Genomic DNA, 56,574 nt, shown 5'->3' on the forward strand with positions numbered 1-56,574 from the left:
AGACAAAAAGAGAAAATGACTGAACCAGCATTGTTGAAAAAGAAGATCAGCTTAAGAGCTGATCTTGTACATTCTTAACTTTACTTGAGAGTAAGCTTCAACAGTAAAAGAGTGATTTAGAGGAGGCAATACAGCATTCGCTTGCCAGTAAGCACTAATTAAATCTCTCAGCCTATCACGCTCCAACTTGTAGTATTTTTCTAATAAATCCTCTCCACCTGGCTCCTTCAGTTTTGTTTGTATCCAGACTTCCGCATCCTGTTTAGACAGTTGTTGCGTCAAAGCAATAGACGCAATGATCCTTGTTCTCAATTTTTTTCTGAAGTGGTCTGTATTTTTGGTCATATAATATGCAGCTGTCCAAGTGCCTATACGTGCATGGCAATATTTTAAAGATGTTTCTGGGCATCTGGATTCAGAAAGTTCCTCAAAAAAATCTTGTTCGTAGATAGCTGCTTTTGCAGCTATTGATGTACAAAGGAGAAATATTAATGTGAGTAGTTTTTTGTTCACCATTTAGGCTATTCCTTTTCTTTTAATCTTTCAGAAAATCTATCTAAAGAGTCCTGTTTTAATTCTTCGATCTCTCTTTCTCGAATTTGCTCGCCGACAACACCAGCAGCTCCAGGGGCCATATCACTGATGACTCGCATATCTTGTACCCTGTTTTGTGTTTCTTCGCCTTCAGCACGTAATTCTTGACGGCCTTCATAAATCCGATCTACGTTGTCAGATTGAGTTCTGACTAAATCAGGATTATTCATTCCGTCTTGAACTCCTTGAACAGAGTGATTCAGCGTATCTTTAACTGTATCCGAAGAGATGGGTGTATTCTCTTGAACTGCTGCAAGATAAGCTGAATTTGCGCCAGAAACAGCTTGATCATTATTTGAGAACAGATTTCGAATTGACTCTTCTCCTGCACTAGAAAGTTCATTTGCTTTTGTTTCAAAATTAATACCACCACCTTGGTGAAGATTAGATTCCGTAATAAGCGTCGCTATTTGCTCTCTAGCCTGTTGACCTTGAAGACCTCCTTGCCCTGCATTTCGGATCATGTTCTCGAAATCAGCTTGAGAGAGACCTTTTTCCTTTTGCGCATAATCGCTCAAAATATTCAAAGAGTTTTGCTTGAATGACGTAGCAAATTGCTCTGCTTGAGATAATGACTCACGAGCTGATTCTACCTGAACGATTGACTCTGACAACTCTCGGCTATTAGTTTTTTGCTCGGCTAAGCTTGCATCAAGCGATGAACTTGCTATCTCATTGGTGCTAATGCCAAATTTTGCAACCATATCACGTGATGCCTCAGCAGTATTCGAGGCAAGCTTCGTAAATTCATTACTCGACATAAACCTTTGGGCCATATCATATGAAGAGGACTCCGTTTCTGACGTTGCAGCCGCTGCAGAAGCAGAGACTTTGGCACCGCCAAATATGGGTACACTCACACCAGCTTCAACCTGTGCAGCAATTTGAGCTTTCGTCGCATCGTCTAATTTGATCCCTTGACTCTGAGCCCAATCATCCAGCGCTCGTTCTGCCTTCATTTGTGTGATTGTACTTAAGTTTTTCTCTGCCTCTTTAAAGGAAACATCATTTGTCTGAGACTTTCCTGCATCATTGACATATGCTTGCGCATCTCTAAATACGGCCTGATTCGACTCCGATAATTGTGCAGACTCTTGTTGTTGTCTCTGGACAGCGCTATCTAAACTCTGTTGATGTGAGTTCACAAGTGTTTGTCCGACATCAACACTGGTTCCGCCACTGGATTGATTAAATTGCATAAACCGACCAGCTGCGGACGTATCCATCATAGTTCCAGAACCTAAACGTTCATGGACCATACCAGAGTCAACGGTCGGAGATGCGTTGTGCTGAAACGCTGAATGATTATCAAAGGATGAATTGCCTAGGTTAATGTTACCAGAAGCGGCCTCATCAGAAGCTTTTGATACTGGTTGTTCGTATCCTTGCATCAACCTACCCGCTAATCCAGCCATCATTGCACCTGACATCGACACCATCATCCATGCAATCATTGGAATACTTAATGATAAATACCCTGCTACGGCTGCGTAATCCTGCATCAGATGGCCAAGACCTGTATTCGTCATTAATGATAAGCCAGTCGTACCAGTAATCCCATTCGTTAGGACAGCAGCTTTTGCTCCAGCTGCACTGTAAAAGGTAACGGCAAAGTTTAATACTGCATAAAGTGGAGGCCATAAATTTATCCAAATTAAGGCTTTCACATATCCCATTGCCACTTTAGCGACCAAGGGAGTCATCGCCATCAATAGAACGATTGGTGACACCGCATAAATGAAACTTTCGAATAGGTGCTGAAGAATAGGAAGCATTTTTTTTGCGATTTGTCCCATGACAACAAACGTTGTCTTCCTTTCTTGTTCAGCTCTGGCCAGCGCAAAGTCCTGAGCAGCAGCTGGTGCATTTGCATCTGAAGCAAAACTGACTAAGCCTCTCTTTAGAGAGTTAGCTAAAACATTCGTACCTATTATTTGAGCATTATTCAAAGACAGACCTGTCATATATTGATAAGCGACTGGCATGGCTGCTGCGTATCGTGCGACAGCCTTATCAATGTCAGATTTTTCTGGTAAAAGTTTGGCAGCATAAAGTCGAGTTGCGTTGGCAGTTTCATTATTGAGATCAACGGCAAGTTGGTTATTGATCCCAGCACGACATATAACGATTGTTCGCTGATTTGTCACATCAGTGTATGTAAAACCTCTTGTTTGAGATGTATTTGCCTGTAAGAAGTCTATTAAATTTTCAGAACGAACGAGCTCTCCCCACGTATATTGCCCCAGGAGAAGATCATAAAAAACACAGCTTTTCCAAAAATCGCTGAAGTTAGATGAGATCCGTGGGTCAGTCAGTTCAAATCGAGTAGATTCTTCAACTAAACGAGATGCAAATAAAAGCCCACTTCCTTGATATGACACCTGGTTTGGTAATGAAAAAACGGTTTCCGATTGAGTCGTGCTCCAATGTGAGAAGGTGCTAAAAAAGGATGCGGTTAAACCTACACCAAGAGGCAAATTGGCCACTACAGCAGTATTTTCAGGAAGGACTAGATCTTTTACAGTCACATTGACTTTAGGAACCAAAGCAACTTGGAAGAACATAATGACACCCAAAAGCCACTGAAAGTTAAAAGACTGCTTCATAAAAGCAATTTGAACCATTACAGCTAAGAGTCCTAACATGGCAGAAATAGCTAAAGCGACACTGTAATTCTGATTACCAAATATGGCTGCAACACCATTTAATATCTGTCTTAAGAACTCACCACCTCCGTAGGAATATATTTCCCAAGTTGTGGATGCAAACTGTGTGATATGAAGAATACCTTCCATACTACTGCCCCCACATCGTCGACTGGATCATACCTGAGCTAAGCCTGGACATAACAGCACGTTCATAGTTTTGGATGCGACCTTGCATTGAGAAGTAAAGCTCTGCATCTTGGCGATTTTTTTCTCTGAGCTTGCCGATCCCTTTGAGGATATTACTCATTCTTTGCCAGAATTCTTTTCCACGTTCAGAATCACCCATGTTATTTGGTAGAGATGAAATAGATTGTCGAGTTTTCTCTAAAACAGCTGATAAATTACGTAATAAAATGTCCTCGGCAATCAAGTCACTGTAATCAGTTGCAACAGATGCAACGTTTGAACCTCTTGGAAAGTATGCTGCTGCGGCGGTTAAGTACCGATATAAGGGGATTTTTGTACTACGTATTAAACCGAGCTGTACATTTGATAACCTTCTATCGTCATAAATCTTTTCCAGAATTTCAGAGACTTCATCTTCAACTCGGGTTTTTAACCCTTGCCAATTTGCTGTTACTTTTTGCAATCGATTCGCAATCGCACTGCATCCGTCAGGATCAGAGTTTCTATCCTTAATACACTTGCGAATTTGAACTCCCTCCCTTGCCTTCCTGCCCAGTAAAAGAGCTGTATAAATGTTTTGCCCTTGTTCCGTGAAAATGCCATTTTCATCTACAGCAGGGTCAACAAACTGAATATTGCTCCCACTATCATCTGATGACGATATATCTGAGATGATGATTGTTCCGGTCAAATTCATAATGAGTTCTGCAAAATCCAAGTCAGATTTAAAGAGAGGATCTTGCATTAAAACACTCCAAGCTAAATTTCCTTTGATAAACGCCACCTCATTTGGGCTATCTCCTGAAGATTCGGTTTCATTCACTCGGCCACCACCTGGCGTACAGTTGTGATTTGCTGTTGACCAGTCCTCCCCGAAATCTTGCATCCTTTTGATTGTACAGTTCCCCTCTTTCGCTCCAAAAAAGTCTAATGTTCCTCCCACCAATTGGGTCGCGGCTTCACAAGAATCCATGTTTAACGCATTAAATTTTTGAGCCCAAGAGTTAATGTCCTCCATGACTCCTGAGAGTTGTGGGGACACGATCTGGATACCAAGCATAAAGGCTAATGATTGCGCGTTTTGGCCAATTGCTCTCAGGTTCTTAATGAACTCATCTGCATTAATTGCACTAAATCCTCCCGCATAGAAGTCGATCCCTCCACAACCGGCAGAGAACTTTGGAGTTTGGATATTCACGAAATTGAACGGCTGAGTAATGGGAGCACGAGTCGATATTCCACCTAGAGTTGCATATCTGGCCGTCTGCCCTTCATATACACCAGGAGCGGTCACATTTGCATAATCCATATTATTAAACCAGCTATTCACTTTTTCAGCGGTTCCAGCAGCTGCATACGATGAAAAACTGCACATTGTTATCAATGAAAATGTCTTAAAATTCACTACTGAACTCCTTGCTGATGCATTTGCTGGTTAGCATTTAGAACTTTGGCACTTAAGGTGGACCAATCTGAAAATCCGTAGCCAATCGTAGAAACGGTGTTGTTATCTGGATCGACCAAAAATGTGGCAGGTACAACTTTGACGTTCAGTTGATTGGCCATTGATACGCTTTGCTTCGGATATGGGAATTCTTTCGTTCCTCGACCATCAAGAGATACAGGAATAATTGTGAAACCATAGCGTTCTCCAAATTGCTTCAGAACGGGAGAAAACTTTGCACAATAAGGGCAGTCACTTCGAAAGAAATACAATAGCCCTTTCTCAGAAGCGATTTTTTCCAACGATTGATTTGCTACTTTCACCTTAGCCTGACTATATGCAGCGATTGCTTGGTTGGTCGTTGGCCGACCATTTAACGTATAGTCATACTGAGGTGACACCCAGATAGCCCGTTTAAAACCTTCCGAAAAGCGCTCTGCTTGTGCATTGATCAGCTGCGTAATTGCCAAATAGTTCTTAATATTTTCTGGTGTCGGATTTACGACCGCAGCGGAAAGCGCTTCATTAAAAGATTTTCTTTGCTTCTCGATTATCTCGGTCGCTGTGAGGTTTGAACTTGAAGTATTTGGTGTTTCGTTTTCTTGTTCCTCTTCTGTCTCTTCCATTGGGTCTTCGTACCAATACCACCCTCGTTCGCGGTCGTCATAAAAAGCTTTATTTGTTGATTGAGCATGAGCAGATACAACCATTAAATACAGAAAACATACAAATTTCGTTAAGTTCATTTTATTCTCCAAGCTTGTCGAGCTTATCAGCCAAATCACTGATCAATTTATTCGGGTCTGCAACCACGCCTTCTGACGCTTTCTGCATAACATCGTTATAAAACTCACTCAGATCCATTTGGTTAAAATCCAGTTGTTGTAGTTCTTGAATGGTGAAACCTTTGCAAACGGGGTGACGAGTTGAACCATAACCTCGCCCAAGTTGGAGGTTGCCCTGTTCAATGACAATTCGGGCAAGTTTAGATGGGTAAGTACAGTACACTTGATATTTTCGTTTATCCGGCCAGCTGCCTACAGAGTAATTGCCAACATGATGTGCAGCACCTTTTTCTCTGGCCAGTCCAAGTTCTTTTTCTTCAGTCTTACACTGAGCCAGTCCTATTCCTTGACCCCACCCACTTGAAGCGCAACAATTCGAAAATCCAAGAGACTTCTTTCGACACTCTTTCGCAGCGCCTTTAAACACAAGGAGTTTTTTATCATCAAATTGCTTTGATATTTCTTCGGCAACGGCTAGAGCTGTGGCTGCCTTTTTGAAATCGTCTGTATTGTCTTTTGAAACGTGATACTCTGACGCGCAGTCTCCATCAGGGCAAGAAAACATATTTCCGCATAGATCAACATGGCGGGCTGCCACTAAGCGTGGACATTCATAATTAAGCTGACGAGTTCGACAATATCCATTTCCTTTTTCAACACAATTTGACCCAATCTGGGTACATCCTTGAGATTCGATTTCATCACAAAGTGGATCTCTCACAAATTTTGGGTTGCCCAATCTTCGATATTGTTGTTTCCATTTCCAACACGAACGATAGATACGGAATCCATCAACCCAACGATATCCAGAACTGACACAGTGGCTGTTAATCAGATCACCTACGAGGTGACTCTCCCCTCTTGGGCAGCTATAAGTCGTTTTTGATATTTCATCACAACCACGAACGCGCTTTAACGTAAATTTGAGATGATAGCGCCCCCAATCGTGAACCTGCACAGTTAAACGAATTGTATTCCAACCACTTCTTAAGTGGTGTTTCGCATTAAATCCAGATGCAGTCCAAACCTTTCCAAACTCACAGCTGTGATTACCACCAACATTTGTGCCTTGATGTGGCCCAATACCTCTAAATACAAGGGAGTTGTTTATCTCAATATCCAGCCAGTCATCATAGTGAATTGCGTCAATGTGAAATTTGGTGATCTCAGAAACATCTGAGATATAAAACTGGATAGTCCTGTAATGCCAAGAGCAATTACCTCTAAGCCCAATATGCTCAAAAGTATATGTATCGCCATTTTGATAATTATTCGAGTCCCCACCACTGACTTCAAAATCTGAGATGTGAAAAGAGTCTGATTCACCTGCATTGTAGTTATCGCACCAAACTTTGAGTTTTTTGTCACAGCTGAATTGAATAGTTTCTTGGTGTCCACGAATGAAGCATTGTTTCTTGTCATGAACAGTGACATCTTCCGTTCCAACAGGTAATGAAACACAGTCTGAGTACGTATCTGTCAATGAATTTGATAGTTCAACAATCTCATCCTCTCTCTTGAATAGAGGGTCTTTATCTTTATCTATCTTGTAGGGTGGGCGGTTGTCTCTTGAGCTTGATAAAAAGCGTGAGGTTGGATCGGACTGTGAATGACTTAACGCATCATCTTCGATTGCAGTACCACGCTGATAGTATTTCTTTTCCTCAACCTCTTCTCCCTGATAATTGGGTATATCGTTTGTGATTGGGTGTTTTCCTTTGTTTTGGATTGTCTGATTCAAGCTATCCGCAAAAGACTGCCCATCTTTATTGGCATTTTCTGCAAAAAGATAACCTGACAAAAAAATAAGCGCTAACGACGGATAAACATACTTCATCCTTCTTTTCCCTTTTCGAGCCAATATTCAGCGACTTGTTTTTCGGATGAATTGCCAAGTCGTGATACTTTTTCAAGAAAGTACTCAAGTGATGCAGTCCCATACGCTTTGACATGTTGTGGAATAGGACAACCTGATTTTGTACAAGCTTGAATAGGTTCTATTGGAAGGATGAACGTTGGTACTTGTTGTACTTCAAACCTTGTGAAAAGCGTTGGATCAATAGAAATCCCGCCTTGTTGATATTGATTTGAAAACGAATTGATCACCTGGATCGTTTTCTTAATATCGTTATCAATCACACCTCTAAGTACCACTTTCGATTTCAGTTTTGCAGCTTCGGTCATTAAGCTTTTCAACTGGCTCTTTGGCATCGATAGTGAAACTAAGATCACAGGTGTTGAAACACTGCGACGTTTATCTAAGTTTGAAAACTTTGAATGACGAACATCTTCGTTCGTTTTGAGGTGTTGTTTATCTAAGCTGGGCTGAATTCTATCTAAATGATAGAAACTATTACCTCGATTCCCTGTAGTCGTAGTCATTGACTCGATTTTCTTTTTTTCAGAGCTCAGCTGCTCCTGGAAGTCTTGAGAATCTAAGAGTTCATCAAGTTGCTGAAAAACCTGCTTGGTATCAGTGTCTGTTGAACCCATACTTGAACGACTTTTTTGAAGCCAATCATTAAACTCTTTGGATTGCATCAGATCTTCCGATTGCTTCAGTAATTCCTTAGTTGCCTTGTTCACTTCATCAGAAGCAACACTAACAACCGGGAGGAGCATCAAGATAATTAGAATGCGCAGCATGTTCTTTTCCTCCAAACCATATGCGTGAAATCTTCGCCTTTATATGGAAACTCTCTTCCCGCACCCCAAATGACACTTTGAGCTCCGAAGCCGTATGCTTTAAAGTTCTGTGGTATCGGATACATCATGTGTGTTTTATATTGATTTTTTCTAAGAATTGGTTGCGGTACATTCCCACAAATCGCACCCGTTGTTGATGTATCCATCGCCATTGATTGCCGATGTAATTTGAAGATCATTTTGTGTGTCTCAACTAACGAGCTATCAACACCACCGACATGATTCGCATGATTTCCAGACAGGGGATAGACTGAACCTTGTGAGCCAGAACACCAAAACAACGCATCAATTCCAAAATCGGTAATTGCAGCTTTTGCTGAATCGGCTACACATGCTGCTTGAGCAATTGGATTTGCAAAAAGTGCGGCTTCTGGATTTAAAATAAATGACAGTTCATCTTCATCCCATAAAGGGTCCAACTCACTCATATAAGCAATATCAAAAGACTCATTGATGTAGCAAGCGCCTTCCGTGATAGCCATACCAAGCCAATTTAAAACTGGATACTGTATCCAGTGAACGTGATAAAATGCTTGTCCCTTCTCCCCATCAGGCTCAACATTGTTTCCTCTTGGCGCGGATGATGAACCCAAAACGGTCCCATTTAATGTTGGTGAGCAAAACGGTTGCCGAACAACCTCTGAGACACGTGCAGGTTCCCAAAAGCTGATGCCAATACCATACCGAATGAAAATTGGTGGCGGTGCTGGACATGAACAAATCAAAGGCGGTGGCGGATCATCGTTATTGGATTGATTCGGTGCTGATAATTCCATTCCCCCAATGTTGATTGGAAACATGCATTGCCAACAAATATCGGTGATTGGGTTTGGGAAACGTCCTTCGCATCCATCAACAGCATAAGCATATGTAGGCAGCGCAATAGTTAACGAGAACATTGCAAAACTAAATTTTAAATTCTTCAACATAAAGTAGCCCCCCCGATTGACGCACAACTGCTGGCAGTGCTTTGATCCGAAAATGTGAAATGAGATACCCTTTTTGGTCAAAGTACACGCGCGATTTGGTTTTCTTTGTAACCAGATTAAAATCTCCGTTCACCAATATTCTTTTGAATCGGTAATTATCGGGACAATATTTCTCAAGCCATTGCACTTGCTCCACATCATCTCCATCAATAAAACAAAGTGCCTTCGTCAGAGGTTTTATCGTAAGCGGGTTAATTGTGTAACCTGCCGGAAATAGCACTTTTCCATGTGCATCTCGAATATCTTGAGAAACTGTGTAGGTTGGGTCTACAGCAAAACCCCGATACTCAGCTGCTTTTGGTAATGAAACTCCTGGTGGCCTTTGCACATAAGTCTTTGCATTTCCTTTTAGCCGTTCATTTAAAACATCCATTTCTCCGCTATCCTGTTTCTTTTGAAGCATCGTTTTAATGGTTTCAATTAAATCAGGTTCGATAATGGGATATGACTTACCTAACTGCCCTAGGTCTGTTGAAAGAGCCTTAAAAGATACGATGAAGGCGACCAAGCACATGGCTTTCATGGATCCAACCAATGCTCTTGTATCTGGAATCATAGGAATCCTCCTTTGCAGTCCACATGAAAAAATAGCCAGGAGGGATAACACCTGGATCACTGAGCTGAAGCTTGTCACCAGTGAAGGCTGTTTCTTTAGCTCTACCCATAAAAAAACCATTAATATAAAGATCTCTGCCCTGAAAACTCACAACATCACCCGCAACACCAGCGACTACTTTTCCAAATGAAAGTTTCTCGGGATAAAGGTTTTTCTTCGGAGGAATAAACGCGGCAATATCTCCCTTATGCACTTCAGCATCTTTAACGAGTAAAAATAGAGTGCCGTCAATACTATCTGTCCCATTTATCTTCAGCTGCATATAAGGTGAAATGAGCCAAAGAAATAGGATGATTCCAGCAGATGCGCAGACCAACCGAAAGATAATGATACGTGCTTTATGCTTTCGAATTTGCTCTTGAATTGCTGTGTCGATTAGAGGCGTTTTATCGTTCATCTGCTAACTTCTCCTGAAGTCTCGCTCTAACAACCTCCGTATAATCTGCTGCGGAAGAAACAACGGCTGGATCAACCAGGAGAACCACCTGATACTCATCTGAAACCTCTTGAATAGAACTCTCAAGTGCCGAAGAAAACTTCTCAGCTTTATCAATCGCTTCATGATCCTGCATATCCTGAGTTCCCTTCTGCTCAATGTGAGAGACAACAATCTCATTCATTCGAATAACCCCTAGGGATTTTTTATATAAGGCGTTATTCAAAAGGACAAAAATAAGCGCCCCAAAAAACCCACATAGAATGGGAAGTAGGTACTTTGTTGTGTTCATAATTATCTCTGGTTATCTAGTCGGATAAGTTGTGTGATAGAGTCGAGAACTGACACCCCTTCCTTAAGGTTATTCTCTATAAAATCGACATCCTCGCCTTTCGTTGAGAAAAGCTTTGATGTGATTGGATCTACATAGAATCGGTTTACGCTCAACCCACTAGGTCCAATAAGAACAAACTCAGAGTATTTTCCATGCCTAGTTTTGAGCGTTTTCAGGATATCAACCTTTCCATCAGAGTTATCAATTTGACCTGCTTTTTCGGCTCGTAATAACTCTTCTGGTTTTTGGCGCAGGTATATCACCGTATCTGAATTCATAAAGGCAGCTTGAGCTGTTTCAGATTTAAAATAATCTCCAATTTTTTGGGTAATCGTCATGAAACAACCATTGTATTTCCTTGCGACACGGTACCCTTCTTCGATGAATTCACCAGCGTTTCCAGATAAGAGCCGCCAAGCTTCATCAATAATGCACATTTTCTTGATTAAGCGGCTGCCTGAGTACATCACCTGTGTGATCCGCATCATCATGATTAATAAAACAACGGACTGAAGATCTGGAGTACCATTTAGAGCATCCAGATTCAAAACAACGAAACGATTATTCAGATCTATATTTGATTTTCCGGAGAAATGAATTCCATAAATGCCCTTCGATGAATATGTATAAAGGGATCTAATTAAAAAGCTTGATTGTTCTGAGAGAGCACCATGTACACTTCGATCTTGTTCCAGTGCTTCAATGACATCATCAACTTCTGCATTATTTTTCTTTTTCTTCCATGCTGCTACGATGGCCATTTCAAGGCTGGACTTATAATCTTGCGATAATGGTTCTGTTGGGCTGACCATTTGTTCAAAGATTGATTTGAGAAGAACGATTTGATCTTTCATGAACTCTGCATCTGCATCCTCAATATTACTAAAAGGATTGAAGTTAGGGATGCCTTCCCCAAAGTCGATATAGGAGCCAGATAAGATCCGATTTAGATTCCTATAACTATGCCCGGAATCAATAACAAAAGTGATACCTCCAGTACATAGAACTCTTTGAATGATCTCCTGTGTAAGGAATGATTTACCGCCTCCAGAAGCTGCACAACAAGCAATATTGTAATTGCCTTGTTCATTGTCAAAATTATCAAAGAACCCAACTTGGCCCATTCGCCCAAATAACAGAAGCAATGGAGTTGAAGTCCCTTTGAACTCACCGACCCAAGGGGCTAAATTCGTGCAGGTCCAAGACAGGCGTTTCGTGTAATGATTGACCTTTTTAAGCATTTGGTGGGTATCCTGGCAGACTCCCATTGGCATAGCCCCCAAGAAGGAGTGAATCGGAGTATAACGACTCCGTGATAAGAGCCATCCAAAGCTTTTAAACACACCTGTTAGCGCTTCCTCTGACTCTTGCTCTTTCCCTTGAGGGCAAAATGCCAAGATTTGGAAAAAAGAATTCATCATCTTGCTTCCATCATCAATTTGCTTGTGAGCGAACTCCCAATCTCTTTTTCGTTCACGCCATTGAGGAACATATTTTGAGATTGGTGAGCTTTCCATTTGTGTTGCTCTTAGCATCTTTTTCTTTGTTTCAGACTGTTCAGCAACCTGATCTGGAACACTAACCGTTAATGTCATGACATAAGGACATCGATGTCGTGACATCGCATTCGTGAAAGAGCCGATTAATTCTGAGTTACGAAATCCTGGCCAAATATTGGGCAACTGCTTCACATGAAAAGGAAGTACTGAAAAGTTTGCATCATCATGAATAATAGAGGAGACCCCTGCCCCCCAAAGTGCAGCAGTATCGGAGTCAATGACTTGTGTATTGATCAGTTTGTTTGGGTCATAGCGAAGTCTATTTTTTTCTTTCCTTGATGGATTTAGCATGCCATCCAATAGCCCAATTAAGAGATCGGCCCCCATTTCCTTAGACCATATATTTACACTTTGTAATGCGCCCTGTATTGATTGGCGAGTTCTTTTTAAAAACTCAATATCTTCATCAGGCATATCCACTGCCTTTAGACCTTGAGGTACAGGAAGTGTGTAGGAAATCAATAGATGTTTATTATTGAGAATGGAAGCTTCATCATCAAAAAGAGAGTCCCATTTACCTAATTTCAAATATTCAACTCGATTACTTGAAAGTGCTTCAGTCATTTCCAATAAAGGATCACCTTCACTCAGATTGCTTGCCTCTTTCCAAGTATTTAAGATGGGCTCAATGTTTGGATCTGAGAATAAACTCACCTGAATTGTTGTGTTTGGTTTATGTGTTAGACCAAAAATTCCATTTAGAACTGTTAGCTCTGACTCCATCACGGATGTTTTAGGAGAACAATACAAAACAAACCCAACTGTATCGATGTTGTAAAACATCCCTGTATTTGGATCATACGATTCGTAGGGGAGTATCGATGCAAAAGAAACTCTTTCACTAAAGTCTTTTATCATTCTTTCAGTTGGGATGCCCCCCATTTCACTTGCTCTTACAGTCGGCGGAGTATCATCAATGAATGCTTGCTTTAAGGAACCAAAGAACTTCCTTTCAAGCCTTTTCACTTCACTTAAGAAATCTATTTTTCCAGTACCCATTGTGACTCCTTCATTTTTAAGTAGACATAACCACCTGCATCTAAATCATGGGATTCATTTTTAAAAGAGCGATAGAGAACCCTCATCACAACGGGTTTCGTTAAAATGGGATCACCAACATTGACATAATTGATAGTTCGATGGGCTTCACCAACCTCTATCAAACTGATATTGTTTTGTTTCTTATTTTTCTTGTTATACAAGCTTTTCCTGTAATCACTGGAGTTTGATGATGTTTGCTCATAAACCTCAGACACTGAGCGACATTCGGCCTCAGGAATAGCACCGCAGGAGTATTCGTCTGTAAACATACTGCATCCATTCATCAAGGCTGCTGACATAGGTAAAATTAAGAGTTTCTGTCTCACTTTTGCGGTCCTCCCATGTTCCCTTTTATGTTTCGCTTAAATTCGATGGGTTCTGCTAGAACAACCTCCCCCATCCGGTTTGCTGCAACCTCAATAATTGGGTACATTTCGTTTGCCCTTTCCATGTAGTACTCGGCAAGTTTTTCCATTGAATTTGAACCACCTTGAGCAATGCCTGTTTCAAATGCTTTCGATGGATTTACTGACGTAACATTTCCTAAAGCAGTTTGTTCAACTTTCTGATTTTGAGAAACTATATTTGCGCTCATACCTGAAAGGGTTCCCGCAACAAATGAGCGAGCAATCAAAGCGCCACTTTTTTCAACAACTCTTCCTCGGAAGCCTTCTTTTCCATCCTCTCCATTGACCCACCCTTTAACTTTTACATCGATAATGTCGCCATTTACCAAGATGCATGACATCCGCTCTAAACGGATCTTTCCTCTTTCACTCGGAAGATCGCCTCGCATATCTCCAGTCACATGACAGTCCTTGATTTCAGAGGTAAAAAAGTTAGGAAGTGTCCCATGATCGACAAGTCTCATAAGAATAGGAACGGGATTATTCTTGGCTTCTCCCCCTGTAGGAGCATCAGCCCCGGAAAGTAAAACAATCTTCCCGAAAGCACCTGAAGGTAGAGAATTTGAAATATTTAACCCTTTCGATTTGCCTTGTGATTTAGCATCGTCAAAATCAAAGACTTGTATTGATGTTGCATTCGTACCACCGCCACGACTAGAAGACGAAGGCGCAGGAGGCAGCATATTCCTAGCGAGTCGATCTCCTGGGCTCTCGTGTGTTAGTTGAGGATTGCTAGCCTCAACAACTGGAATGTTCCCTTTATTCATATTCGGCGGTGGGGGTAGCTCTCCTTTCACCGGAGAAGTATTGATTATCGGTGCTGCATTTATTGCCTTATTATTCGTCAGTTCATTACGCTTTAATGTTGCATGAAGTTGTTTCATCTGCTCTTGTAGTAGGCTGATATCTTCTTTTAACGCCTTATTTTCAGTTAGGTACTTTGTCATTTCTTCTTCTGATTTCGCTATCCAGCGTTCTTCATGAGAGATATCTGAGCTTGAGCCTTTTCTGGTGTAGTCTTTCCTGACTTCTTGCTCTTTCATCCTTTTTTGCTCAAGAACAGAAGGTTTTCCTCGATTTGGATCGGAAATCCACAATCCAAGCGTTATAAACCCCACAGTGCCGATTAACCCCAAAACAGCAATTAGCTTCTGCTTTCTTGAGATTGTTTTTGCTGAATCAGTCATGACTACCTCGTCGAACAATGTATAGTTTTGTGGACTTACCTTGCATGAGGTTTAATTGCGCTAAGCCTGCGGCGATGACATCTTGCCCAAACTCAAAGAACTCAGACTCATGAAAATGGAGCGGTTTATTGGTCATGTTTTTTACGATGTATACTTCTCCAATAAAATGGTGACTTTTGAAGCTCTGAACTAACTTGATGTCTGTTTCTTTCCAAATCAGAACGTCTTCATTTTCATCATGAATGTCATATCCTCTTAGCGCAGTACCCATGAACATTGATTTAAAAAGTTGATTCACTTGAGACTTAAGGCTTTGTTGCTTAAATCTATTACTTTCAAATTTGCTCGATATTGTGTTTTTTGGTTCTAAGAAAATCGTTTGTGAAGGAACCATTTTTTGAGTGGCCACAATCGTAAAGGTATTTCCAAGGTCATCTCTTGCGAAAAATGAAAATGTCCCAGGCGCAGTTGGACTTGCTTTGAAATAGGCTTCTCCTTGAGATTTATCAGCTTTTAAATCCAAGTAACCCTTTGGTGACCAAACCTTTTTCAATCTTCCTTTTCCTGCAACAGCAAGTCGTGATACATCTTGTCTTGAGATGATAATATTTACTTCATCCCCATCCTTAACTTTAAAATTCTGTGCTGCAAATGCATTTAAAGAACAAGCAATGGCACAAAGAACAGACAATGCTTTAGTTAAGTTCTTCTTCATTTTTCAGCTCCTTCTTTGTCTTCAACTTTTATGTAAGTTTTTCCTCCATCAAATGTTTCAACTTCAACATTCTCCTTTAGCCAAATCCGTCCGCCTGAGTATTCAAAGTCCATTTGAAATGTCCTCAATTTCTCACTGATGTTTTTTTTCCCTAGATACGTTTTGATATCCGCAGTAATAAATGCTTGATAGTTACTGACATAAATACTCATTGGATAGAATGCACTGGACTCATCACGTTTTTTGATGAATTTAGCTTTATTGGCTAATTCAGATTTTTTCAGTCCGTAAATTGATGGATGAAAGTGTTTAGCCAAATTTTCAAATTGAAATGACACAGTATCTGGAATGTAATGAAACCTTGCGGATAAAAGCTCAGTGGCGAGTTTTTCAATATACAAAGGATCTGGATTTTCTTTGTCTACAGCATACTTTTGAGTCAGAGACAAAGGGTGAATGATCACCTTTTCTTCAAATTCATAATTGATAAACCAAAGAACTGCTAGTAGGTGAGATATAGCAAGGATCAGTGTTAAAATTTTATAGAATCTCGCTGATAATGATTGCTCAACAATATGAGATTTATAGGTATTCTTTAACATGCCTAATTCCCCAAAAACTCTCGAATATGAGAAGGGTTTCTCTTTGAGCCCCAAGACTGACTTGGCAAGAACCAAAAAAACAATTTAAGGATCAAACCTTTTCCACCTTCATCCTTTAAACGAACATACAAACGAGCTAATAGCCAACCAGCCATCACTCCCAACAAAAGGCCGACAGCACCAAGAGACATTCCAATGAAAATTGGAATGAGAAATATCAATGCGGTATCTGCCTCCCAGACGAAAAAAAGCATGCCCGCATCAAGTGTTCTCGGCACCCAATATCTTTCTAGATCGTTTGATGGATTACCCATATTAAGTACCTCCATATAAAATGAAGCGGATCCACAAAGTGATATCCGCTTTAAAATTAGATAACAGCTGACGTGAACAAGGTATTTACGATCTGCGGAGCAAGGGTTCCAAAAACAGCTAAAAGAATCCCCATCCCAGCCATGATTGGCTTTCCTCCAAGAGCACCATATCCAAGACCGATTAACCCTCCTGTTATACAAATACCTCTTCCAAGAAATCCATTTGCAGCGTCAATCACAAAGTTGTAAAACGATTGGAATGCAGCTCCAGTTGCCCCAGCTCCCCCCGCATATGCAGGTGCAACCATCATGAAGGCAATTGCAAATAGCATGAAAATGACGAGGTTATTATTCTCATTCTTCTCAATTGTTTTCATTTGAACACTAGTGTTCATCTACTTATCTCCTTAAGATAACGATCATGTTTTGACTCATTTATTAATCTTTTTATATTCACAAAAAGATTAATTCTGTGTTGTTCACTCTCGACTGAGTAAACGAAATTTAGATTTACCTTTTTAGCTTTGATGCGGGATGTGAACTCGCTGTAAGTGCCATTAAACCAACTGAAATGAAATGAAATTGCCCATACCAAAAACCAGCAGAAATGAAGATTACTGCAATTGTAAAAGAGATGAGATCGCCTATTACTAGGCCGCTCCGAAAGCTTTCAATGATTTTTGGAGAGGGAACGAAGCAAGCAGCCATCATTGCAACTCCGACAGCTGCAACGGTGAAACTCTCATTCAAACAACTAACTAAATACGTAACCAACGCAATAGCTAAGCAGACTATGTCAATCATTTTCATTTGATTAGTACCTCTACTCTACGGTTTATGCCTCGCTTATCCTCGGATGAATTCGGCACTAAGTAACAGCAAACACCATTGCCTGAGATAGTGATTTGTTGAGAGGAAACTCCAAGTTCTAATAGAAGTGACTTAACGCTTTTCGCACGATTTAGAGCCAGTTTATCGTTGTAATTTTCTGTACCAATGTCATCGGTATATCCAACTAAAGTTATTTCTTTCTGAGCTAATTTTTGGAAAAGAGCCTTGAGTCGTTCTTGTTCACGGAGCTTGAGAGTTGCACTATCAAAATCAAAATGTACTTTGGTAAATAATGAGAATGATTTTTTAGTGTTTAACGCTTTTGGTTTTTGATGTTTGGTTACAACCGAAGGAGACGCATTGTAATCTTCCTTTTCTGGCTTATGTAATTCACGTTGAGTAATTGGTGTTTTTGGGGTGAGATTTGGGCATCGCCAAGCTCCACGACGTAAGTCGCAAAAAACATACTCATCTGTTTTATTTATATCTTGGTATTGCTTCTGGGTGATCCCTAAGACTGAAGGTTGTTTCCTTGATGGCAAGTTATTCATTTCGCATGCGCTCAATGACATTAAAATACCGCAAACGAACATCATCCGAGTACTTTTGCCTAGCGGCTTTCGCCCAGTTCGCTTTTGAAGTTCCAACATTGTACGCACCAACAGCCTCCCAAGTATTTCCAAAAATTTCTATTGATTGAGCAAGCACCCATGCACCGACGTGAATAGAGGTACATGGGTCAAATAAATCTTCTCGCTCAATTCCAATTTGTTTTAATTTGGGATACCAAAAGGAGTTGATTTGCATCAGTCCAACATCCTCATCTGAAGTTCTTCGATTTACCGCATTTGGATTAAAAGAGCTTTCTTTATCAGCGATTGCATATAGCAAATAGGGATGTATTTCATACAACTTCCCTGCCTGAAACCAACAACTGCCCACTCCGATATCATGCAAATTTTCAACTGATGCAGTAGACGAAAAAGGGATCAGAAAAACCAAAACTTTTACAAAGGTATCCACAAAATCAAAAATAATAATTATGATGTTGGAAATATTATATTATGAAAGGAATAAAAACAATCAATATATTATATTCTGATTGTTTTTATTTTTTATTATGATTGGCAGGGGTTATCAAAATGATATTGGATCATACTGGAAGACATAACGGTCCCTTAACTTGGGGATCTCATCTGGATTAAAATCGTTTGACAGCTTCCTCAATTGTCCAGACTTTGGAGTCCGTGAGAATGTTGGCCACATGCTTTCATTAAATAGCTTCTCGTAATGTTTGCAGTCAGCTTCTTGCTGGAAGATGTAGATCACACCTGTGTACTCCTTATTAGCAAAGTTATTTGCATGGTTTTTAAAGGTCAGGTAAATACGCTTGTTATCCTTTCTCCATCTCTCAAATTCAATTGCTGACCAGTATTTTCTACCATCTTTTTCGGTTGCGAGTATTGCATCGGGTCTATCCCCCTTCTCTCCGAATTGGATGTTCTTATCTGCGATCACCTCACAATAGTTGTGGAGGCGGGTAACAATCGCAAATTGAACTGAAAGGTCATGGATAATGTGAGAATATTTACCAAGATTCGAAACGCGAGTCACAGCTTTTGATATATCGCGTCCAAGTGCTTCCAGGTAACTTACTCCAACAGATGTCATGATCAAATATCTTTGATTTTTCGTATGAACATTTTTGAACTCTTGAAGTACACCATCCTTTTTTAAACTATTAAAAAATCGATTTGAATTCATTGGTGTCTGGCCGATCCGCTTCGAGAGAATTTCAACAGAAGAGAAGCGAAATTCAAGCAACCAATCTAAAACCAATCGAGTCTTTTCATCCTTAATAGCGGGCGGATATTTTAGAGTTGGATCTCGTTTTTCTACAATCATGTTCACCTACACTTGTTCTAAAAGTTTTGCACCTATTCTTTTTATGGAGAAAAACAATCGTCCAAAACGATTTTTATTCTCCTCATAAATTGCGTTGGCTCGACATAAATACAAAACACCTAAGAGTTTTGTATTTAAGCAATTTCGCCAAAGGTTCCTGACGTATCCAAACGTCAAAGGGACCTTTGGAGCGACCCCAAGTCGCGGAACCTGGCGAATGCCCTCACCCAATGAGGGCAAAAGTTTTTCTCTCTCCATTCGTTTTTTGGGCTTCCTAAAAGTCCAAAAAATCAGCTTGAGAGTTCGCCCCAAGCGAACCGAATGCTGACCAAAGGGCAGCGAGGATTCTCCAAAGAATCCGAAAGGAATTACGCTCTCCAAAGAGCGTATTCCTGTGCGGCCCTGCCGCCGTCAAAGTGAGCCCCAAGCGAGCCTTGACCCCCTGCGTTCGGGGAAGCGTTCAGCGCATCCGAATATAGCCAACTGGCTATGTGAGGACGCAAATTGCAGCTTCAGCAAAATGCAGCGCCCCGCAAGGCGGGGGGTCAAGGCTCGTAGAGACTTGACGGCGGCAGGTTTGAATTTTTCTTGGGTCGTGCGTCCAGCGCGGCACAAGAAAAAGAAAGGGGGAAGCCCCCTTTTAAGCAGAGTGGGCGTTCCCCACGTCGCGCGGTGAATTTCGTCTAATCCCCGTGTCCAGCGGGGTTTAGATGAAAGAGGCAGAGCCTAATTCCGATTTCGGTGGCGTTCCCACCAAATCGTACTCTTTTGAAAAAAGAGTCCGTGTTTTTACGAAAAAACACAGCGCGAAGCGCATTATAAGCGCAATTTTTACATCAATTTTATCATCATATTTACCATCAATCCATTTTGATGGTAAAATTGTCTAAGGTATTGATATAAAAATAAGTTCTTAACGGGGAATTTTCCGACCGGAAATTTCTTAAACGAAAGATGATATAGGAGTAATTATGGATAATGGCTGGCAAATCCTCGATTTTTTCGGGAAAGTAAATTATTCAGTAATGACATGGGCAGATACATCTTACTGGTGGTGCTGGGCTGCCATTATATTTATAGGCTCTCTTGTCGGTATGTCACCATTATCATCACATCACGAACATACCTTTCTAGAAACACTATCAGTCTTTCTTAGAAAAGGCTTACTGATTGTCGGCTTCGGATTATTTATTTTACCGTTTATCATGTTGTATGTTTATGACATGACCACTATGAATGAGCTATTTTCTGGGACGCAAGCCTTTCTTCAGTGGTTTCTTAACATGACTCAAAAAAACGGTTGGTCTGTTATCCCTGCTTTTTTAATCGGTTACTTTTTAAGATTTAGCTATAACCGATACTTTTTGACTTTAATTTCAAAAGTGAAACGTTACCTCCGTAACACTCAATCCGAAGATTCAATCTCAGATATCGTTGAAGAAAATGCGAAGTACAAATCCAAAGATTTCTTGCCGAACAAATATTACAAAGAAGGGTTTATATTTATTGCATTGGATGAACATAACAAGCCTATCTACGTTCCATTAGAAACATGGCGAGAAACAAACTCCCAAATCGTCGGACCTACACGTTACGGTAAAGGTGTCATTATAGGCGCTCTCATTGATCAAGTGATCCGTATGAATGATATGTGTGTATATATCGATCCGAAAGATGACACATTCGCCAAACACTTGATGTATCAAGCATGCCAAGCCACTGGAAGAAAATTCTATTATGTATCACTTCATGATGATGACCTTGGTAGTTGGGCACCGTTTACTGGTGGTGTAGAGAATGATGCCTTCTCAAGATTGCTTACAGCATTCAATCTCGAAAAAACTGGAGATCCTGGAACAGATTATTACAAAGGACAAGAAACAAAAGTTTTACGCCCTATCTTTTCAAGAACCCGAAGAATTGAAGGGATCTTAAATGAGATGTCAGGACTTCTTGAATCAAGTAGCGCTGAAGCTGGATTAGAGGTCTGGTCAACATATACTAGTTTGAACCCAAAACCAAAAAAAGGGTTTAGTGTCGAACAAGCAATCAAAGAAAATGCAGTTGTTTATTTTCAAGGCTCTTTAGATGATCAAGTCATTAAAACGGCAACCAAAATGTTCATTGTTGAGCTGATACAAGAACTTCGTCGGTTGAAGAAAACTGGTGAGAAGAAATCTCATGCTACCGTTATCGTTGATGAGGTTTCATTTCTTGTCTCTGAGAAGTTGCGAGAAGCACTTGCAACGATAGTCGGATTTGGTGTGAATTTTGTTAATGCCTACCAGTCTCCAAGCGACTTGGAAAATACTGATGATGTTAATTTAAATGGGAAAACACTTCGTCATTCCGTTGATGTTAACTCACAAATTAAAGCCATATATGGAGGCGCTGACTTTGAAACGGCGGAGTGGGCTGCAAATTTATCGGGGAAAATACGTAAAGAAGTCACAAAGTCTGAACAAACAGATATTAAAACTGGTGGTGCTGAGATGTGGGATAAAGGTCGAACCATTGGGACTGTTGAAGAAAATCTCATACCGACAAACGTTGTGCTAACACTCCCAAAACGAGTTTGTGTCTTTGTTCAACCACAACAACTTATGAAGGTTGCTTTCACTTCTTTTGTTCCAGTCGATAATATGGAGCACTTAAATGAATTTTTAGATGCTAAGAAGAAGCCATCACAAATTAAACTTCAGGAAAAGACTCAAGAGAAACACGAAGATTTAATGTCTGATGTCGCAGATAATATTATGCATTTCCAACGGGTGAATAGTGATGCATTAAATCAAGCCGACAGTGATTCATCTATATCCAAAGAGGTCCTGGAAGTAAAAAAAGAACACACCCCCTACCCTACTCTATCAAGTGAGTCACTGGAAGATACAAATTCAAAAGATAATGAGGGGCTAGAAGTTTCGCATGCGAAACCACGCGCAAAGGAAGTTGAAACAGAAGATCAGGAAGCTCCAGAAAAAATAAACAGGAGTCAAAAAAACAAAGCAAGGCGTGAAAAACAAAAGCAAAAGAAAAAAGAAGCAGCAAAAGCATTGGACGCTCAATCGCCTCATCAAGACACCTCTACCACTTCACCAGTAAACGTGACAGACTTAACTATAGAAGAGGATGATGAAGATGAAGATCTTTCAGCATTTTTATCTTCAGCATCAAAACCTAAAGAAAAAGATATTGCGACTATGCTTTCCACTGTTGATGATGACGCTGTAACTTTGAAAAAAATGCATGAGGAAACTGAAGTAGAGCAGTAGCCCAAGGACGTATTAAATATTAAAAAAGGAGCTGTCGCTCCTTTTTTAATTTGGTGTTGTATGGTTCCTCTATGGAGGCTCATTTCAAGTCATGTTTAAATATCTTTAGATTGAGTCATTGACCCATTCCATAAATTTATCCATGTAGATACTCATTTCTTTATTATCAGTATTTCTCCAAGTAGGCGCATTTTTATCAAGCACAAATGAAAACTCTGTTTTTTCAATCAGCCTGATTACCTGATCTGGTGAAAGTTGTAACTTTAAGGATAAAGGTTTTTGTTCTTCTTTTTTTTGAGTAGGGGTTTGCTCCTTAGGTTCTACTTTTTTGGTATCGTACCTCTTTCGTGCAAAGAACTCTTTTGAATTAAACTGCCCTTCTTCAATCAATTGAATGGCTGTTTTTCTCTTTTCTGGCCCCAAATTATTTATTTTTTTTAAAATGGAATAGTCTCTCATTTTTCCATTTCTCGCGAGACTACGGACATCCTCACCATATTTCAGGATGGCAGTATTTTTACTTATCCACGATGGACTTTTACCAAGCTCTTTAGCTGCGTATTCCCTTGGGTTTGAGATCCCCTGCTCTTTAAGGTACTTCAGGCGTTTCTCCAAGAATTCTCCAAGTTCAACTGGATTGAGATTCTCTCTATGCAAGTTTTCTGTGATCTGATGTGCATAGACCTTATCGTTACTGAATTCTTTTTCCCCATCAACAACTATCGCTGTGATTGTCTCTTTACCTGCGTGCTGAGAAGCCTGCCACCTTCTCTCACCTGCAATGATCATGTATTGAGGCTTTCCAAACTCAGCACCTTTTATCCTTTGGACAGTAATCGCCTGAACTTGGCCAACAGCATCAATGCTTTCAGCTAGTTCGATGATTTTATCTGGATCAAAGTCTTTTCTGGGTTGAGTCGGGTCAGGGATTATGTCAGTTAGTTTGATCTTCTCAAGCTTATCCATAGTGCTCCTCTATTGTGTAAATCAAAAAATATAATTAGTGACTCAGTTAATTTTAACAATCATAATATATTATATTGATTATTCATAATAATAAAATAAGGGTGAGCGAATGAAATTAATGATTGTTGAAAGTCCAGCAAAAGTGAAAAAGATAAAATCATTCTTATCTAATGATTGGATTGTTAAAGCCAGTGTTGGACACATACGTGATTTGCCAGAGAGCGAAATGGGCTTCACACCTCCAGACTTTAAACCTGTATACGAAGTATATTCAGAAAAAAAGAAAGTCGTATCCGATCTTAAAAAGGCATCGAAACAAGCCTATGAAATTTTTCTGGCCACCGATAATGACCGTGAAGGAGAAGCAATCGCTTTCCACCTAATGAGCGAGTTAAAATTAAAAAAGCCGAAGAGGATCACATTCAATGAATTAACAAAGTCAGCAATACAAACAGCAATATCAAAGCCACGAGAGATTGATTTTCAACTCGTTAGAGCATACGAAGGTAGGCGAATACTTGATCGGATCATAGGCTATTGCGTTTCACCAGTATTAACAAAGAAATCCCATGTAAATCTCAGTGCTGGCAGAGTTCAGTCTGTTTGCTTAAAGATTATCGTGTTACGGGAGCAAGAAATAGAAGATTTTATTCCAAGAAAGTTCTATGACATCTCAATACAATTAGAAAATGGGATCAAAGCATCACTAAATATTGAACCTTGGTCGAGTGAAAAACATATCTTTGATAAGAGCCAATTAGAACAAATTCTCAATATTAAAGAAGTCATTGTTTCTGAGGTATCTATTACCGAAAAAAAAGAACATCCCAAAGCACCATTTATATCTAGCTCAATTCAGCAATCAGCATCAAGGTTGTATGGATTTACACCAAAGAAAACAATGGATATTTTGCAGCAACTCCATGACCTTGGAGCCATTACATATCATCGAACAGATAATCCAAATTTATCTGAGGATGGTTACACAATGATGGTTAAATACCTTCAATCAAAAGAAATCCCACACTCAACTGAACAGAAAAAGTATAAAAGTAAATCTTCTGCTCAAGAGGCTCATGAAGCAATCAGGCCAACTGATGTAAATACAGAGTCCATCAATAGCACCGATGATGTCCAAAAAATTTACGCTCTAATTAGGGAAAGAGCAATTGCTTCAGCAATGCCTGCCGCAATTGATGTTATTACAACAATCAAGTTCCAATCCGTACAGGAAGTTTCTAATTCCAATTATTCTGGGTATGCTGAATTCAACGCTAAAGCAAATATTGAAAAAGAAAAAGCTTGGCGGGATTTTGTTTCTATCGAGAAAAAGAATAAATCTGATATTCATCTACCTGTTATTCCTTCAAACGACGATAGTTTCGCATGCGAAACTTTATTAGAAGAGAAGACAACCAAATCTCCTAGTCGATACACTGAGGCCGAATTAGTCAACTCACTTGAAAAGCTTGGCATTGGTCGTCCTTCAACCTATGCCTCAATCCTAGAAAATATAAAATCAAGAAAGTATGTTGAAGTTAAAAAAATGGGGGGTAGGGAAGGGGTCATATCTCCGTCTGAGCTCGGGAAAACTCTCATTTCAGCCATCAAGAGAATGTCATTTATGAATATAAAATACACAGAGATCGTAGAAGAGTATCTTGATAAGATCTCAAATGGACATGGAAGCTACGTTGACCTTGCAGCAAGTGTATTTGAAACAGTCAACAAAGAAGTAAAGAATATTCATATCCCTGTTTTATTAGAAACGAAAGAATGTCCATTATGCTCACAACCTATCAAAAGAGTTATTTCAAAAAAGAAATCTGCTTTCTGGGTCCACCTAAATGATATACATGAAGGGGAGTGTGAAAAATATATTCAAGACCAATCAGGTAATCCTGTGATCCAAAAAACACAGATTTGCCCTCAATGTGCTGGTGATATTAAACAGATCTCCACAAATAGTGGTCAGGTTTTATGGGTGCATTCCAATGAAGATAACTTGGAAGACTGTTTCAAGTTCATTCCCGACCATGATGGTACTCCTCACATTCCTGAAGTCAGGCAGTGTGACATTTGTAGTACTCAAATTCATAGGCAGAGAAGTAAGGATGGAAGTAAATGGTATTGGACACATACGACAACTAAAGACTGTTTGCAATTTATCAATGATGTTGATGGTTCTCCTGACTTTAAGTAAAGTTTCGCATGCGAAACGAATAGTAAGCCGCCCCGAAGGGCGGCTATGATCTCAAATACAATTTAGTACTGACATCTATTTGGTAGCATTTTAACTTCTGAAGATAAGTACCAAGCAAAGCTCACCTCATCCCATTCATTTGCAAATACCACCCGATTTTATGTAGGTATACGCCTTATACGCAGCTGAAGAAGCATTAAAAATAAAGGATTTATCATTTTTAAGTACCCCTAGCCAGTCATTAATATACGACGCATGTTGATGATGCTCTCCCTGTATACCAAGCTCCGCACAAAAGAACGCAGCCCCTAGCTCAGCACATAGTTCCTCTTTCGCATAGTCTTCTTTAGTCCGAGGATATTTGAATCTATCTAATCTAGACTTAATCCCCGTACTATGAATTAGTTCATGCGCAAAAGTTGACACAAAGCTGCTTTCATCTCTAAAACTAGTCGGGAGTCTGATTAAATCACTAGCAGGAGAATATACAGCTACACTTCCGCCATGTTTAACCTTCACACCAGTTTGCTCACAATACTGATTTGCAATCATATTGATCGCATCAGTCAACTCAGATTTGTCATGTTGAGGTGAAACAACCGTACTTGGAATATCTTTTAAACCCTCGATTTGATCAAGGTTGAAAACTGAAAAAAATTTACGGCAGTACACCGTCTTCTGAATTATTTCTCCATTTTCTTCCTCATCCACTTCAATGGGCTTTACAAAGATACAACTTGTTGCTTTTTCTCCTTTGATAATACGACCTCCCAACTTTTTAGCCTGATTGAATGTCAACCAGGCATTTTTCTTGTAACCTGATTCCATTGTTCGCATCCAAAGCATCAATACATTGACTCCCGAATATTGCGCTTTAGTTGACCAATTATAGGGAAGGGAAGGTACTTGATCATTTTGCCAAGGACATTGCCAAGGCATTAACCCTTTTTCCTCAATAAGAGCGATGATAGAGTCAGTTACTATTTGCTGAATATCAGGTTGAGTATTCGTTTTCATGATAACCCCTTTTGGTAGAGGCGCACCAACTGGTCACTATGACCAGTCAAAACACCGATCATAGTTTCTCTAAAATAAGAGCCAGTTTTATAAAGCGACAGGTCGCTTCATGTAAATGATACTAAAACTTTATTATTATATTCAAGCTGTTAGTGAATTAAAATCGTCGGTCATAGCATTTGATATGCAAAAAGAAAGCCCCTCAATGGGGGCTCAATTTTATTAAACTTCGGTAGTTGTAATGGTAAATATTGAAGAGAAGATTATTCAAAGGATTTTAACTCTATCAATGCATCATAAGATCCAACATTAGCTGCTAATCTAAGTAGCTGTAGATAACGATCCAAATTCTGAGATATGCCATCGGCATCTTTATATCTTCGTGCAGCTTTGTACAGATATGAGGGTTCGCCAAACTTACCTGCAACCTCATATAGCTCAACTGCGATCAATTTATCCCTTTGTACAATACTTCCATCATCGAACTCATTAGCAATTGATGCAATAGCTTCTACTGCTAATGAGCTTGTGGTTTTAGCTTGATAAAAGTTCTTTTGAAATTGTTCCAATTTACTTTTAGTTTTATTACAAACTGTCTTTTTTATTGCTTCGTATTTTCTTGACGTTCTGAGGGAGTTATTTCACATAAAACAATAAGAAAGAGGTATATGCAAACCGCTAAATTTAATACATGTACACTACCCTGAATCTGAGAAGTATCGTGCAACTGATAAATTAAATAAATACAGAAACAGAAAGTAATTAATGCAATAAAGAAAAAACCCCTCATACATCCTCTTAATGTAGATCCGGGCTTTGAACTAGCTTCAAATTTATCAAATGGTCTGTCTAGAAGTGAATCGAAGAATGAACCGTTGACGTACTCTATTGCTTCTTGTTTTAGAATTTCCGATATATTGCCCATTATTATCTCTTATTACTGTTCTATTTAAGAAAACCGGGAGGGGGAGGGGTTAGCTAAAGAAATTAACCTGACGTCGAGAATAAGGTTTCGCATGCGAAACTAACTATCATCAGTCATGACTATCTTCTTTTGGGAATTCATTGAAAAGTTCAGGTTGACTTTTCTTTAGCTTATATTGAATATATTTTTTGGCTAATTTAGTCAATATAAAGCTAAATGGGATTGAAAGAACACCTACGATAATGGCAATTTTTCCCCATAAAGCCGCTCCACAAACAACCATCAGAAAATAGCAGGCATAAAATGATTTTGAGGATAAGCTTGTCAGGGCAAATGTAGCGCAAACGAAAAATATACAAAGTGTCCCTAATGCGATGTGTAATTCTGACATTTTTATTTTCCTTTACTAATTCACGAGTAACTTCATCTTTAAGCTAAAACTTGTACTGGAGTTTCACTCCTGGAGCCAAGTAGGTAAACCGATTTGACTTTTTAAATCCTCTTTGAATTGGTAATGATAACGATATCTTTTCACCCTGAATTATTGTGGTCGTTAAGCTACACACTCTATTTTTTGGTGTTAGTACAACAGAAGTGAGCTTAAATGATTGAGCACTGAAAATAATAAAACAATCCCCAGACTCTTCCTTAAAGGCAACTGGTACTGTCAGTCCATTTGGATAAATGAATGCTGGCTCCGATGAAATGAGTACATCATCCACAGTTAAGCTTGCAGATAAAAGAACAAGAAAACATCCAACCTTAGTTATCATGACATTTGTTATCCTTTATTTTTAGATAATTTACAATAATTCATTTTTTGTTTTTTTGATACATCATAATATACATTATTGATTTTGTTTTGCAAGATTGTTTTCTATCCAAAAAAATTGTCTATCGTAGGTCAAATTAAGTTTGCCAAGTTCAAATAAAGATTGCCAAGATGAACTCTTAGGTAAAATAGAGTTTGCCAAGATGGATATCTTTATGTGTAGGAAAATTCGAAAATATAATTAATTGGTTAGTCAGTCGGTGAATTTCGAAAGCCTCTAAATTTAGAGGCTCATATTTTAATATGTAGGCAAATTAATCGCAGGATGATGATGAACTAGAAGAATCAGTAAAACTTGAAGAGCTAGTAGCACTTGAAGTGTCTGTGATGGACGTAGAATGGCATGATGTTACTGATGTATTGAAATCTACATCGTGCTCGTCAAGTCCGTTATGAAAATCTATACCATTTAGAACTTCAGAGTTATATGCGTTTTTTCTATGATGGCTTTTATTACTCAATTCATTATTCTTATAGGCTTTGTCATAAAGAGCTTGGATCTGTGCAGCCATAGTTAATAATGTACCTACAATACTAAACATAGCAATACTTGCGTAGATTGTTCCGTAGACATCTTGATAAGGTAAAAAGCCACAAAAAAATAACACTACATACGCAAAACATATAGAAAAAATAAAAAACAACATAGATTTAATTCCTTTCTTAATTAAACTTCATTAGGGTAAGAACGGCTTCTTTTTTAGTTGATTTGTATTCAATATATCGGCTAGAAAGATCCCATAAAAATGGAGGTGTGATCAGTAACAGAGCAACAATAGAGAAAGATAATACCTGTTCAAACGTTCTGGCATCATTGGATGTGGCCATCAAACTGATAAAAGATACTCCAAAACATAAATATGAAAAGATGCGTGATTTTATCCTTCCTTCAAGCAAAAATTCATAGAATTTTAGTTTTGTATTTTTAATAGCTTTAGATTGCACTTTTTCTATTTCAACTAAGAGATGCTGAATCATTTCTATAAATGTTTGGCTTAGTTGAACATGCCAACCTAGTTTTTTCAGTTTTGCACCGAAGCCCTCAACACTTTCAAAACTTTTTAACATATGAATAATTTCTTTATATTCACTCCAATTAATTGATTTTGTTAGCTGAACAGAGTCACTTGCAAGGTCATAGTCGCTCTTGAATAAAAGATTAAGAGATGAATCATTGTTCAACCGACATCTTATTATGTTTGCCCCTTTTTGTGGATCAACAACACCAGGAATATATCCTTTAGATTGGCTAATAGAAAAAAGCAGCTTATTTTCATATAAAACTTGTAACTCAATAAAAAATTTAGATTGCATATTCAACCTTACTCCACTTAATTTTATGGTTATTTTTAGCCCTGAATTTAATGCAAGAACAAATAAGTCAATAATAATATTATTGATAATTCAAATTATTATATTTTGATGGGTATTTCAAGGGTAGTTTTCATTAAGTTACCCGGCTTTTTAGTATTGAGTTTTGCATATAAAAAAACCTCCAAATAGGAGGCTATAGGTTTATTCATTTGAATCTGTCTTTTTGTTATTCCCATGTGATCTTAGAAAAGTTCGGATCTCTATAAATCAGACGTATTGCTAATATTGAAAAGACAAATAATAAGGTGTAAAGAGATGGTGCAAACCAAACACTAATTGGTTGTTGAAATATGTGTAGAGGTGTTGTTTCGAGCCCATTTATTAGATCAAAATTAGTCTTATATTCCCATATAAAAAAATTAGTAAAAAACACATTAAAAGCAAACACTTTTGATGCAAACTTTCTATCTACATATGCACTTGTGATACAACTAAAAATGTATACCAAAAATATCAGAACAAATCCATTTACCATAAGTGCCCAATGATCTAACCATATTGTAGGAAATACCTTCACCATTGCTAACCAAGAGAGAATCGTATAGATGGTATATACCTGAATCCACTTGCTATTATTAGCCCGCATGTAATCTTTAATTACTTCGAAACTTAATGCTTTTGAGAAATCAGTATGATCTGTCTTTTCTATTGTGTTTGAGTTTTGGTCTTCTTTCGGATACTTCTCTTCAATGATGCTTTGAAGATGCAAAATCATAAGCATCAATAAACACCCAAGTGCTAATAAGAAGGATAATGTAGTCATTGTTTCAGAATATAATTCATAGCGTGGTGATTCAGGGGTAAGGAGTATCGGTTGTAACACTTTGTAATGGCAAAGTCCGTATAACCCGAAAGACAGCAGAGTTATTATAATTCTAGGTAAATATTTCATTCAGTGGCCCTATAGTCATTTCATATATACATATATTGATACATCATATTATATAATTTTGAGCACTTCAATTACTGATAAATTATGATTTTTTGATTCCTAGTAGGCTTAATGCTTGGTATCTGTAATTCATAAGAGCGCCGTACACATCAGAAATACAGGGGTTTGATAAAAAGGTAATAACAGCTAAATTTTCGAAAAAATACTAACGATCCTGAGTAAAGCGAATGACGGTTTTGAGGATTTCTTAGATGCCTTGGGGTGCTGAATATGAAACTGAAGAAAGTATTTCTCATAAGTTTACCGCTGGGTTTGGGATTCCCCAAGCTGGCCAACCAAAATACAATGAGAGCATTTACGCTCCTCTCACTGGTGTTACCTCCTTATTTGAGAAGTATCAGGTGCCTAGCGACCTTTATCTGTCTGCTGTACCAGACTTACAGGGTAATACGAAAATCAACGTATAGACATGTTATAAGCCACCTTCGGGTGGCTTTTTTAGTAAGTTTCGCATGCGAAACTTACTATTGAGTTGGGGGTTAAATTGCTTCAGATAATGGGGCTTGGTATTTAATCTCTTTTTCATCACTAGTTGAAGATAAACAAATTAATTCGGATTGAGAAATGAAACCTATATCCCTAATTAATTTTTCAATATTCAGTTCCATATACTCTGGCGCATCTTTGATTGCCTTCTCAAGTAGTATCTGAGTCTCCCGGTCAAAGGAAATGGCCAATGACTTCAATTTCTTTGACTCAATCGTCATACCAATTTCCTTCAACTGGATCTGAAAGTCTTCCTGGAAGAACGCATCCAGTCGATCTGATAGTTTGCTTCTCTCAAGCTGGTAAATCTCCCGCAATAGACGGTCGAGGTCATCCAGCAGCGTTCGTACATGCAACTTGAGTTTAATCGCTCCGTTTAATTCAAAAAATGGATCCTTTAGTTCAATCCGCTCAGGGACTTTCTCTACGTTTGCATTTTCATCTCCATCCCAATCCAGAAATAAGGTGAATACCTGTTGAATGGCTAAGCACCGGAGCTGCTTTTCTGGAATAGATGTAAAAGTCGCGAATATCTGGTTGAGCCGTGTTTTATTGAAGTCTGGGACCACTTCATCATCCATCCATTGATTCAGCTGTTGCAGGTGCGCTGGCGCGAGCACTCGGAGCAGGTTCATCTCATGAAAGATACTGCGCCATAGTTCAGAGTCGATCCGCTTTTGTAGGGAAGTCAGGTGTTGAAATTGAGCCATTTCCAGCTGTGGGCAGAGGTCGGTGCCTTGTGTTGTTAAAATATTTTCAATACGAGCAGCTGACGCTTTAATGGTTTTCAGTTCTTGGTGAGCGCTTTCTCTCGCTTTTAATAGAGCGTGGCATCTTCGATATACCTTTTCAGTTCGCATTGATATTTCTTTCACTTCATCCTCCCAAGCAGCCTTACTAGCTACATATACAAACCCTAAACTTCCAAATTAATCTTAAGTGGCTTAAGCCATACCTAACATGTTGCCATAAATTAATATCAATATTTTGATATTTCTGATTTTTTGATATGATTTTCAATCGCTTTAAAAGGATGTCATCTATAAGGGGAGAATTACCAAGCAAATAATAACAGCCTACACAAGCCACCAGTACCTATCATAAGTAATAATTTTATCGCATTAAAAGTTAACTTCTTATATAGTCACAAACTAAATTATCAATATCTTGATATTTTAAGGTATTAATGAAAAAAACGATTAAAAACCTCAAAAAGTATGCATCAGCAGAGATAGCGGCCTTTGTTAAGGAGGCAAGAAAGTCACAAAAAATAACTCAGGAGGATATGAGTAAATTAGTTGAAACAAGCCAGTCAAACTTGTCATACATGGAAAGAGATCAACAAAAAATCTCCTTGGTTGATTTTCTAATTATCTGCATGCGTTGCTCGGCAGACTATGAATCTTTCATCAAAAAAATTCTTGAAGATGCTGAAGAGATAAAGGACAAAGAATGACTTTAGAAAAAATGATTTTTATCCCAATCATTGTTGTTTGTGCATTTATTTGTAGAAAAGACAAGAATGTTACGATGCTCATTATATTGTATTTAATAATTGAAGCACTGAATATTGCTATCCAAAAAGCTAGTATGCAATGGGGCTATTTATATTACTTGCGTTGTATAGCCTTTGACTTGTTGTTTATAACAGCAATCTTTGCAAGAAGGGGGATTGCCCATCTCATAGCTGCTATCCCGATCGACAAAGTACAACAAACTGGAGAAGCTTGGGTTAGAGCATTCCGGCACTCAATATTCGATATGGCAATAATAGGAATCATCTTCTGTGGAATGATAATTTCAACCATTTGCATGATAGAGGGTTTTTTATACTACCAATGGTTGATTGATACCACATGGTTCATTGATAATACGTTCGATAGGATGCAATGGATTGTCCAAGGGGCAACAGTCATATATATAATACTGTTAACTTGCAGTTCATCTCTGAATAGAAAAAAATATCGTATTGCATAAATAAGAGAATTATGAATGAAACAAGTATCGAAGAAGAAAATGAAACCTGAAGAGTTGGATTTAAATGAGCTAGAGGTCGTATCTGGTGGAGGAGGCGGTGGTGCTGAACACCCCACACCTGACAGAAAAATAGCCTCAATAGCAAGAGCCCCATTCTTTAGTGCTTACTCTTTACCTTAAACATTTCTGTGTTTCTTTTTAGAAAAGAAAGCCGCTTTGAAGCTTTCTTTTCTTGCCCTGGAAGTTATTTTTTTAGAAACTCGACATATATTCGCAACCCATCTACCGCTCCTGGTAGAACATATGCGTCAAACAACACATTCAAAATCAGTGCAACTCCATATATAGACAGAATAAATACAACTTCCCCCTTACTCAGTTCTTCTATATTTTTCCCAAAATAGCTATCTGATCCAGATCTTCTCATAACACCTGATTTAGCAATGATTGCTAAAGCAAGAAATTGAAAGAAAAGAAAAAAGGATATTCGTCCTAGACTAGAAAAATTCATCATAAATGAATCAAGTGAATTCTCATTCAGGTTTGTCAGCCAATATAAAAATGGAAATGCAGCGATAAATAGAAAAAGAGCAAATGGGTGAAGTTGCATTTTGTTCTCCTAGAAAATATAAAACAAAAAATCAATTTTATTTATTTTGAATGCTCATTAATTCATATCTTGATATTTGTTTCAATTTAAAAAAAGACAAAAGAGCTTCATAATATCAAATATTAAAAATTCAAAATAATATTTTATGAAGACTAAAAAATATAAACTCTCCATTGGATTGGCTATTCTCCCAATAGTTTTGATTACTTCAATTGGCAGTATTAAAAATACAATTTCTTCAGGCAAGCCGAAACTCGAAGTAAGAAAGCACCATGTTCACATCCAAGAGTCTTTCTCAATTCAACCATTCGGAAACGAATTTGAACACAACCCACTCATCGCTTTTATTTTTGGAAAAACCATTATCGATACAAATAACGTCGAATATTTTATACATGACTCAGAATTCTATGTCGGACAGACTGTTGAGATCGTACTACAAGGGAATGAAGTAAAAAAAATGTGCAATATCAAAACTGGCAGATGTTGCTCTGTAAGTTATGCCATAGATCTATATGGAGGAACTCCCTTAGACCGAGCCCCCTATATATAGTGGGTTTTTTCTATAATTTAGCTATATGTAGTAATTTGTACTTCTTGTTTTTCCCAAATATAGCTTTACATGTACTTCATGAAATTATTTTTTCTATTATTTAGCATTAGTGAAAGTATGATTTTCTAAGATTTAGCTTAAAAGAATTAATATTATGCTTTTCGTTTTCTAAAATTTAGCTATAATCCAGGGCAATAATAAGATTTTTCTATTTTTTAGCTTTAAAGAAAAATAAATGAGCGCTGACATGAACGATAGTTTAGATGGATACTTTCCCGCTGACGTTGTAGCGGAAGTTTTTGGTAATCGTCCAGCAACAACTACTTTGATGGACTGTATCTTTTTACCTGGCTCAAGACTCCCCAGAGACTTAGCAAATCAAATGGCAGGCGATGAGTCACTTATCGAGCAACAAATCCTCGCCAACAAACCTCTTCTCAGCACACGCCAGGAAAAACCATACTGGAAGAAAGGGGCAAACAAACGTGAATTCGATGCTGTAACACTCCAGGTATACAGCGCTGTTTGCTTGGTCGCCGATCGTCATCTCCTTGAGGGGATCGTAAGCATTGGTGGCATGTACGAAGACGTCTCAGGTTTAACGCTACGTCAGGCTATTGAACTGAGCAAGCTAAACGTCATGACAGAGTATTTACCATCACAGTATCAATCACTACTTGATACAAGAATGTTTTCAGGTATCTACGATTATTTCCTCGTCGATTTTTCAGATCTTTTCTTATTTTTAGACCTTAAAAATGCAAAACCAAACAAAAAAACTGTACTGCAAAGGCTTCAGCGATTGAGTCAAATGCTACTTGTATTGGATTATGAAAATGAAGGGAAGGTTCTTACAAAATATAATACGAAGATCCGCTTAGTTGATCACAGCTTCATACCTCTACTTGTTCCTGATGGGATTCGAAGTAAAGGAAGTATTACCGCTGACACAATGACGCATCTTCTTGTTGGTGTACATAGAACATTCACAGCATCCCTTCTTCAAGAAGGTAGCATTAGTAGAAAGAGGTTTTTAGAGGTTTACCCACAACTGTCAGGGAACCACTCTGTCACTGATTTTGCAAAATATTTGGATCAACATAAACGTGAATTCTTACACGGAAAATATCTTTCAGATCTGATACGCAGCTATTACGAAAATAAGGCTCGTATCACTAAAAAACATTCAACAACTCTCATCAATAACACCATGAAAGAAGTGCTTCAAAAGCAGGATATATTGTCTAAGGATTTTAACTTGATCCTGAAAAAGGAAATGAATAGCAATCGTACTGACTATCAACTGATCTATATTGGTGATGAGGACATAGTAGAATGATAATTCCTTTTTGTGATCAAGAAATTGAACGGTCGATAGAAGAAAAAAAAGAGCCGATCCTTAATGGATTATATCGTGGTAATGTTGGTTTTCTTATCGCTCCGCCTGATCTAGGTAAATCGTTCCTGTGTTTATCCATTGCCTATGAAGTATCTCTTCCATGTCATGGTTTGGTTGGTGTTGGTGTAAGTGGTTCTGCCCCCCTTAAAACACTCATATGGCCTATAGAAGATACGGTTACTGGAGTTTTATCTAGAGTTCAATCGCATATGAATTCTTTTCCAATAGGCGTAAAACAGAAGTTGAAAGAGAATGTTAGCTTTTATAATTCTCATGAGCCTATATGCAGCTCTGATGAAAACCAGTTTTCGAGTGAAGTAGGTCGTGCTGAAACATCTTTGAAGAAATTAGTTGAAGCAGGGAAGGGCTATGATTTGATTATTATAGATACTTTGCGCGAAGCAACAGGTTCAGCCGATGAGACCAAACATGATCATATAATCAATGTGTCTTTAAATCACCTTGCTCAGGAAGCGAATGCTGCTGTATTAGTAGTCCATCATCCAACAAAAGAAATTAGTCGAGGCAAAGAGGAACCATCCAGTGTCTCTGGATCGGGATTATCATCGACATTGTCAAAATCAAAGCTGCACTTATATATGAAAAAAGTAGCTGATAAACAAAAGAAAGACTCTCTTCAGCTTTTATTTACTAAAGCAAACTACCTTCCACCAAATAAAAAAGCATCGATTGAGTTGAAATGGTCAAATAACTCCATTCTCTTTAGTGATGAACATGCGCTTAGCAGCATACTTGAAGGTGAACTATGTTCTCTTTCAGAAAAAAACGTTATTCAAAAGCCTAGGCAACCAAAAAAGCGAACATTAACAGAAAAAGCAATGATACCTCGCGATGAATCACTTCTTTCAGAAGAATCGATATCCAAGGCGAATCAATCATTTGGCCCATTTGGTGAAAGTATGTCTGAACAACTTAAAAGTGAAGTACTTCGAAAAAAGGGAAATTAGAGTAAATTTGTTTTCCATTATTTAGCTTAATGCTGAGGCTGATTTCTAATTTTTAGCTAATTCAGATTTTTATTTTTCTATCTTTTAGCTATTTCTTGATTGTATTTAGCTATCACTCTTCTATTTAAAGCTAAATGATAGAAAATTTACTGTTATTTAGCTTTAATCCCTGTTACATGATCTTATGATCTTATGGATCTATTATGATCAGCTGCTGCGATTGATATCGCCTTGCTCATTTGAATATTACTTCGATAGCTACGGCTATCAAATTAATATACAAATCCTTTTCAGAGATATTGAATAAAGAGTGATTATCAACCATTCATAATCTTAGCCAGTTTCTTAACTTAGCTGCTGTATTGGTTTTTATTTCAAAGCTATCGCTTTTGTCACATAGATTAATAAAGCTAAAGAAAGATAAAATCCCCACACAGCAAATGACTTTAAAGAATCAACCTGAAAGCGTGACATATTTCCTTTAGGGACAACACTGTAAAGATCATTGGCAGTTATAGTGTTGTTGTGAAGCTTGGTAATAAAATCTGTATATGAATGCCTAAACGATTTTTCTAAAGCTAGATAATATGCATCAAGAGCAGCGAAAACTAATGTTGGTAATAAGGCGATATATGCATATTCAGGTTTACCCTTATCTGCAACGATAACGAGAACAGCTGAAACTAATGTTACACACCAAGCCTTACATGATGAGCTATTCGTAGACATTCTCTGGATCACATTCTGCAAAATGCCGAGGTGAGTTTGGACAGAAAGAGATTCAGGTTCGATATTCAGTATATGATCTTCCATCCTTAGTTCACTTTGTTTGAGATTGCGCGGCTGATCCAGCTTGAAATATTCTTTGAGATATCACCGTATGCATCATCAGGGCTTGGATCATAAGTATCAACATATTCTGACAAGCTGGTTCCATCACTCAGTTTTATGTCTTCAAATGGACTTTTTCCTCTCTTACTCAGACCGTTTCGAGGACATTTTACGTTATGAATGTAAATACCAAGAATAGCTTTTCCATCATTCCAGGCTTTAATGATTTCATGTTGAACCCATATCCTGTTAGATGTTTCACTTCCGATGAGCACGATAATACATCGCTTATATTTCATATTTTGATCAATCCAGTTTTTCACAGCAACTTCACCTGTACGCTTTAGTTGCTCCCACTCATTCGGGCTGGTTGGGGAGTTTCCTTCTATTGCTCCAATATTTCTAATTTGTTGGACTCTCATAACATCATTTTCATAATGGAAGCTGTAAAACACTGGTATTTTAGACATGGCTTCTTCTTCTAACGTTGATGATTTAATGAGAGCCCCAAGCAAACCACCTAACGCAACACCACCAATTCCTGGTGTTATCAAGTGACCTATAAAAGAACCAATTGCAACAGGAGTTAAGTAGTCCTCTGTTATTGAATGCTTAATGGGATTTTTTGGGGTAGGGAGGCTGTGTTTCTTCACTGGTATTGCTCATTCCATGATTTATTACATTCTTTTTGTACCTGTATTGAGTGCTACAATACAGCATTGCTGAGTAAATATCACTCACTTTTTATCAACCTTAATGAGCCTCTTAGTTATTTTTCAAGTGAAAGAAGGCATACCCAGAAGTTAATTCAACCAGAAACCAAAGCTACTATGAAAGCCTGTTTATTATTGATATAGCATCAATACCAAAAGTGCTACCATAAAGGTTTTATAAATGAGAAATTAAATGAGAGTTGGGTATGCGCGTTCTAAATCAGGCATTTATGGAATGTCTAAAAACGGTCAACTTTGGAAACTTCGAAAGTGTGAAAAAATTTTTTTAGATGAAGATATCCGATTAGAAACACATCGTCCTCAATTTAAAAAGTGTATCGATTCACTGCGTCCTGGGGATGTACTGGTTGTGTGTAGCCTTCAGTCTCTTGCGACATCACTTATCGCCCTTATGAAAATCATTCGTCATTGTCGGCAGCTTGATATTCAAATACGAGTGCTTGATCAGGATATAAATAGAGATACTTTAGAGGCGCTTGAACTAGCTGGAGAATATCAAGAGGCCATCAATCAGGAGAAACGAGGAGAGGGTATTGAGCGAGCCAAACGAAATAATGTTGCATTTGGTCGACCAGTTCGCATATCTGATGATATAAAGCAGAAGGTGATAAAGATGAAAAACACTGGCTTCACAGTAAAGCAAATAATCGAGCAAATGAATATTAGCAAAACATCTTATTATCGGATCGTTAAGGAAATTGGAAATAGTAACGTATCAATGATCGTACCTCATAAATAGATTTGATTATCACAAGAATAGTACTTTTAGTTTATTTTTGGGGCTATGTTGGGTTCTTTATTCGTATTTATAACTTATTGAATAGCTCCATCGGATTATGACATCATAGATTTCTAATCTTAAAAAAACTAAATAATTCAGGGAAATCCCTTCTTCTTTTATCATGGGTTAATTCTAGGTAAGGATGATGCTCTATGTCTGAAATTAAGCGTATCTCAAAAGATGATTTTGTAGTTGATGGCCAATGCATTTTTTCCGAAAGCAGGGGTACATTATTTGTTCAGGATGATAACAAGGAATATATAATCACAAATGGTAAAAGTAGCTTATTTGTTGGCTTGGATAAATATATTGCGGCTTTGATGTTGAAGCAAAATATTAAAGAAATAGAGCTAACAATAGAGGAATTAGAAGAAGTAGAAACACTCATGATCAACTGGGAAAGCGATCACAGTGTGAAGCTAATGGCAAACCGCCTGCCATTAATCCCCCAATCAAAGACTGTATTGGTTGAAAAGTACCAATGGTCTAAAAATTACTACTGGTGTTTTTACAAGAACAACGAAGGCGAGTATCGTAATGTTAGGATGGTGGTTGTTCCGCAAAGATTAAATGGAGATGAAGAAATTGAATATATTACAGCCAATTTGAATAAAAGTGATAATGAGTATGGCGAGATTATATATCGCGAAAAGCGTGATGATACTGAAGCAATTGAGCTTCTTACTCCCAAAGAAAATACAAATTCATGGTCACTTTTTGTGACTGGGGTGCTGATATTATCGGTTATTATCTTTATGGCCACTCTATTTTTGGGGCCAATAAGTTTGATTCCAAAATAAACCTTGATTAAGTTGCATTATGACCAAAAAAGCACAAAAAAAGATTCTTATTCACCACATCACTCTATTCTTAGCATTTCTGATGTTACCCCTAATTGTGAGCGTTATTTTCATTGCTGCACTATTTATTTTGCCGATACTTTTATGCTTTCCTGGTAAAGCATCAACATGGTTACTACTGATGAGGTACATTATCTTGTACTGTTTGTTTGCTCCATTACAGTCTATTTTTGGAGCAAAACAACACTTGTGTCGTGCTTGTCATCAACTAAGTGAATATAACTCGGATTGCAAAGAGTTTGATTTTTCAAAAAGAGAGATGATCTGCTCTGATTGTGTCTACAATGCGGAAGAAAATTATAGTGATGGAATAATAGAGAAATTCTGACCGGCCTAAGATTCACAAGAATCGTTCAAGAATGTGAATATGCTACGCACCAAACCTAGTATGTTTATAAAATATGGACAGTAAACTGACCGACAATTTATAAACATACTAGGCCTTTATTCACATTCTCACTCTCCAAACAAAAAGAGTTCTTTTTTGAAAGAAAAGCACTAGGAAAATCTGTACTAGGCGGCGCTTTGTTCTAATTTATTGAGCGCAGGAAAGTTTGCTTCTACCAGCGCCTGTGCTACGGGAGGGCAAACAGCGTTACCACACCTAGCAACCTGCTTTGCTTTAGATATTCTTTTACCACTATTGTCATGGGTGAACTTGTAGTCTCCCGGAAAGCCTTGTGCTGCAAATAGCTCGTGAGGTTCAAGCATTCGCATGCCTATGTCAACAATCTGATAGTCCTCTCCTTCAACTGTCACTAGGCCAAATCTATGTTTTGATGTTATCGTTTGAAGCGGTTGATCGCATGAGTGACCGTAATTCGTTCCATAATATTTGATCATAAATGCTCGGACCTCTCCTATGTGTAGCCCTCCAGCAGAAATGGTATGCACAGGTTCGTCAGTACCGTGGCCGAGATTAGTACCTCTCAGCTTTACCATATGGCTTGTAACCAATGCGTTATGATCATTCTGAGTTACAGTATGATGAGGCTTACAGATATCAGCACCAGAAACTCCAGTGTAATGCTTCGTAATATGGTTAGATACTATATCTGAATTATCTTGGTCACCCACCGTTATCGAGCCTAAACCCTCCGTCACAGGATTACTTTCTGATTGCCCAAATTGACGATTAATAATTGGTGTGACAAGCGCAAAATGTCCTCCTTTAACTTGAGCGCAGATAGTCCTGAGAGGTTCGTCAATTGGCATATTTCTTTGGCTGGAAGCGTTTGCATGTTCAGTGAGAAATGGCGTAGAACACTCTTTTGGAACAATAAAAGGTTTCCCATTAAAAACAAATTTTTCAAGTCCTTTTGCTATCCTTTTCAATGTGTTTTCAGCCAAAGGTCTCTTACGATTGAAAATGGATTTCACCGGGATCGACCAATCAATAATATCCGCCGCTGTCTTGTATGGAAGTTTGCCATTGTCACCATGAGTGGCTTCTGGCCAGATTATCTCTTGGCCATCATTACGCCCAATCAAAAAAAGCCTTTTTCTTATTGTTGGAGCGCCAAAGTCACATGCCGAAATAATTTTCCAATCTACATCATAATTGAGCCCATGTTTGATCGACTTGTAAATTCTCAATTTTCTTTTGATATTATAACAACAGCGAAAAAGCGCATTATAGATATCTTTATATGCAGGATGCTCGACCGGAAGACCAGTTGTAAGTGCTTTTATAAATCCATCGAAAGTTTCACCCTGTCTTTTTTTACATGGTACACCATCTATTATTGGCCCCCAGGTTGTGAACTCAATCACGTTCTCAAGCATTAAGATTCTAACTGGCACTTGAGATGCCCAGTTTATGACACACCAAGCTAATCCTCGTATATTTTTATCCACGGGGACAGCTCCTTTCGCACGTGAAAAATGACGGCAATCTGGAGAGTTCCAAAGCAAACCAACTGGTCTTCCAGAACATGCTTCAACGGGATCTACATCCCAAATTGACTCACAATAATGCCTTGTCTCGGGGTGATTCAGTTTATGCATTTCAATTGCATCAGGATCATGATTGATAGCAATGTCAACATATCGATTTAACCCTAACTCGATCCCGGTAGATGCCCCCCCACCGCCAGCAAAATTATCAACAACCAATTCATTATCAAACATAAAAACCCCTAGAATAACCATAAATACAATATCAATATATCATATTTTGATTATCATTTAATATTATTTTGACGTTTGTTTTATTGTTTTTTTAGATGTGGTAATTTACTTAAATAAGAAATTCAAAATTTGCTTATGGCTACTACCAGTTTGTCTACTAGACTTGGGGACCTTTAATAAGGCAGGAACAAGAGTGTATAAACAAAGATTAATAACTCTAATAGGATCGAATAGCGATACTGATCGAACACCAATCACTATTCATGTGACACATGAATAAGGGTTTAAATTGAGAATATCTTCTACACAGAAAGAGGTTCTTCTAGCCCTCTATGCATTGGAGAAAAAAGGTCACACCGAACCAGTGCCAAGTATGACCCTTTTCAAAATAATAAACAAGGTCAAAGAACTACCTGTACAAGATACAAATTTTCGTACTTCTTGTCATACACTTGAAAGGAACCAATTGGTCAATAAATACCGATGCGCTAAATCGCTCAAACTAGCGTGGACTCTTACTGCTCAAGGCAGAGAAAAAGCGGAACCATACTATAAATCACTACTAAAAGACTTCAAAAGGTAAACTAACCCTCATAATCAATTGGGTGGAATTGTAATAAAACAGAGTGAAAATTGGGCGAGTGATTTTAATCTATGAACAAAATAAACCACCAAGATTCAAAGAGTGGCAAAACTAATAACAAAAGATTAATTAATTTATAAATTAGGTACTTGGATATATATTACTGAGTGAATATTTTTGTTAAAATTACGTTCCTATATTTAGGAAATTTCCCACCCCTGTTTATCTGGATTGTTTGAAGTATAGGAATTAATAAAGGAATAATCGTATGAACAAAATCAGTGTATCAGTTCGCTATTCACTACCCAAGAATAAAAAAGAAGCAATGAATCAACTTGCGAAGATACTCAAAGTTCCTACACATAAGTTAAATGGTGATGAAGAGAAAATTGTCATTGCTATGTCGGGAACAATTCTTTATCGGCACTTAGATCGACTCAATAAAATGTCAGTAATACAAAAGATACAAGATCTATCAGATTTAGATCTTGCTGTTGATTTACGTATAAAGTGTCTTGACTCGCTTGTGAAGCCTCAGTGGGCAGAGTGGTCGCTAACTAATGATGAGCTAAAAGAAGTGCTCGACTTCCACAATCAACTAAATCGTTGGTCTAGTATCCTCGGAGCCAACCCTGGTGCATATGGTGTTGGTGGTGCGGCTTGGGATATAGTAAAAAATGGAGCTTCTACAGGCAATATTGGTGTTTTAATTGCTTCTATCGTCATTATTGGAGTACATGAGTTCTCATATAATGAAACACAGAAGTATTCTAATGAACTAGAACGTAGAAAGGTTCTCAATTAGGAGTTTTAGCATGGAATTAAAACCATATGCTACTTTTTTCGTCGCATACTTTGTTCTGACGATGCTCTCTGTTGTGATAAACCAAACATTCAATATACACCCAGAAATCGGGCTAAATATTGCGGCAATTATCATAGCAGTGTACTTCGTTTTTAAGTTTTGCAAGCTTCAGCTTTCTTCACGTAAGAAAATGTTTCAGTTTTCTGCTATAGGGGGAAGCTTTGCAGTGATCATGTTACTACTGCTAGGAGCTGTTTTTGATGGGTATGCTTACCCATCTCCAATTGAGTCCACTGTTTCATTTATATTCAATTCAATAGTTGTTTATATCATTTCAAAGCTTATCAAAGAGCAGCCGATTCAAAAAACCTAACCTCATGAGCCTTTTAATAAGGCTCAATTCTTAATTTATGTTGGTTCAAGTAAACCATGCTTATAGGAAACTGTTGAATGACTGGTTTATTAAGTATGGATTTTGACTTGTAGGAAACCTAGCATAATAAACCAGTTATAATGAACCACTCAACAAATTGAGGAAAATATCAAAACCCTAGCTTATGCTTCATCTCTTTGCGGGTCTTGAATCGGCTTAGTTCGTGATCAGGCAGTAAAGGAGCGTTCCGGTCAGAAATTGCGGCTTGTTTGATTTCGTCATCAGTTTGCTTTTCTACTCTTTCCCAGTCAGTGTGATCTTTTAAGGAATTGAGTCCATTCAAGTTAATCTTTGTCATTCTGAAACCTTTTTCGATATTCATCACTTGGGCGCTTAAACTGCTTCAACTCTTCATCCGTTGGTAATGCACTGTCAGGATCTGACTTTGCAGCCTCTTCGATTTCTTCATCGGTCATGTTTTTTACGCGTTCTGCGTCTGACCTGTCTTCCTGCTTTTCGAGTTCTTCCATTGTATAAGTTTCTGTAGCCATAGTTACCACCTTAATTGTTTGTATATCTGCTGCTCTTTCTTATTCGCTTTTCGGGCAGAAATAAGTCGTATCGTATCATCATATCTCTCAGTATATACAACGAACAAAACACCATGGGGGTCAACAGCACCAATGATTTGATAGCGAGGCTCACCATAATCAGTACGAGAATCTTCATTGACAATAAAGTGGGGATCGTTGAATATTTTTGCGGCAGCGCGGAAGTCTATTCCATGCTTATTGATATTGATAACGTTCTTGTTATCGTCCCATTCAAATTTCATCATCTTCCCTTTGAATAATGTTAATGCAGCGCAGATCCTATCAACTTGGAACTCTAAAAAACATAAGTAATTAACATTGTATTCAATATGTTATGAGTAACAAAATAATTCTTTTATCTCATACTACTCAGCTCATTTGCTCCAACTTTACTTTAATTAGATTCTCATGAAAAAAAAGCCCAAATGATTTATGCAACTGATTAATCCAGATCTCACTATCCTTTAGCTCTAAAAAATCCATTACTTTATCTGGGATCGGTTTTTCCTGATAATGGAAAGTGCCGTTCCTTAATCGTTTTAATTTATTCACAAACTCTCTATTTGATAATAAGTAATCAATCTTTTCATTAGTCATTTTGAGTTCTTCATAACCCTCAATTACAACGTATATCAGGCTATACAATACAAGTAAGCGTAACCAGGCTGAATGCATCTCAACAGATTGACGAGATTCTTCAGGAAGGATTGAATCTTTATCTATTGGTGCCATTACGAACTGCATAATAGAATCTGCAATTAGCCAATGTTTATGCAATGCAACTAGCTTTTCCATGTTATTTCCCTTTTATCTTTAATCAAATCGAGCAATGATTTATTCTAAAATCTTATAAACTGTAGACCTTCCAATCCCCAAACGCCTAGCAATCTCAGATGCGCCAACTCCATCTTTATATAGTCTGTTCACTTCCTCACGATCCACTGTCCGCTTACGCCCAAACTTCACTCCATTGGCTTTCGCCTCAATCCGACCTTCTGCCGTTCTTTCCATAATTCGTGCTCGCTCTGCTTCAGCAACAGCCGACAAGATAGTGATCACCATTTTGCCCATGTTTCCTTCTGTACTGATCCCATCATCCAGGAAGCGAACAGCAACACCTAGGTTTTGAAATTCATTGATCAAGTTGATCATGTCTGCGGTATCTCGACCAAGGCGGTCTAATTTTTTGACCAGGATAACGTCACCCTCTTCTACTTTGACTCGGAGTAAATCCAGTCCTGGTCGTTCGATTTGAGCGCCTGAAACTTTATCACTGAAGATGCGCTTCTTTTCGACACCCTCAGATTTGAGGGCTTGAATTTGGATGTCTAATGATTGTTGGCTGGTTGAAACGCGAGCATAGCCGAAAAGACGCATGAAAACTGTCTCCTATTATGATTTATAGACAATCATGTCTACTATATATAAAAAATCGATTTAAGAGACAGTATAAACAGGTGGGTTTTGAGGTGTCTATCAATTTATAAATTCTGAGACGGCATTACAGTGTAACACCGCCCTAATGCAAAAACTTTTTACCATTTCGGGGGATGGGAAAAAATAGCCCATTGGCAATTACAGCCATAAATAATTACATCAAAAAAGCCTTCTGAACCGGGACGCACAAGATCACCATCAATAGTTTTCATTGGGCAACCGCCTTTTCCCAAAGGAGAGAAAACTCTTCTTGGGAAATCTCTTCTTCCTCTTCAGTCATTTCAAACTCTGGTTGATCAGTAAAGAAATATTCCTCGTCAAATTCGTCGCTCGGAGTTGCCCAGTACATAATTTCACCATAGACACTTATGTGACGAGTGATAACACCGTCTTCTACCTCACAGAAAAATATACCTTCGTCACCATTATGTGACTCTGAATAAGACTTGTAATACTTCATTTAATCGAGTCCCCTGCCTGAATGGACAATACAGTTAGTCAAATTCACACTTTATTCCACTATTGAAGCTATTTCTATAAGGGTCTAACGGAGCCTAAAATAGTCTTATTATCTTCCGTGCTTTTATCAGCCTTAAGTTATTCTAAAACTTTACCAGCGACGACTCTCAAGTGATTGGAGCTATTGCAGATACGTATAAACTCTTCAGATGAAGAAGGTGGTACATTCTCATATGAAACGTAGCCATATTCACCACTCACTGTTTTTGTAAGATCATTTATCACCTTTGTCTCATATCCTTCACTAACAGCTATACCAGCTATCATTCCACCATCATCGGTAAAAAAAAGCATGACACTATTTAAATAATCGTGGGCAATTACATCCCAATAAAGAGAATAACTCTCTGTCTGATTACTTTCTAATTCCCTTAAAACATCTTCAACACATTTATAAACTTGTGATGGTGTATCAGTATACTCCGGGAAAGGAAAGTCTTCATGTGAGCATTCTCTTGAGGGGGCAAACTGATTTAAAAATTTGTGAGCCAAAATAAAAGAGCGACTTTTACAAAGAACATAAACTTCTACTGTATTCATAAATATCAACCTAACTAACGGGCTTTACCGGCACTTATAAACTGGCCACTCATCGAACCATACTCTGTAAATTGATTGCTGTCCTTTGTCATTAGCTGGATCAACTTTGGATGAACGAACAGCTTTTCCTTACCAGACTGTACTTCCTGTAGCACTCCTATTTCGCAGAGCTGCTTGAGATAAACAGAGGCAGTTTGTCTTTTAGCAAGGCCAGTATCAACCAGATTACTGATCCGACAATAAGGTTGTTCAAAAATCAGCTGGATCAATTCATAGCTGTATATCTTAGGTAGTGAATTACGTACAAATTCGGTTGTATGCTCTATTAACTGACGGGCAGCGGCAATTTTTTGTGTTGTCCACGATGCTGTTTCGGCCACCGCGTTAAGCATAAAACAGATCCAGTTTTTCCATTCCTGATTTTTGGTGACATTCAATAACAGTTGATAGTAGTCTTGCTTGTGTTGAACGATGAAACGGCTTAAATACAGGATAGGTAGGCTCAGAAGGCCCTGCTCTATCAGATAAAGGATATTCAAAATACGTCCCGTTCTGCCATTACCATCCGTAAACGGGTGTATCGCTTCAAACTGATAATGGGCAGCGGCCATTTTGATCAGTGGATCAAATTCATCTTCACTATGAATAAACGTTTCCCAGTTAGACAATAGACTCCTGATAACATCCTCTCCAGCAGGAGGCGTATAAATGATATCGCCAGTGACGCTATTACTTAGTACTGTACCTGGTACTTTCCTTATATCCATATTCACAGACTTTAAGGTACTGCAAATTTCTATCGCCGTATTACTATTTAGAGGTCGCTCTTTCAACTGTAAATAGCCCTGATGCAAAGCAGTTCTATAACGTAGTGCTTCTTTGGTAGCGTGATCAGCTTGGGCGTCTTCCTGAGCATATTGAAATAATTTATCAGACGTAGTGACAATATTTTCTATTTCAGAGCTGTCTTTTGCTTCAAGTAACGGGAGTAAATTGATCAACAGTCCTTGATTGGGTAGTAACTCTCCCGCCTGTTTTAGCTCAGCAATGGCAGCTCTGGCCGGTATACAGGCTTTCAGTATATCTATATCATCTAGCATACTTCTGTCAGGTGGGAGTATTGGTAAATTGTTATAAGGCAGATCAGCTGACCAGTTCATGTTTAAATTTCGCATTTATTTCAACACGAACAGATTATATGTCGATTGCATCGACATGACACTATTATATGTCGATTATTTTTAATTTATTCGACATGATATAAATATAATTTTTAAACAAATGAATTTTTCGAAGATATGTGCTGTACACTCCCCTTTTTCCTTAAGGTGACTCAGTCACAATAAATTCTATTCAGGCTTATCTAGTACAACCCAATGAACTCCAACTACGTCCTGCTCGCTTCAGTCAGTAGCCAGTTGAGAAAATGTTTCGTTTCCATAGGATCCTGTAGCTGGATATGTTTCTTTCCTCGTTTATCTGAAAAGACAACTTTGCATTTATTTACGGAAATTGAATGTATGGGAAGTAATAAATGGATCATCTTCCCGTTGATTAAATAAGGCATATTAGCTCCTTCTTTATATTGAAACAGCCAAACACTGTAGCTGCTAGTTACCCCCTTAATATTATTGGCATTTTCTTATTTCGATTCCTTTAAGAGTAATAATTGTAGGGAGAAGACATATGATTAGTTTTTCAGAAGGTTAGAACATAGCTAACCTTCTGAGGAAGTTCAGGGCGATGATATAAATTATATGATCACAACGTTCGTCGCGAGCGGACCTCGTTGCCCTTGCTCAACATTAAAATGTACACTCTGCCCTTCAGCTAATGTTTTGAATCCATCGGCATTAATAGAATTAAAATGTACGAAAACATCTTTTCCTCCATCGTCTGGGGATAAGAATCCAAATCCTTTTTCTGGATTAAACCATTTGACGACACCTGTAGTTGTATTTGACATATAGATTACCTGTTTAAAGATGGGGTAGTAAGGTGAGTTCTCACCAGCGTAGCTAGAGAAATTACTTAGTTCGAAAGGCAGTTGTAAATCTGTCAGCAATCTTAATTCAAAGAAGGAGAAAAGAGAGTACAAAGCAAAAAGAAGGATAAATATAAATCATCTAAAGCGGGACCAGTGTATATCAAATAGACAAGTTGTCAATAAGAGAGTACCACTAAAATCTATAAGTGGTCGCTCAAGAATATGAATTTGCTCCGCAACAAGTACGTTTATTTGTAAGCTATGGACAGATAAACTGACCACAACTTACAAACAAGCCGCCTTTAATTCACATTCTCACTCCTCAAACAAGTTAGATCTCTTTTGATCACAAAGAAAAACAGACCTCATTCAATATGGGGGTTCGTGCACATTCCCCTATTTATCCGCCGTTTCAATGGTGAGTGCTAAGCAAAAGTCGGTATTTTCGCTGACAGGATCATCATACTGGAATTCAATCATATATCCTTTCTCTGGCCGGCCTTCCGATAATGTGTATTCAGTATCCCCACCCTCTTGTTCTGGAGTTATGGCGAAAAATATAAGGGCTTGCTTGGATAGTGATTCACCAATGAGCCAAAGTGACTGGTTTTCATGGCAGACGATTGTACCGTTTGGATGTCTTAGCAGGTATTGATCAGTTCCAAACTGTCCACGGCCTTTCCTGATTTGCACAAGATATCCAATTGCATGGTCAAAGTCATATGGTTTACCTTGGATCAATCCTGTGCAGACGACCTGCCCGTATTCCGGGTATTTTCTAGGACCTAAATATTCGTTTTCTGCTTCGCATATTTTTCTAAACAAGGCTTTAATGCTTTCATGGTTTTTCATGTGTCTGTTCCTCCTGGTGATCAGCTACTCATATGTAGACATATATTTAGCTTCTTTCAGGGGTTACCTCTGTAGGGTCAGATACTTTCCTGGTCGAACCTATAATGTATGAGAGGTTGATTTCTGAAACTCCCAGAAATTCACAGGCCAATTTATTGCACTCAGGATCTGATGCCATTTTAGCACCATGTGGATTATCAGATCTAAAGGTTAATTTTGAAGCGACTACACCACTTGTATATCTGGCACATACAGTATGATCGTACATATTTTTACCCTATTCTTTATGTTCTTGTTAGGCTACTTTAAACGTCTAAAGGCGGATTAATTGTTCTGTAATTTCATTAATGTACTTTACTGCGGGCCTCGATGAGTTTATGTTCCAAGCAAACAGAGCCTTTGCTTCATCTTCGGTAAGAACCATCACTGTTGTATATTTATCATTCTCAAAGTCAGTCAGTGTCTTTGCATAGACCTCATAATTCTGGCCAGGGGGTACATCTCCTTTTTGAAAAACAGCTAATTGTGAATAATGTTTGTTTTCTATCTGTTCACCATCCTGGTCTTCTAAGCACTCTTCTTCAATACCAATCACGTAATACTTTACCCTTTGAGCAAGATTTTTACTGTGCATTTCACCAAAAACAGTTTGCAGAGTAATCGAGTTTGAAATAGGGTTTTCTCCAAATACGTATTGAAGAAGACTTGCAGCCCCAATGTATAGCTCTCCTTCATGTGTTAGATCACTCGGGTGAAATTCGGCACGTTTTTCAGCGAGTTCATTCAAGTAACGCTTAATACTTTGTTTGTCCACATCTGAAAGTGTTTTCCTGCTCGTGTCTGTTTGAGACATGTATTTTCCTACTCGTGTCTGTTTGATTTGTTGAGTATCATATATCGTGCGCACGATATGTCAACGGGATATTTCGAACTATTTAGTATTTCAGTAGGTGTGGGAAAGTACAGTTTCATACTCAGGTGGCCAGCGGGAAATGATAGCCTCAGTTCCGGTAAGAACATTACTAATAGATAGTCCGAGAAACGCTATAACAATTTGATAGTAATGTTAAATTATGCAAAAATACTGCGAGCAAATAATAACCAATCGCTGGGTTTATACTGAATCCAACCGAATAAAACTAGGGGAAATATTGCGTGACTGGCTTGATCTTGGAACTGCAAAGGGATTCACTAGATCGTAATGTAAGGGTCAGTGATCTATTAAGAAAGGCGCTTGTCGTATCTCGAAAGCTAAATATTTCAGAAATCCAAGATTGGATTAATTATGAACTCAATGGATACCCTAACGATAAGAATATAATTCCTGATTACAGAGAAATGTATGGTACGCCGAAAATCTGGAATCAATACCACGGTTGGCAACCACTTAACTTTGGTGAGCCAAAGATGGCTGAGCAGTTATCTAGGCGTAAGAATTATCAACCTATTGGTGAACTAGATGAGTTGGGACCCAAAGGTGATTCAGGGGAATTTCATATGCCTTATCCTCAAAATATAGTTAATTGGATCATAGAGCGTTTGGATGTTCCCTTACAGGCTTCACTTGTGGTTCCTCATACAGAGATCATTGGAATTCTAGATGCTGTTAGAAATAAGGTGCTCGAATGGTCATTGCGACTTGAAGAGCAAGGTGTAATGGGGGAAGGAATGAGCTTCACAGATAAAGAAAAACAATCGGCACATGCTATCACATACCAAGTAACCAACAATATCGGTAGTATGCAAAACTCTCAATTGCAACAGGATTCTCCGAATTCAACTCAATCTTTAACGGTAAGCGTGGATCTGAAAGAATTGGCTGGATTTCTCAAAGTGCTTAAGGAGAAAACAGAAAGCTTACCGTTAGACTCAGCAGAAAAAGCTGAACTGTGCGCCGAGATCGCAACAATTGAACATCAGATCGCCTCACCTAAACCAAAGCAAGTCATAGTAAAAGAGTCGTTGAATACAGTGAGATCCTTATTAGAAGGTATAACTGGAAGCATGATAGCAAGTGGCTTACTTTCTCAACTGGCTGCTTTTTTATAGAAATTTAATAACAGTCGCATATTCGTGCGACTTACTTTCAAGCCTTTTCCTCTATTATCTAGAACCATATTTGGGATAAAAGTATGAGACTTTACTCGTCTCCTACATCATACTGTTTCGTGTGTTTTTTGAGTAATTCCAGCCCTTTAAAAATGGCTGCTTTTTTTGAGCCGTAAACATCGGCCATTTCACCAAGCAATACATTTTCTTCTTCTGTTAGGTAACCACCTGGTAAGCGCGGCTTATTTTTTCTTGTTTTCTCGTATTTTGCATGCGCAGCTTTTTGGGCTTCGCTGCGCTTGGGTGTATCTGACATCTATTCCTCTTTATTGTCGTTGGTTAGGAGCGCTTTTAGTTTTGGATCTTTCAACATCATCGTAAATAAGGCGCTGGCTCTGTTTAAATTGAAGTGAACAATAGTTACGGTATAGATCCCTTCATGTGGGAGAGTACTTTCCTCTCCTACAAGAAAACGGAGGCTTGTAAAACTCAAAAACGAAGGCTGAATATCATATATGAAAGCAACTCTACATTGGTTATCAATAGCATAATGCAAACGTTATATTAGATATACATTTATCTCTGAGAGACATCCTTTTTTAACCAGATTCAAGGCTACACTTAGAGTTGGCATAAAGAATGGAGTTGTTTGGGAGAAAGGATGCACATCAAGGCTCAGTGATCACCATAAAGATCTATTTAATCAGGTTCTTCCTTTTCAAAGACTCTTCTTAAAAACAAAAGCAAGTCGCTATGCTCCTCACTAAAAGCAGAAAAGCTCAAAGCGGGAGGTATCTGATATGTAGCATAATTAACACTTTTTGATTTTTGCATGACCTCCGTAATCGATATAATTTTGCAAGGTTCGTTATGTTCTATGAAGTCCTTGTATTTCGCCACCGTTTGGCGTGTGAGCTTAGAAATTCTTGCTATGGCTACATAGGTCAGTTTCTTTCCTTGAGTCCTAAGATTCGCGCAGGCGGCCCTGATTTTTGATACTGTGCTTTTTTGGCGTTCTTTATGTGTCCTGGTTGCTGCGAGGCTCTGCCGTTCATTTAAAGGCAATGATTTATTCAGGCTCATAGCACCTACATGACATCGACCAGTACCGTGATAGTTATCCCACGTCCACCGTGAAATGCTTTTAACGGTTGCCATCATCTGGGAATATGTAAGGTCCTGTGGAAAGCCTCGTTTACTGAAATTATTCTTATTCTCAGCAAAGGCCTGAACCATTGAATGGAAGTGCTCAAACGTGCCATTGTCACGCAATTCATTTACGATTGAGTATGCATAGTAGCGAGCCTCTTCAAACAAAAGACAATGCCTGGAATGTGAGTTACCTTCTATGTCTGGTCCCCTACTCCATCGTGGTTTTTCTTCAAGATCTACATAATCAGCCAATTCGCCAAGCGAATATTCGATATTGTGAATTTCTGTAGTGCTCCACCAAGGATGTCCTGGTGTTTTTGCAACTGGTCCACTATATGACGCGTCAGCCCGTAACTTTCGAGCCATTGCTTCATAAATAGCTTTTTTGTAGCGTATGGGGTGTGCACGGGCTCTGAGAGAAGTACAGACAGGCTTAATTGCATAGAAAAGATGCGAGCTACCCTCATTCCTGTTCATTACAATCAGATTTGGTGCTGGTAGCCCAGCCTCTTCCCATATCCAAGGGTTGTCATGGTCCAAGTCAAAAATGAGCCAAGATTCCATTCCTGGTCGATTAACCTGCATGTATGGATGTTTTGTGGCAAGATCTCTAGGGAGAGATAGACGTGCTGTTTTATCGTCACTACATCTGGGATAATAGGCAGCTTCTGTATAAACGCGATTAAGCGCGGTCCCAGCCTTGTAATATCTATCTTGTTGCATCCTTGTCCTGCTCTTTACAGGACATTGCAAAAACCTTTTTTATAACCTGGTTTGGTATGTCCATACTCTGTTCTTATTCTTATCAAAGCATTAAGTTTTTCTGTATAAAAACTCTTTCGTTGCTTGTGTCATTGACCTAAAGACAAGAGATGGCTAAAATCCCGAGTGTTGTAACTGGATCTTAATGGAAATTAAGCCTTAGCATCTTTTCTTTAGATTCATTCAAACGCTAGGTCTAATCTGGCCGGATAATACGCTAGCGTTGGCATTTGTGTAAGGAAGCCTCTCTATTTGAGGCTTTTTTGCATTCTTATTTCTAAGTTAGATTCCTTTAAAGTTCCGGGAATTAATCATTTTTTCAGGATCTTACATTGATCTACACTAAGATCAATTACTCGAAACAGATCTTTTTTCGTCTCTTACTCTCATTGCTACTCTTAATACAGCTGGACTTTCAATGTCTGGTTGAGCCGATAGCAACTGCTTTTCCGATAGAATTCGAACATTTTTCAGCTGGTCAAACTGTTTGGCAATTTGGTACAGTTGACGAGAATCATCCATCTGAACTTCTCCTTTTAAGATTTGGATGATACAACAAGAACTCCTTTTGTTTTCTTGGGGACTTCCCTCTGTTTTCATGTGTCAAACGTTGTCTGAAGTATCTTAATCCACCTACCTCGACTATGACTCCAGATTTCACGTCACCCAGCATTGATAAGCATGCAATTGCTTTATCTCTAAATTCATCAAAATCTATTTCCTTGTCCTTTGGAACAAACATTGGAATTGTGCTTAAGACTTTTCCATCCTCAATAGCAGCCCAATGTTTCCCAAAATCTATTTCTTCACTAGACATAAAAACCTCTTAGGATAACTCAATTAACTCAGCTGCTAGCTCTTGAAGCGCTTCAGAAGTTAAAAGAAATCTATGTTCGTTATGATTTTTTATTACCACAAGCTCAGCTGCGCCATTTTCTCTCTGCTCGACAAAAATAGAGTTGATATACTCAACATTTTTATCAGTATTATTGGAAGAGGGCTCATTTTCCTCTGGAAGAGAAAGAGATTCATCCTGCTGCGTTGCAATGGATTTTTCTACCACCCCATCGACAGCCTGATTGCTACTTTCCATAATGGGTTGTGTTTCGTTTTTAGACGTTTTTTCGATATCTGCATCTGACTGGCCAATATCTTGAATTGCCTTTCTGATTGAACCGCCCAGTGTACCTTTATTCAACTCATTAATGATCTTCTTGGTTTCATCGGGATGATTTTTTAAAGAAGAAGTGAGCTTATATAATGACTCTACATCTTGAATAACGTCTTTTCTTGAAAGGTCTTGGATCTCTTCAGGTGCTGATAAAAGTGATAAATGTTTTGAAAGCTGGCCTTTGCTGATTCTCAAAGCTTCTTGTGCATATGCTCTATCGTGTCCAATTTCCTTAGCAAAATCGACTACTCTTTTATAGCCCTCAGCTTTCTCTATCGCTGATAGCTTTTCTCGTTGTGTATTTTCATCTAACTGAGCAATGACTTTCTGAAGCTGTGTTTCGAGTGAATCGTCAACCTCCTTTCGAATTACAGCATCGATTTGGAAATCAGCTGATATTTCTGACATCGCTCTCCATCTACGCTCCCCAGCTATAATTTTGTACTTACCAGCATCATCCAAAGTAACAAGAATAGGCTGAAGCTGTCCGAGGCTTAAGATACTATCCTTTAGTGATTGCAATGCCTCTTCTTCAAAAACTTTTCTAGGTTGGTCCGGGTCAGGGTAAAACATTTCTGGAGAACCGGATATGAAACGTCCCTCTGATTGTGCAGCCTTAATTTCTTCAGCAATATTTGGTTCGTGTAAATCAGAAAAGTCATCTTTAGCCGGTCTTAACGTCTTCTCTGCTCTACTTTTTCTATGTTGTTTGAATTTATCTTTTAAAGCAGACATTATCTTCCCGCTCCCATGGCTACAAGGCACTCATCTGTTAATTCCTCAAACCGTTTTGCAAGTTCACTTTTTGGAGCATATTCCTGAATTGTTTTCTGAAATGTTCTTGCTTCTACCGCAGTTTTTCGACTATACGGAATCACCGTATCAAAAATCTTATCATGCTCTTCTCTAATTACACTTTCAAAATGTTGCTCAACAACAATTTTACGTTTGTGTCGTGCGTAAATCACAATACCTAAAAGATCTAATCTTGTGTTGACTCTTCTTTTTATTTTCTTAATGGATTGTTTCTGTTCTTCTATTCCACGAAGACCGCTTGCTGTTAACTCAGTTGGAATTAATACGTAATCAGCAGAAGAAAGCGCAGCAGTTTGAAATATAGTTGCAGAGGGAGGGCAATCAATAAAGATGTAGTCATATTGTCCAGAAAAGAAATCCAGTTTATCCATAAACTCACAAATCATATCAAACTCTGAATTAGTTCCTGATTCAGCAAGGTGCTTTGAAGCACCGATTAGATAGAAGTTCTTCTTGATCTCAATCGGTTCCGGGATTTCACCCTCTAGATATAACAGGCATGAATTACAGCTTCCTGGCTTTGTCCTATTTTTTTCATGCTTAATCACTTTCTTGATCTGTTCACTGTTAATAAGTGCATCAGTCAAACTGGCTTGAGGATCATTATCTATCACCAGTACTTTTTTGCCCTTTTCCGCGATACGTTGTGCTAAGTTATCTGTCGTTGTTGTTTTACCAACCCCACCTTTTTGGTTTGCGACAGCTATTATCTTTCCCATAATTTATCCTCTTTAATAGCCCCTTTTCGAGGTGCATTGTTCTATCA

General features: G+C 38.4%; 65 protein-coding genes. 14 read left to right on the forward strand and 51 right to left on the reverse strand.

Annotated features, from left to right (window positions below; genetic code table 11):
- Window positions 1-51: 51 nt before the first annotated feature.
- The 21 genes from C505_RS0118415 to C505_RS0118515 form a co-directional block, all read right to left on the reverse strand.
- Window positions 52-516, reverse strand: a complete 465-nt coding sequence (locus C505_RS0118415) for a hypothetical protein (RefSeq protein ID WP_018694111.1) — start codon at window positions 514-516, stop codon at window positions 52-54.
- A gap of 5 nt (window positions 517-521) precedes the next feature.
- Window positions 522-3,389 carry a conjugal transfer protein TraG N-terminal domain-containing protein gene (locus tag C505_RS0118420; RefSeq protein ID WP_018694112.1) on the reverse strand — a complete coding sequence of 956 codons (2,868 nt, stop codon included), beginning with the start codon at window positions 3,387-3,389 and terminating at the stop codon, window positions 522-524.
- 1 nt (window position 3,390) lies between these two features.
- On the reverse strand, window positions 3,391-4,833 hold the full coding sequence (locus tag C505_RS0118425; protein WP_040440297.1) for a conjugal transfer protein TraH: 1,443 nt from the start codon (window positions 4,831-4,833) through the stop codon (window positions 3,391-3,393).
- A complete protein-coding gene (locus C505_RS0118430) occupies window positions 4,833-5,618 on the reverse strand; it encodes a conjugal transfer protein TraF (protein ID WP_018694114.1) in 786 nt (261 codons plus the stop codon). Before C505_RS0118430 ends, C505_RS0118425 begins: the two co-directional genes overlap by 1 nt.
- A gap of 1 nt (window position 5,619) precedes the next feature.
- Window positions 5,620-7,494 carry a conjugal transfer protein TraN gene (locus tag C505_RS0118435; RefSeq protein WP_018694115.1) on the reverse strand — a complete coding sequence of 625 codons (1,875 nt, stop codon included), beginning with the start codon at window positions 7,492-7,494 and terminating at the stop codon, window positions 5,620-5,622.
- Window positions 7,491-8,303 carry a type-F conjugative transfer system pilin assembly protein TrbC gene (trbC, locus tag C505_RS0118440; RefSeq protein WP_018694116.1) on the reverse strand — a complete coding sequence of 271 codons (813 nt, stop codon included), beginning with the start codon at window positions 8,301-8,303 and terminating at the stop codon, window positions 7,491-7,493. Before trbC ends, C505_RS0118435 begins: the two co-directional genes overlap by 4 nt.
- Complete coding sequence (traU, locus tag C505_RS0118445) at window positions 8,288-9,292, reverse strand: conjugal transfer pilus assembly protein TraU (RefSeq protein ID WP_018694117.1); 1,005 nt, start codon at window positions 9,290-9,292, stop codon at window positions 8,288-8,290. Before traU ends, trbC begins: the two co-directional genes overlap by 16 nt.
- Window positions 9,270-9,908, reverse strand: coding sequence for a type-F conjugative transfer system protein TraW (gene traW / locus C505_RS0118450; RefSeq protein ID WP_211215099.1), 639 nt, complete (start codon window positions 9,906-9,908; stop codon window positions 9,270-9,272). Before traW ends, traU begins: the two co-directional genes overlap by 23 nt.
- Window positions 9,835-10,365: a S26 family signal peptidase gene (locus tag C505_RS0118455; protein WP_018694119.1), complete on the reverse strand. Its 531-nt coding sequence runs from the start codon at window positions 10,363-10,365 to the stop codon at window positions 9,835-9,837. Before C505_RS0118455 ends, traW begins: the two co-directional genes overlap by 74 nt.
- The gene (locus tag C505_RS0118460) at window positions 10,355-10,696 is read right to left on the reverse strand and encodes a TrbI F-type domain-containing protein (RefSeq protein WP_018694120.1); all 342 of its coding nucleotides are present in this window, start codon (window positions 10,694-10,696) and stop codon (window positions 10,355-10,357) included. The genes C505_RS0118455 and C505_RS0118460 overlap by 11 nt, the downstream gene beginning before the upstream one ends.
- Before the next feature lie 2 nt (window positions 10,697-10,698).
- Complete coding sequence (gene traC, locus C505_RS0118465) at window positions 10,699-13,296, reverse strand: type IV secretion system protein TraC (protein WP_018694121.1); 2,598 nt, start codon at window positions 13,294-13,296, stop codon at window positions 10,699-10,701.
- The gene (locus tag C505_RS0118470; RefSeq protein WP_157369195.1) at window positions 13,278-13,664 is read right to left on the reverse strand and encodes a TraV family lipoprotein; all 387 of its coding nucleotides are present in this window, start codon (window positions 13,662-13,664) and stop codon (window positions 13,278-13,280) included. Before C505_RS0118470 ends, traC begins: the two co-directional genes overlap by 19 nt.
- Window positions 13,661-14,932: a TrbI/VirB10 family protein gene (locus tag C505_RS23905; protein WP_018694123.1), complete on the reverse strand. Its 1,272-nt coding sequence runs from the start codon at window positions 14,930-14,932 to the stop codon at window positions 13,661-13,663. The genes C505_RS0118470 and C505_RS23905 overlap by 4 nt, the downstream gene beginning before the upstream one ends.
- A complete protein-coding gene (locus tag C505_RS0118480; protein WP_018694124.1) occupies window positions 14,925-15,647 on the reverse strand; it encodes a TraK domain-containing protein in 723 nt (240 codons plus the stop codon). The genes C505_RS23905 and C505_RS0118480 overlap by 8 nt, the downstream gene beginning before the upstream one ends.
- On the reverse strand, window positions 15,644-16,249 hold the full coding sequence (locus tag C505_RS0118485) for a TraE/TraK family type IV conjugative transfer system protein (protein WP_018694125.1): 606 nt from the start codon (window positions 16,247-16,249) through the stop codon (window positions 15,644-15,646). The genes C505_RS0118480 and C505_RS0118485 overlap by 4 nt, the downstream gene beginning before the upstream one ends.
- A 2-nt stretch (window positions 16,250-16,251) precedes the next feature.
- Window positions 16,252-16,563 (reverse strand): type IV conjugative transfer system protein TraL, encoded by a 312-nt coding sequence (gene traL / locus C505_RS23910; protein WP_018694126.1) that lies wholly within the window; start codon window positions 16,561-16,563, stop codon window positions 16,252-16,254.
- Window positions 16,564-16,619: 56 nt separating this feature from the next.
- On the reverse strand, window positions 16,620-16,958 hold the full coding sequence (locus tag C505_RS0118495) for a hypothetical protein (RefSeq protein ID WP_018694127.1): 339 nt from the start codon (window positions 16,956-16,958) through the stop codon (window positions 16,620-16,622).
- Between the two features lie 115 nt (window positions 16,959-17,073).
- Window positions 17,074-17,373, reverse strand: a complete 300-nt coding sequence (locus C505_RS24450) for a hypothetical protein (RefSeq protein ID WP_157369197.1) — start codon at window positions 17,371-17,373, stop codon at window positions 17,074-17,076.
- On the reverse strand, window positions 17,370-17,945 hold the full coding sequence (locus C505_RS0118505) for an OmpA family protein (protein ID WP_018694129.1): 576 nt from the start codon (window positions 17,943-17,945) through the stop codon (window positions 17,370-17,372). The genes C505_RS24450 and C505_RS0118505 overlap by 4 nt, the downstream gene beginning before the upstream one ends.
- Entirely contained in the window at window positions 17,938-18,417 is a 480-nt protein-coding gene (locus tag C505_RS0118510) for a lytic transglycosylase domain-containing protein (protein WP_322786047.1), read from the reverse strand. Before C505_RS0118510 ends, C505_RS0118505 begins: the two co-directional genes overlap by 8 nt.
- Window positions 18,418-18,531: 114 nt before the next feature.
- Window positions 18,532-19,299, reverse strand: a complete 768-nt coding sequence (locus tag C505_RS0118515) for a hypothetical protein (RefSeq protein WP_018694131.1) — start codon at window positions 19,297-19,299, stop codon at window positions 18,532-18,534.
- A gap of 971 nt (window positions 19,300-20,270) precedes the next feature.
- Between C505_RS0118515 and C505_RS22935 the strand changes: the two genes are divergently transcribed.
- Window positions 20,271-22,571 (forward strand): type IV secretory system conjugative DNA transfer family protein, encoded by a 2,301-nt coding sequence (locus C505_RS22935; RefSeq protein ID WP_018694134.1) that lies wholly within the window; start codon window positions 20,271-20,273, stop codon window positions 22,569-22,571.
- A gap of 105 nt (window positions 22,572-22,676) precedes the next feature.
- Here C505_RS22935 and C505_RS0118535 read toward each other — a convergent pair whose 3' ends face one another.
- Window positions 22,677-23,537, reverse strand: coding sequence for a ParB/RepB/Spo0J family partition protein (locus C505_RS0118535; protein ID WP_018694135.1), 861 nt, complete (start codon window positions 23,535-23,537; stop codon window positions 22,677-22,679).
- A gap of 109 nt (window positions 23,538-23,646) precedes the next feature.
- Here C505_RS0118535 and topA point away from each other — a divergent pair, with 109 nt between their 5' ends.
- Entirely contained in the window at window positions 23,647-25,740 is a 2,094-nt protein-coding gene (gene topA / locus C505_RS0118540) for a type I DNA topoisomerase (RefSeq protein WP_018694136.1), read from the forward strand.
- Between the two features lie 135 nt (window positions 25,741-25,875).
- On the opposite strand, the gene C505_RS0118545 is transcribed toward topA, so the two are convergent.
- The 7 genes from C505_RS0118545 to C505_RS22940 form a co-directional block, all read right to left on the reverse strand.
- Window positions 25,876-26,757 carry an ArdC family protein gene (locus tag C505_RS0118545; RefSeq protein WP_018694137.1) on the reverse strand — a complete coding sequence of 294 codons (882 nt, stop codon included), beginning with the start codon at window positions 26,755-26,757 and terminating at the stop codon, window positions 25,876-25,878.
- Window positions 26,758-27,020: 263 nt separating this feature from the next.
- A complete protein-coding gene (locus C505_RS0118550) occupies window positions 27,021-27,326 on the reverse strand; it encodes an SEL1-like repeat protein (RefSeq protein ID WP_018694138.1) in 306 nt (101 codons plus the stop codon).
- Window positions 27,327-27,791: 465 nt separating this feature from the next.
- Window positions 27,792-28,073 (reverse strand): hypothetical protein, encoded by a 282-nt coding sequence (locus C505_RS0118560; protein WP_018694140.1) that lies wholly within the window; start codon window positions 28,071-28,073, stop codon window positions 27,792-27,794.
- A 43-nt stretch (window positions 28,074-28,116) separates the two neighbouring features.
- Complete coding sequence (locus C505_RS0118565) at window positions 28,117-28,455, reverse strand: hypothetical protein (protein ID WP_018694141.1); 339 nt, start codon at window positions 28,453-28,455, stop codon at window positions 28,117-28,119.
- A 313-nt stretch (window positions 28,456-28,768) separates the two neighbouring features.
- Window positions 28,769-29,161 (reverse strand): hypothetical protein, encoded by a 393-nt coding sequence (locus C505_RS24455; protein ID WP_157369199.1) that lies wholly within the window; start codon window positions 29,159-29,161, stop codon window positions 28,769-28,771.
- A gap of 16 nt (window positions 29,162-29,177) precedes the next feature.
- Window positions 29,178-29,828, reverse strand: a complete 651-nt coding sequence (locus tag C505_RS0118570) for a hypothetical protein (RefSeq protein ID WP_018694142.1) — start codon at window positions 29,826-29,828, stop codon at window positions 29,178-29,180.
- A gap of 226 nt (window positions 29,829-30,054) precedes the next feature.
- Window positions 30,055-30,780, reverse strand: coding sequence for a hypothetical protein (locus tag C505_RS22940; protein ID WP_040440298.1), 726 nt, complete (start codon window positions 30,778-30,780; stop codon window positions 30,055-30,057).
- Between the two features lie 251 nt (window positions 30,781-31,031).
- On the opposite strand from C505_RS22940, the gene C505_RS0118585 reads away from it, so the two are divergent.
- The gene (locus tag C505_RS0118585; RefSeq protein WP_018694145.1) at window positions 31,032-31,247 is read left to right on the forward strand and encodes a hypothetical protein; all 216 of its coding nucleotides are present in this window, start codon (window positions 31,032-31,034) and stop codon (window positions 31,245-31,247) included.
- 72 nt (window positions 31,248-31,319) lie between these two features.
- On the opposite strand, the gene C505_RS0118590 is transcribed toward C505_RS0118585, so the two are convergent.
- On the reverse strand, window positions 31,320-32,201 hold the full coding sequence (locus tag C505_RS0118590) for a hypothetical protein (RefSeq protein ID WP_211215101.1): 882 nt from the start codon (window positions 32,199-32,201) through the stop codon (window positions 31,320-31,322).
- 311 nt (window positions 32,202-32,512) lie between these two features.
- Between C505_RS0118590 and C505_RS0118595 the strand changes: the two genes are divergently transcribed.
- From C505_RS0118595 to C505_RS24460, 3 genes are read left to right on the forward strand one after another with little or no spacing between them, the layout of a single operon-like run.
- A complete protein-coding gene (locus C505_RS0118595) occupies window positions 32,513-32,782 on the forward strand; it encodes a helix-turn-helix domain-containing protein (RefSeq protein ID WP_018694147.1) in 270 nt (89 codons plus the stop codon).
- A complete protein-coding gene (locus tag C505_RS0118600) occupies window positions 32,779-33,303 on the forward strand; it encodes a hypothetical protein (protein ID WP_018694148.1) in 525 nt (174 codons plus the stop codon). Before C505_RS0118595 ends, C505_RS0118600 begins: the two co-directional genes overlap by 4 nt.
- Before the next feature lie 15 nt (window positions 33,304-33,318).
- A complete protein-coding gene (locus C505_RS24460) occupies window positions 33,319-33,483 on the forward strand; it encodes a hypothetical protein (RefSeq protein WP_018694149.1) in 165 nt (54 codons plus the stop codon).
- Between the two features lie 64 nt (window positions 33,484-33,547).
- Here C505_RS24460 and C505_RS0118610 read toward each other — a convergent pair whose 3' ends face one another.
- Complete coding sequence (locus C505_RS0118610; RefSeq protein WP_018694150.1) at window positions 33,548-33,913, reverse strand: hypothetical protein; 366 nt, start codon at window positions 33,911-33,913, stop codon at window positions 33,548-33,550.
- Window positions 33,914-34,058: 145 nt separating this feature from the next.
- On the opposite strand from C505_RS0118610, the gene C505_RS0118615 reads away from it, so the two are divergent.
- From C505_RS0118615 to C505_RS0118625, 3 genes are all read left to right on the forward strand, one after another.
- The gene (locus tag C505_RS0118615; RefSeq protein ID WP_018694151.1) at window positions 34,059-34,466 is read left to right on the forward strand and encodes a hypothetical protein; all 408 of its coding nucleotides are present in this window, start codon (window positions 34,059-34,061) and stop codon (window positions 34,464-34,466) included.
- 247 nt (window positions 34,467-34,713) lie between these two features.
- The gene (locus tag C505_RS0118620; RefSeq protein WP_211215102.1) at window positions 34,714-35,805 is read left to right on the forward strand and encodes a hypothetical protein; all 1,092 of its coding nucleotides are present in this window, start codon (window positions 34,714-34,716) and stop codon (window positions 35,803-35,805) included.
- On the forward strand, window positions 35,802-36,833 hold the full coding sequence (locus tag C505_RS0118625; protein WP_018694153.1) for an AAA family ATPase: 1,032 nt from the start codon (window positions 35,802-35,804) through the stop codon (window positions 36,831-36,833). Before C505_RS0118620 ends, C505_RS0118625 begins: the two co-directional genes overlap by 4 nt.
- Before the next feature lie 369 nt (window positions 36,834-37,202).
- Here C505_RS0118625 and C505_RS0118630 read toward each other — a convergent pair whose 3' ends face one another.
- Complete coding sequence (locus C505_RS0118630; RefSeq protein WP_018694154.1) at window positions 37,203-37,646, reverse strand: hypothetical protein; 444 nt, start codon at window positions 37,644-37,646, stop codon at window positions 37,203-37,205.
- Between the two features lie 2 nt (window positions 37,647-37,648).
- Window positions 37,649-38,317, reverse strand: a complete 669-nt coding sequence (locus C505_RS0118635) for a TIR domain-containing protein (RefSeq protein WP_018694155.1) — start codon at window positions 38,315-38,317, stop codon at window positions 37,649-37,651.
- Window positions 38,318-38,570: 253 nt separating this feature from the next.
- Here C505_RS0118635 and C505_RS0118640 point away from each other — a divergent pair, with 253 nt between their 5' ends.
- Window positions 38,571-39,137, forward strand: coding sequence for a recombinase family protein (locus tag C505_RS0118640; RefSeq protein ID WP_018694156.1), 567 nt, complete (start codon window positions 38,571-38,573; stop codon window positions 39,135-39,137).
- 194 nt (window positions 39,138-39,331) lie between these two features.
- A complete protein-coding gene (locus tag C505_RS0118645) occupies window positions 39,332-39,979 on the forward strand; it encodes a hypothetical protein (protein WP_018694157.1) in 648 nt (215 codons plus the stop codon).
- Between the two features lie 573 nt (window positions 39,980-40,552).
- On the opposite strand, the gene C505_RS0118655 is transcribed toward C505_RS0118645, so the two are convergent.
- Window positions 40,553-42,169: a DNA cytosine methyltransferase gene (locus C505_RS0118655; RefSeq protein ID WP_040440312.1), complete on the reverse strand. Its 1,617-nt coding sequence runs from the start codon at window positions 42,167-42,169 to the stop codon at window positions 40,553-40,555.
- 851 nt (window positions 42,170-43,020) lie between these two features.
- Here C505_RS0118655 and C505_RS0118665 point away from each other — a divergent pair.
- Both C505_RS0118665 and C505_RS0118670 read left to right on the forward strand, forming a co-directional pair.
- Window positions 43,021-43,557: a hypothetical protein gene (locus C505_RS0118665; protein WP_018694161.1), complete on the forward strand. Its 537-nt coding sequence runs from the start codon at window positions 43,021-43,023 to the stop codon at window positions 43,555-43,557.
- Window positions 43,558-43,567: 10 nt separating this feature from the next.
- Complete coding sequence (locus tag C505_RS0118670; RefSeq protein ID WP_018694162.1) at window positions 43,568-43,930, forward strand: hypothetical protein; 363 nt, start codon at window positions 43,568-43,570, stop codon at window positions 43,928-43,930.
- A gap of 169 nt (window positions 43,931-44,099) precedes the next feature.
- Here C505_RS0118670 and C505_RS22945 read toward each other — a convergent pair whose 3' ends face one another.
- The 11 genes from C505_RS22945 to C505_RS0118730 form a co-directional block, all read right to left on the reverse strand.
- Entirely contained in the window at window positions 44,100-44,288 is a 189-nt protein-coding gene (locus C505_RS22945; RefSeq protein ID WP_018694163.1) for a hypothetical protein, read from the reverse strand.
- Complete coding sequence (locus tag C505_RS0118680; protein WP_018694164.1) at window positions 44,275-44,481, reverse strand: hypothetical protein; 207 nt, start codon at window positions 44,479-44,481, stop codon at window positions 44,275-44,277. Before C505_RS0118680 ends, C505_RS22945 begins: the two co-directional genes overlap by 14 nt.
- A gap of 2 nt (window positions 44,482-44,483) precedes the next feature.
- Window positions 44,484-44,765 carry a BrnT family toxin gene (locus tag C505_RS0118685; protein WP_026318090.1) on the reverse strand — a complete coding sequence of 94 codons (282 nt, stop codon included), beginning with the start codon at window positions 44,763-44,765 and terminating at the stop codon, window positions 44,484-44,486.
- A gap of 127 nt (window positions 44,766-44,892) precedes the next feature.
- On the reverse strand, window positions 44,893-45,318 hold the full coding sequence (locus C505_RS0118690) for a hypothetical protein (RefSeq protein WP_018694166.1): 426 nt from the start codon (window positions 45,316-45,318) through the stop codon (window positions 44,893-44,895).
- Between the two features lie 39 nt (window positions 45,319-45,357).
- Entirely contained in the window at window positions 45,358-45,900 is a 543-nt protein-coding gene (locus C505_RS0118695; RefSeq protein WP_018694167.1) for a recombinase family protein, read from the reverse strand.
- Between the two features lie 268 nt (window positions 45,901-46,168).
- Window positions 46,169-46,420, reverse strand: coding sequence for a hypothetical protein (locus C505_RS0118700; RefSeq protein WP_018694168.1), 252 nt, complete (start codon window positions 46,418-46,420; stop codon window positions 46,169-46,171).
- 137 nt (window positions 46,421-46,557) lie between these two features.
- A complete protein-coding gene (locus C505_RS0118705; RefSeq protein WP_018694169.1) occupies window positions 46,558-47,019 on the reverse strand; it encodes a hypothetical protein in 462 nt (153 codons plus the stop codon).
- A 14-nt stretch (window positions 47,020-47,033) separates the two neighbouring features.
- Window positions 47,034-48,179 (reverse strand): protein adenylyltransferase Fic, encoded by a 1,146-nt coding sequence (gene fic, locus C505_RS0118710; protein WP_018694170.1) that lies wholly within the window; start codon window positions 48,177-48,179, stop codon window positions 47,034-47,036.
- Window positions 48,180-48,772: 593 nt separating this feature from the next.
- On the reverse strand, window positions 48,773-48,985 hold the full coding sequence (cspE, locus tag C505_RS0118720) for a transcription antiterminator/RNA stability regulator CspE (protein ID WP_018694172.1): 213 nt from the start codon (window positions 48,983-48,985) through the stop codon (window positions 48,773-48,775).
- A gap of 417 nt (window positions 48,986-49,402) precedes the next feature.
- Window positions 49,403-49,858, reverse strand: a complete 456-nt coding sequence (locus tag C505_RS0118725; RefSeq protein WP_018694173.1) for a hypothetical protein — start codon at window positions 49,856-49,858, stop codon at window positions 49,403-49,405.
- Between the two features lie 313 nt (window positions 49,859-50,171).
- On the reverse strand, window positions 50,172-50,711 hold the full coding sequence (locus C505_RS0118730; protein WP_018694174.1) for a hypothetical protein: 540 nt from the start codon (window positions 50,709-50,711) through the stop codon (window positions 50,172-50,174).
- A 302-nt stretch (window positions 50,712-51,013) separates the two neighbouring features.
- Here C505_RS0118730 and C505_RS0118735 point away from each other — a divergent pair, with 302 nt between their 5' ends.
- Window positions 51,014-51,907 carry an AbiTii domain-containing protein gene (locus C505_RS0118735; protein ID WP_018694175.1) on the forward strand — a complete coding sequence of 298 codons (894 nt, stop codon included), beginning with the start codon at window positions 51,014-51,016 and terminating at the stop codon, window positions 51,905-51,907.
- Window positions 51,908-51,998: 91 nt separating this feature from the next.
- Here the strand turns inward: C505_RS0118735 and C505_RS0118740 are convergent, their stop codons facing one another.
- The 6 genes from C505_RS0118740 to C505_RS0118770 all read right to left on the reverse strand — a co-directional run bounded on the left by C505_RS0118740 (window position 51,999) and on the right by C505_RS0118770 (window position 56,527).
- Window positions 51,999-52,223: a hypothetical protein gene (locus C505_RS0118740; RefSeq protein WP_018694176.1), complete on the reverse strand. Its 225-nt coding sequence runs from the start codon at window positions 52,221-52,223 to the stop codon at window positions 51,999-52,001.
- 383 nt (window positions 52,224-52,606) lie between these two features.
- Window positions 52,607-53,782 (reverse strand): replication initiation protein, encoded by a 1,176-nt coding sequence (locus C505_RS0118750; protein ID WP_018694178.1) that lies wholly within the window; start codon window positions 53,780-53,782, stop codon window positions 52,607-52,609.
- Window positions 53,783-54,169: 387 nt separating this feature from the next.
- Complete coding sequence (locus C505_RS24465; protein ID WP_018694179.1) at window positions 54,170-54,343, reverse strand: hypothetical protein; 174 nt, start codon at window positions 54,341-54,343, stop codon at window positions 54,170-54,172.
- On the reverse strand, window positions 54,336-54,638 hold the full coding sequence (locus C505_RS0118760) for a hypothetical protein (RefSeq protein ID WP_018694180.1): 303 nt from the start codon (window positions 54,636-54,638) through the stop codon (window positions 54,336-54,338). Before C505_RS0118760 ends, C505_RS24465 begins: the two co-directional genes overlap by 8 nt.
- Before the next feature lie 9 nt (window positions 54,639-54,647).
- Window positions 54,648-55,727: a ParB/RepB/Spo0J family partition protein gene (locus C505_RS23915; protein ID WP_018694181.1), complete on the reverse strand. Its 1,080-nt coding sequence runs from the start codon at window positions 55,725-55,727 to the stop codon at window positions 54,648-54,650.
- Window positions 55,727-56,527, reverse strand: a complete 801-nt coding sequence (locus C505_RS0118770; RefSeq protein ID WP_018694182.1) for a ParA family protein — start codon at window positions 56,525-56,527, stop codon at window positions 55,727-55,729. Before C505_RS0118770 ends, C505_RS23915 begins: the two co-directional genes overlap by 1 nt.
- Window positions 56,528-56,574 lie beyond the last annotated feature (47 nt).

This window comes from Algicola sagamiensis DSM 14643 (genome assembly GCF_000374485.1).
Classification (GTDB): domain Bacteria; phylum Pseudomonadota; class Gammaproteobacteria; order Enterobacterales; family Alteromonadaceae; genus Algicola; species Algicola sagamiensis.

Excerpts from the sequence above, each read along its gene's own strand:
- C505_RS0118680 (WP_018694164.1), bottom strand. The coding sequence starts at position 44,481 with ATGGCTACAGAAACTTATACAATGGAAGAACTCGAAAAGCAGGAAGAC.
- C505_RS0118730 (WP_018694174.1), bottom strand. The coding sequence starts at position 50,711 with ATGTCTCAAACAGACACGAGCAGGAAAACACTTTCAGATGTGGACAAA.
- C505_RS0118645 (WP_018694157.1), top strand. The coding sequence starts at position 39,332 with ATGTCTGAAATTAAGCGTATCTCAAAAGATGATTTTGTAGTTGATGGC.
- trbC (WP_018694116.1), bottom strand. The coding sequence starts at position 8,303 with ATGCTGCGCATTCTAATTATCTTGATGCTCCTCCCGGTTGTTAGTGTT.
- C505_RS0118750 (WP_018694178.1), bottom strand. The coding sequence starts at position 53,782 with ATGCAACAAGATAGATATTACAAGGCTGGGACCGCGCTTAATCGCGTT.
- C505_RS0118515 (WP_018694131.1), bottom strand. The coding sequence starts at position 19,299 with ATGATTGTAGAAAAACGAGATCCAACTCTAAAATATCCGCCCGCTATT.
- C505_RS24460 (WP_018694149.1), top strand. The coding sequence starts at position 33,319 with ATGAAACAAGTATCGAAGAAGAAAATGAAACCTGAAGAGTTGGATTTA.
- C505_RS0118690 (WP_018694166.1), bottom strand. The coding sequence starts at position 45,318 with ATGGAAAAGCTAGTTGCATTGCATAAACATTGGCTAATTGCAGATTCT.
- traL (WP_018694126.1), bottom strand. The coding sequence starts at position 16,563 with ATGGGTAATCCATCAAACGATCTAGAAAGATATTGGGTGCCGAGAACA.
- C505_RS0118685 (WP_026318090.1), bottom strand. The coding sequence starts at position 44,765 with ATGAAATTTGAATGGGACGATAACAAGAACGTTATCAATATCAATAAG.
- C505_RS24450 (WP_157369197.1), bottom strand. The coding sequence starts at position 17,373 with ATGAAAATGATTGACATAGTCTGCTTAGCTATTGCGTTGGTTACGTAT.
- C505_RS0118485 (WP_018694125.1), bottom strand. The coding sequence starts at position 16,249 with ATGTTAAAGAATACCTATAAATCTCATATTGTTGAGCAATCATTATCA.
- C505_RS0118420 (WP_018694112.1), bottom strand. The coding sequence starts at position 3,389 with ATGGAAGGTATTCTTCATATCACACAGTTTGCATCCACAACTTGGGAA.
- C505_RS0118725 (WP_018694173.1), bottom strand. The coding sequence starts at position 49,858 with ATGAAAAACCATGAAAGCATTAAAGCCTTGTTTAGAAAAATATGCGAA.
- C505_RS0118770 (WP_018694182.1), bottom strand. The coding sequence starts at position 56,527 with ATGGGAAAGATAATAGCTGTCGCAAACCAAAAAGGTGGGGTTGGTAAA.
- fic (WP_018694170.1), bottom strand. The coding sequence starts at position 48,179 with ATGAACTGGTCAGCTGATCTGCCTTATAACAATTTACCAATACTCCCA.
- C505_RS0118670 (WP_018694162.1), top strand. The coding sequence starts at position 43,568 with ATGGAATTAAAACCATATGCTACTTTTTTCGTCGCATACTTTGTTCTG.
- C505_RS0118705 (WP_018694169.1), bottom strand. The coding sequence starts at position 47,019 with ATGAATACAGTAGAAGTTTATGTTCTTTGTAAAAGTCGCTCTTTTATT.
- C505_RS0118620 (WP_211215102.1), top strand. The coding sequence starts at position 34,714 with ATGAACGATAGTTTAGATGGATACTTTCCCGCTGACGTTGTAGCGGAA.
- C505_RS0118655 (WP_040440312.1), bottom strand. The coding sequence starts at position 42,169 with ATGTTTGATAATGAATTGGTTGTTGATAATTTTGCTGGCGGTGGGGGG.
- C505_RS0118615 (WP_018694151.1), top strand. The coding sequence starts at position 34,059 with ATGAAGACTAAAAAATATAAACTCTCCATTGGATTGGCTATTCTCCCA.
- C505_RS0118595 (WP_018694147.1), top strand. The coding sequence starts at position 32,513 with ATGAAAAAAACGATTAAAAACCTCAAAAAGTATGCATCAGCAGAGATA.
- C505_RS23905 (WP_018694123.1), bottom strand. The coding sequence starts at position 14,932 with ATGACTGATTCAGCAAAAACAATCTCAAGAAAGCAGAAGCTAATTGCT.
- traU (WP_018694117.1), bottom strand. The coding sequence starts at position 9,292 with ATGTTGAAGAATTTAAAATTTAGTTTTGCAATGTTCTCGTTAACTATT.
- C505_RS0118545 (WP_018694137.1), bottom strand. The coding sequence starts at position 26,757 with ATGAAAACGAATACTCAACCTGATATTCAGCAAATAGTAACTGACTCT.
- C505_RS0118535 (WP_018694135.1), bottom strand. The coding sequence starts at position 23,537 with ATGGATAAGCTTGAGAAGATCAAACTAACTGACATAATCCCTGACCCG.
- C505_RS0118665 (WP_018694161.1), top strand. The coding sequence starts at position 43,021 with ATGAACAAAATCAGTGTATCAGTTCGCTATTCACTACCCAAGAATAAA.
- C505_RS23915 (WP_018694181.1), bottom strand. The coding sequence starts at position 55,727 with ATGTCTGCTTTAAAAGATAAATTCAAACAACATAGAAAAAGTAGAGCA.
- traC (WP_018694121.1), bottom strand. The coding sequence starts at position 13,296 with ATGGGTACTGGAAAAATAGATTTCTTAAGTGAAGTGAAAAGGCTTGAA.
- C505_RS22945 (WP_018694163.1), bottom strand. The coding sequence starts at position 44,288 with ATGACAAAGATTAACTTGAATGGACTCAATTCCTTAAAAGATCACACT.
- C505_RS0118600 (WP_018694148.1), top strand. The coding sequence starts at position 32,779 with ATGACTTTAGAAAAAATGATTTTTATCCCAATCATTGTTGTTTGTGCA.
- C505_RS22940 (WP_040440298.1), bottom strand. The coding sequence starts at position 30,780 with ATGAAATATTTACCTAGAATTATAATAACTCTGCTGTCTTTCGGGTTA.
- C505_RS0118430 (WP_018694114.1), bottom strand. The coding sequence starts at position 5,618 with ATGAACTTAACGAAATTTGTATGTTTTCTGTATTTAATGGTTGTATCT.
- C505_RS0118695 (WP_018694167.1), bottom strand. The coding sequence starts at position 45,900 with ATGCGTCTTTTCGGCTATGCTCGCGTTTCAACCAGCCAACAATCATTA.
- C505_RS0118760 (WP_018694180.1), bottom strand. The coding sequence starts at position 54,638 with ATGTCTAGTGAAGAAATAGATTTTGGGAAACATTGGGCTGCTATTGAG.
- C505_RS0118415 (WP_018694111.1), bottom strand. The coding sequence starts at position 516 with ATGGTGAACAAAAAACTACTCACATTAATATTTCTCCTTTGTACATCA.
- C505_RS0118505 (WP_018694129.1), bottom strand. The coding sequence starts at position 17,945 with ATGAATAACTTGCCATCAAGGAAACAACCTTCAGTCTTAGGGATCACC.
- cspE (WP_018694172.1), bottom strand. The coding sequence starts at position 48,985 with ATGTCAAATACAACTACAGGTGTCGTCAAATGGTTTAATCCAGAAAAA.
- traW (WP_211215099.1), bottom strand. The coding sequence starts at position 9,908 with ATGATTCCAGATACAAGAGCATTGGTTGGATCCATGAAAGCCATGTGC.
- C505_RS0118495 (WP_018694127.1), bottom strand. The coding sequence starts at position 16,958 with ATGAACACTAGTGTTCAAATGAAAACAATTGAGAAGAATGAGAATAAT.
- C505_RS0118480 (WP_018694124.1), bottom strand. The coding sequence starts at position 15,647 with ATGAAGAAGAACTTAACTAAAGCATTGTCTGTTCTTTGTGCCATTGCT.
- C505_RS0118565 (WP_018694141.1), bottom strand. The coding sequence starts at position 28,455 with ATGATAACTAAGGTTGGATGTTTTCTTGTTCTTTTATCTGCAAGCTTA.
- C505_RS0118460 (WP_018694120.1), bottom strand. The coding sequence starts at position 10,696 with ATGAACACAACAAAGTACCTACTTCCCATTCTATGTGGGTTTTTTGGG.
- C505_RS0118585 (WP_018694145.1), top strand. The coding sequence starts at position 31,032 with ATGCCTTGGGGTGCTGAATATGAAACTGAAGAAAGTATTTCTCATAAG.
- C505_RS22935 (WP_018694134.1), top strand. The coding sequence starts at position 20,271 with ATGGATAATGGCTGGCAAATCCTCGATTTTTTCGGGAAAGTAAATTAT.
- C505_RS0118625 (WP_018694153.1), top strand. The coding sequence starts at position 35,802 with ATGATAATTCCTTTTTGTGATCAAGAAATTGAACGGTCGATAGAAGAA.
- C505_RS0118700 (WP_018694168.1), bottom strand. The coding sequence starts at position 46,420 with ATGAAGTATTACAAGTCTTATTCAGAGTCACATAATGGTGACGAAGGT.
- C505_RS0118640 (WP_018694156.1), top strand. The coding sequence starts at position 38,571 with ATGAGAGTTGGGTATGCGCGTTCTAAATCAGGCATTTATGGAATGTCT.
- C505_RS0118570 (WP_018694142.1), bottom strand. The coding sequence starts at position 29,828 with ATGCAATCTAAATTTTTTATTGAGTTACAAGTTTTATATGAAAATAAG.
- C505_RS0118630 (WP_018694154.1), bottom strand. The coding sequence starts at position 37,646 with ATGGAAGATCATATACTGAATATCGAACCTGAATCTCTTTCTGTCCAA.
- C505_RS0118610 (WP_018694150.1), bottom strand. The coding sequence starts at position 33,913 with ATGCAACTTCACCCATTTGCTCTTTTTCTATTTATCGCTGCATTTCCA.
- C505_RS24455 (WP_157369199.1), bottom strand. The coding sequence starts at position 29,161 with ATGTTGTTTTTTATTTTTTCTATATGTTTTGCGTATGTAGTGTTATTT.
- C505_RS0118560 (WP_018694140.1), bottom strand. The coding sequence starts at position 28,073 with ATGTCAGAATTACACATCGCATTAGGGACACTTTGTATATTTTTCGTT.
- topA (WP_018694136.1), top strand. The coding sequence starts at position 23,647 with ATGAAATTAATGATTGTTGAAAGTCCAGCAAAAGTGAAAAAGATAAAA.
- C505_RS0118740 (WP_018694176.1), bottom strand. The coding sequence starts at position 52,223 with ATGTCAGATACACCCAAGCGCAGCGAAGCCCAAAAAGCTGCGCATGCA.
- C505_RS0118435 (WP_018694115.1), bottom strand. The coding sequence starts at position 7,494 with ATGAAGTATGTTTATCCGTCGTTAGCGCTTATTTTTTTGTCAGGTTAT.
- C505_RS0118455 (WP_018694119.1), bottom strand. The coding sequence starts at position 10,365 with ATGAACGATAAAACGCCTCTAATCGACACAGCAATTCAAGAGCAAATT.
- C505_RS24465 (WP_018694179.1), bottom strand. The coding sequence starts at position 54,343 with ATGGATGATTCTCGTCAACTGTACCAAATTGCCAAACAGTTTGACCAG.